General features: G+C 72.4%; 49 protein-coding genes, 1 pseudogene and 1 riboswitch (2 of these 51 only partly in view). Of the genes and pseudogenes, 31 read left to right on the top strand and 19 right to left on the bottom strand.

Annotated elements, in window-relative coordinates; translation table 11 throughout:
• From ACZ7BZ_RS06110 to ACZ7BZ_RS06090, 5 genes are all read left to right on the top strand, one after another.
• Positions 1 to 2,868: the 3' portion of a sensor histidine kinase gene (locus ACZ7BZ_RS06110; protein ID WP_470357314.1), read on the top strand. It extends 258 nt beyond the left edge of the window; 2,868 of the gene's 3,126 nt are visible here — the last part of the coding sequence; its start codon lies off the left edge, out of view; it ends in the stop codon at positions 2,866 to 2,868.
• The gene (locus tag ACZ7BZ_RS06105; RefSeq protein ID WP_465747834.1) at positions 2,865 to 3,284 is read left to right on the top strand and encodes a roadblock/LC7 domain-containing protein; all 420 of its coding nucleotides are present in this window, start codon (positions 2,865 to 2,867) and stop codon (positions 3,282 to 3,284) included. The genes ACZ7BZ_RS06110 and ACZ7BZ_RS06105 overlap by 4 nt, the downstream gene beginning before the upstream one ends.
• Before the next feature lie 167 nt (positions 3,285 to 3,451).
• Positions 3,452 to 3,856: a DUF742 domain-containing protein gene (locus tag ACZ7BZ_RS06100; RefSeq protein ID WP_470357544.1), complete on the top strand. Its 405-nt coding sequence runs from the start codon at positions 3,452 to 3,454 to the stop codon at positions 3,854 to 3,856.
• 121 nt (positions 3,857 to 3,977) lie between these two features.
• On the top strand, positions 3,978 to 4,532 hold the full coding sequence (locus tag ACZ7BZ_RS06095) for a GTP-binding protein (protein ID WP_470357313.1): 555 nt from the start codon (positions 3,978 to 3,980) through the stop codon (positions 4,530 to 4,532).
• 931 nt (positions 4,533 to 5,463) lie between these two features.
• Complete coding sequence (locus ACZ7BZ_RS06090) at positions 5,464 to 6,210, top strand: winged helix-turn-helix domain-containing protein (RefSeq protein WP_470357312.1); 747 nt, start codon at positions 5,464 to 5,466, stop codon at positions 6,208 to 6,210.
• A gap of 420 nt (positions 6,211 to 6,630) precedes the next feature.
• On the opposite strand, the gene ACZ7BZ_RS06085 is transcribed toward ACZ7BZ_RS06090, so the two are convergent.
• Positions 6,631 to 7,623 (bottom strand): aldo/keto reductase, encoded by a 993-nt coding sequence (locus ACZ7BZ_RS06085; protein ID WP_470357311.1) that lies wholly within the window; start codon positions 7,621 to 7,623, stop codon positions 6,631 to 6,633.
• Between the two features lie 647 nt (positions 7,624 to 8,270).
• On the opposite strand from ACZ7BZ_RS06085, the gene ACZ7BZ_RS06080 reads away from it, so the two are divergent.
• The 4 genes from ACZ7BZ_RS06080 to ACZ7BZ_RS06065 are packed head-to-tail and all read left to right on the top strand — an operon-like array spanning position 8,271 to position 10,931.
• A complete protein-coding gene (locus ACZ7BZ_RS06080; protein ID WP_470357310.1) occupies positions 8,271 to 8,837 on the top strand; it encodes a TetR/AcrR family transcriptional regulator in 567 nt (188 codons plus the stop codon).
• A 44-nt stretch (positions 8,838 to 8,881) separates the two neighbouring features.
• On the top strand, positions 8,882 to 9,457 hold the full coding sequence (locus ACZ7BZ_RS06075) for a DUF4865 family protein (protein WP_470357309.1): 576 nt from the start codon (positions 8,882 to 8,884) through the stop codon (positions 9,455 to 9,457).
• Positions 9,458 to 9,474: 17 nt separating this feature from the next.
• Positions 9,475 to 9,972, top strand: coding sequence for a carboxymuconolactone decarboxylase family protein (locus tag ACZ7BZ_RS06070; RefSeq protein WP_470357308.1), 498 nt, complete (start codon positions 9,475 to 9,477; stop codon positions 9,970 to 9,972).
• A complete protein-coding gene (locus tag ACZ7BZ_RS06065; RefSeq protein ID WP_470357307.1) occupies positions 9,969 to 10,931 on the top strand; it encodes a phosphotriesterase family protein in 963 nt (320 codons plus the stop codon). Before ACZ7BZ_RS06070 ends, ACZ7BZ_RS06065 begins: the two co-directional genes overlap by 4 nt.
• A 375-nt stretch (positions 10,932 to 11,306) precedes the next feature.
• On the opposite strand, the gene ACZ7BZ_RS06060 is transcribed toward ACZ7BZ_RS06065, so the two are convergent.
• Positions 11,307 to 12,071, bottom strand: coding sequence for an SDR family NAD(P)-dependent oxidoreductase (locus ACZ7BZ_RS06060; protein WP_470357306.1), 765 nt, complete (start codon positions 12,069 to 12,071; stop codon positions 11,307 to 11,309).
• 119 nt (positions 12,072 to 12,190) lie between these two features.
• Here ACZ7BZ_RS06060 and ACZ7BZ_RS06055 point away from each other — a divergent pair, with 119 nt between their 5' ends.
• Both ACZ7BZ_RS06055 and ACZ7BZ_RS06050 read left to right on the top strand, forming a co-directional pair.
• Positions 12,191 to 12,889, top strand: a complete 699-nt coding sequence (locus ACZ7BZ_RS06055) for a TetR family transcriptional regulator (RefSeq protein WP_470357305.1) — start codon at positions 12,191 to 12,193, stop codon at positions 12,887 to 12,889.
• A 98-nt stretch (positions 12,890 to 12,987) separates the two neighbouring features.
• A complete protein-coding gene (locus ACZ7BZ_RS06050; protein ID WP_470357304.1) occupies positions 12,988 to 14,193 on the top strand; it encodes an alpha/beta hydrolase in 1,206 nt (401 codons plus the stop codon).
• A 132-nt stretch (positions 14,194 to 14,325) separates the two neighbouring features.
• Here the strand turns inward: ACZ7BZ_RS06050 and ACZ7BZ_RS06045 are convergent, their stop codons facing one another.
• Positions 14,326 to 14,655, bottom strand: a complete 330-nt coding sequence (locus ACZ7BZ_RS06045) for a phenolic acid decarboxylase (protein ID WP_375891436.1) — start codon at positions 14,653 to 14,655, stop codon at positions 14,326 to 14,328.
• Between the two features lie 196 nt (positions 14,656 to 14,851).
• Here ACZ7BZ_RS06045 and ACZ7BZ_RS06040 point away from each other — a divergent pair, with 196 nt between their 5' ends.
• Both ACZ7BZ_RS06040 and ACZ7BZ_RS06035 read left to right on the top strand, forming a co-directional pair.
• A complete protein-coding gene (locus tag ACZ7BZ_RS06040; protein WP_470357303.1) occupies positions 14,852 to 15,067 on the top strand; it encodes a hypothetical protein in 216 nt (71 codons plus the stop codon).
• A 217-nt stretch (positions 15,068 to 15,284) separates the two neighbouring features.
• A riboswitch (cyclic di-AMP (ydaO/yuaA leader) is annotated at positions 15,285 to 15,403 on the top strand.
• Between the two features lie 21 nt (positions 15,404 to 15,424).
• Complete coding sequence (locus ACZ7BZ_RS06035) at positions 15,425 to 16,723, top strand: glycoside hydrolase family 16 protein (protein WP_470357302.1); 1,299 nt, start codon at positions 15,425 to 15,427, stop codon at positions 16,721 to 16,723.
• Positions 16,724 to 16,873: 150 nt separating this feature from the next.
• On the opposite strand, the gene ACZ7BZ_RS06030 is transcribed toward ACZ7BZ_RS06035, so the two are convergent.
• Positions 16,874 to 17,671 (bottom strand): IclR family transcriptional regulator, encoded by a 798-nt coding sequence (locus ACZ7BZ_RS06030; protein WP_380450859.1) that lies wholly within the window; start codon positions 17,669 to 17,671, stop codon positions 16,874 to 16,876.
• A gap of 201 nt (positions 17,672 to 17,872) precedes the next feature.
• Here ACZ7BZ_RS06030 and aceB point away from each other — a divergent pair, with 201 nt between their 5' ends.
• Together aceB and ACZ7BZ_RS06020 are read left to right on the top strand one after the other, a co-directional pair.
• Positions 17,873 to 19,525, top strand: a complete 1,653-nt coding sequence (gene aceB, locus ACZ7BZ_RS06025; protein ID WP_470357301.1) for a malate synthase A — start codon at positions 17,873 to 17,875, stop codon at positions 19,523 to 19,525.
• Positions 19,526 to 19,670: 145 nt separating this feature from the next.
• Positions 19,671 to 20,072 (top strand): allophanate hydrolase-related protein, encoded by a 402-nt coding sequence (locus ACZ7BZ_RS06020; RefSeq protein WP_465747801.1) that lies wholly within the window; start codon positions 19,671 to 19,673, stop codon positions 20,070 to 20,072.
• A 329-nt stretch (positions 20,073 to 20,401) separates the two neighbouring features.
• Here the strand turns inward: ACZ7BZ_RS06020 and ACZ7BZ_RS06015 are convergent, their stop codons facing one another.
• The 7 genes from ACZ7BZ_RS06015 to ACZ7BZ_RS05985 form a co-directional block, all read right to left on the bottom strand.
• Positions 20,402 to 21,787, bottom strand: coding sequence for an 8-oxoguanine deaminase (locus ACZ7BZ_RS06015; RefSeq protein WP_470357300.1), 1,386 nt, complete (start codon positions 21,785 to 21,787; stop codon positions 20,402 to 20,404).
• A 68-nt stretch (positions 21,788 to 21,855) separates the two neighbouring features.
• Positions 21,856 to 23,391, bottom strand: coding sequence for a nucleobase:cation symporter-2 family protein (locus ACZ7BZ_RS06010; protein ID WP_470357299.1), 1,536 nt, complete (start codon positions 23,389 to 23,391; stop codon positions 21,856 to 21,858).
• Between the two features lie 232 nt (positions 23,392 to 23,623).
• On the bottom strand, positions 23,624 to 24,544 hold the full coding sequence (gene pucL / locus ACZ7BZ_RS06005; protein WP_380450849.1) for a factor-independent urate hydroxylase: 921 nt from the start codon (positions 24,542 to 24,544) through the stop codon (positions 23,624 to 23,626).
• 30 nt (positions 24,545 to 24,574) lie between these two features.
• Positions 24,575 to 24,910: a hydroxyisourate hydrolase gene (gene uraH, locus ACZ7BZ_RS06000; protein ID WP_188309321.1), complete on the bottom strand. Its 336-nt coding sequence runs from the start codon at positions 24,908 to 24,910 to the stop codon at positions 24,575 to 24,577.
• Between the two features lie 105 nt (positions 24,911 to 25,015).
• On the bottom strand, positions 25,016 to 25,519 hold the full coding sequence (uraD, locus tag ACZ7BZ_RS05995) for a 2-oxo-4-hydroxy-4-carboxy-5-ureidoimidazoline decarboxylase (protein ID WP_470357298.1): 504 nt from the start codon (positions 25,517 to 25,519) through the stop codon (positions 25,016 to 25,018).
• Positions 25,520 to 25,735: 216 nt separating this feature from the next.
• Entirely contained in the window at positions 25,736 to 26,116 is a 381-nt protein-coding gene (locus tag ACZ7BZ_RS05990) for a helix-turn-helix domain-containing protein (RefSeq protein WP_188309323.1), read from the bottom strand.
• Positions 26,113 to 26,358: a thiamine-binding protein gene (locus tag ACZ7BZ_RS05985; protein ID WP_470357543.1), complete on the bottom strand. Its 246-nt coding sequence runs from the start codon at positions 26,356 to 26,358 to the stop codon at positions 26,113 to 26,115. Before ACZ7BZ_RS05985 ends, ACZ7BZ_RS05990 begins: the two co-directional genes overlap by 4 nt.
• 218 nt (positions 26,359 to 26,576) lie before the next feature.
• Here ACZ7BZ_RS05985 and ACZ7BZ_RS05980 point away from each other — a divergent pair, with 218 nt between their 5' ends.
• From ACZ7BZ_RS05980 to ACZ7BZ_RS05950, 7 genes and pseudogenes are all read left to right on the top strand, one after another.
• Complete coding sequence (locus ACZ7BZ_RS05980; RefSeq protein WP_470357297.1) at positions 26,577 to 27,419, top strand: TIM barrel protein; 843 nt, start codon at positions 26,577 to 26,579, stop codon at positions 27,417 to 27,419.
• Between the two features lie 85 nt (positions 27,420 to 27,504).
• Complete coding sequence (locus ACZ7BZ_RS05975; RefSeq protein WP_470357296.1) at positions 27,505 to 28,398, top strand: 2-hydroxy-3-oxopropionate reductase; 894 nt, start codon at positions 27,505 to 27,507, stop codon at positions 28,396 to 28,398.
• A 555-nt stretch (positions 28,399 to 28,953) separates the two neighbouring features.
• A complete protein-coding gene (locus ACZ7BZ_RS05970) occupies positions 28,954 to 30,096 on the top strand; it encodes a glycerate kinase (RefSeq protein WP_470357295.1) in 1,143 nt (380 codons plus the stop codon).
• Between the two features lie 201 nt (positions 30,097 to 30,297).
• Entirely contained in the window at positions 30,298 to 31,707 is a 1,410-nt protein-coding gene (allB, locus tag ACZ7BZ_RS05965; RefSeq protein WP_470357294.1) for an allantoinase AllB, read from the top strand.
• Positions 31,708 to 31,770: 63 nt separating this feature from the next.
• A pseudogene (alc, locus tag ACZ7BZ_RS05960) lies at positions 31,771 to 32,832 on the top strand (allantoicase); the annotation flags it as partial.
• A 317-nt stretch (positions 32,833 to 33,149) separates the two neighbouring features.
• Positions 33,150 to 34,610, top strand: coding sequence for a catalase (locus ACZ7BZ_RS05955; protein WP_470357293.1), 1,461 nt, complete (start codon positions 33,150 to 33,152; stop codon positions 34,608 to 34,610).
• Positions 34,611 to 34,953: 343 nt separating this feature from the next.
• Positions 34,954 to 35,733 carry an IclR family transcriptional regulator gene (locus ACZ7BZ_RS05950; protein WP_380450822.1) on the top strand — a complete coding sequence of 260 codons (780 nt, stop codon included), beginning with the start codon at positions 34,954 to 34,956 and terminating at the stop codon, positions 35,731 to 35,733.
• Between the two features lie 305 nt (positions 35,734 to 36,038).
• On the opposite strand, the gene ACZ7BZ_RS05945 is transcribed toward ACZ7BZ_RS05950, so the two are convergent.
• Positions 36,039 to 36,836, bottom strand: a complete 798-nt coding sequence (locus tag ACZ7BZ_RS05945; protein ID WP_470357292.1) for a hypothetical protein — start codon at positions 36,834 to 36,836, stop codon at positions 36,039 to 36,041.
• Between the two features lie 341 nt (positions 36,837 to 37,177).
• Between ACZ7BZ_RS05945 and ACZ7BZ_RS05940 the strand changes: the two genes are divergently transcribed.
• The 5 genes from ACZ7BZ_RS05940 (at position 37,178) to ACZ7BZ_RS05920 (ending at position 42,802) form a co-directional block, all read left to right on the top strand.
• On the top strand, positions 37,178 to 38,095 hold the full coding sequence (locus tag ACZ7BZ_RS05940; RefSeq protein ID WP_470357291.1) for a metal-dependent hydrolase: 918 nt from the start codon (positions 37,178 to 37,180) through the stop codon (positions 38,093 to 38,095).
• Between the two features lie 182 nt (positions 38,096 to 38,277).
• A complete protein-coding gene (locus ACZ7BZ_RS05935; protein ID WP_470357290.1) occupies positions 38,278 to 39,402 on the top strand; it encodes a PDR/VanB family oxidoreductase in 1,125 nt (374 codons plus the stop codon).
• A gap of 13 nt (positions 39,403 to 39,415) precedes the next feature.
• Complete coding sequence (locus ACZ7BZ_RS05930) at positions 39,416 to 40,360, top strand: M24 family metallopeptidase (RefSeq protein ID WP_470357289.1); 945 nt, start codon at positions 39,416 to 39,418, stop codon at positions 40,358 to 40,360.
• Positions 40,357 to 42,114, top strand: coding sequence for an SDR family oxidoreductase (locus ACZ7BZ_RS05925; RefSeq protein ID WP_470357288.1), 1,758 nt, complete (start codon positions 40,357 to 40,359; stop codon positions 42,112 to 42,114). The genes ACZ7BZ_RS05930 and ACZ7BZ_RS05925 overlap by 4 nt, the downstream gene beginning before the upstream one ends.
• A gap of 67 nt (positions 42,115 to 42,181) precedes the next feature.
• Positions 42,182 to 42,802, top strand: coding sequence for a LysE family translocator (locus ACZ7BZ_RS05920; RefSeq protein WP_470357287.1), 621 nt, complete (start codon positions 42,182 to 42,184; stop codon positions 42,800 to 42,802).
• Positions 42,803 to 42,826: 24 nt separating this feature from the next.
• Here the strand turns inward: ACZ7BZ_RS05920 and ACZ7BZ_RS05915 are convergent, their stop codons facing one another.
• From ACZ7BZ_RS05915 to ACZ7BZ_RS05890, 6 genes are all read right to left on the bottom strand, one after another.
• The gene (locus ACZ7BZ_RS05915) at positions 42,827 to 43,120 is read right to left on the bottom strand and encodes a hypothetical protein (RefSeq protein ID WP_470357286.1); all 294 of its coding nucleotides are present in this window, start codon (positions 43,118 to 43,120) and stop codon (positions 42,827 to 42,829) included.
• A 158-nt stretch (positions 43,121 to 43,278) separates the two neighbouring features.
• Positions 43,279 to 44,463, bottom strand: a complete 1,185-nt coding sequence (locus tag ACZ7BZ_RS05910) for an XdhC family protein (protein WP_470357285.1) — start codon at positions 44,461 to 44,463, stop codon at positions 43,279 to 43,281.
• A 103-nt stretch (positions 44,464 to 44,566) separates the two neighbouring features.
• Positions 44,567 to 46,051, bottom strand: coding sequence for an NCS2 family permease (locus ACZ7BZ_RS05905; protein WP_470357284.1), 1,485 nt, complete (start codon positions 46,049 to 46,051; stop codon positions 44,567 to 44,569).
• Positions 46,052 to 46,314: 263 nt separating this feature from the next.
• Positions 46,315 to 48,681: a xanthine dehydrogenase subunit D gene (pucD, locus tag ACZ7BZ_RS05900; protein ID WP_470357283.1), complete on the bottom strand. Its 2,367-nt coding sequence runs from the start codon at positions 48,679 to 48,681 to the stop codon at positions 46,315 to 46,317.
• Positions 48,678 to 49,166 carry a (2Fe-2S)-binding protein gene (locus tag ACZ7BZ_RS05895; RefSeq protein ID WP_380450782.1) on the bottom strand — a complete coding sequence of 163 codons (489 nt, stop codon included), beginning with the start codon at positions 49,164 to 49,166 and terminating at the stop codon, positions 48,678 to 48,680. The genes pucD and ACZ7BZ_RS05895 overlap by 4 nt, the downstream gene beginning before the upstream one ends.
• Positions 49,163 to 50,050, bottom strand: coding sequence for an FAD binding domain-containing protein (locus tag ACZ7BZ_RS05890; RefSeq protein ID WP_380450779.1), 888 nt, complete (start codon positions 50,048 to 50,050; stop codon positions 49,163 to 49,165). Before ACZ7BZ_RS05890 ends, ACZ7BZ_RS05895 begins: the two co-directional genes overlap by 4 nt.
• Positions 50,051 to 50,437: 387 nt before the next feature.
• Between ACZ7BZ_RS05890 and ACZ7BZ_RS05885 the strand changes: the two genes are divergently transcribed.
• Entirely contained in the window at positions 50,438 to 52,045 is a 1,608-nt protein-coding gene (locus ACZ7BZ_RS05885) for a PucR family transcriptional regulator (protein ID WP_465747755.1), read from the top strand.
• A gap of 150 nt (positions 52,046 to 52,195) precedes the next feature.
• Here the strand turns inward: ACZ7BZ_RS05885 and ACZ7BZ_RS05880 are convergent, their stop codons facing one another.
• Complete coding sequence (locus ACZ7BZ_RS05880) at positions 52,196 to 53,278, bottom strand: alpha/beta hydrolase (protein ID WP_470357282.1); 1,083 nt, start codon at positions 53,276 to 53,278, stop codon at positions 52,196 to 52,198.
• 359 nt (positions 53,279 to 53,637) lie between these two features.
• Between ACZ7BZ_RS05880 and ACZ7BZ_RS05875 the strand changes: the two genes are divergently transcribed.
• The 3 genes in view from ACZ7BZ_RS05875 to ACZ7BZ_RS05865 are tightly spaced (each overlapping or abutting the next) and all read left to right on the top strand, a layout consistent with a single transcriptional unit that may run on beyond the window.
• Positions 53,638 to 54,657, top strand: coding sequence for a sugar ABC transporter substrate-binding protein (locus ACZ7BZ_RS05875; RefSeq protein WP_380456393.1), 1,020 nt, complete (start codon positions 53,638 to 53,640; stop codon positions 54,655 to 54,657).
• Positions 54,654 to 55,694 (top strand): ABC transporter permease, encoded by a 1,041-nt coding sequence (locus ACZ7BZ_RS05870; protein ID WP_380456395.1) that lies wholly within the window; start codon positions 54,654 to 54,656, stop codon positions 55,692 to 55,694. Before ACZ7BZ_RS05875 ends, ACZ7BZ_RS05870 begins: the two co-directional genes overlap by 4 nt.
• A protein-coding gene (locus ACZ7BZ_RS05865) for an ATP-binding cassette domain-containing protein (protein WP_470357281.1) crosses the window boundary here: on the top strand, positions 55,691 to 56,126 show its 5' portion. 377 nt of this gene lie beyond the right edge of the window; only the first 436 of its 813 coding nucleotides appear in the window; it begins with the start codon at positions 55,691 to 55,693; the stop codon falls past the right edge of the window. The genes ACZ7BZ_RS05870 and ACZ7BZ_RS05865 overlap by 4 nt, the downstream gene beginning before the upstream one ends.

The raw sequence follows: 56,126 nt of genomic DNA, 5'->3' as shown, positions 1-56,126 counted from the left end.
CGTGCCACCACCGCCACCGACCGCAGCCTCGCCGCGCTCCGGCAGAAGAAGGACGGCGCCGGCGACCGGCTCTCCGCCGCCCAGCGGGCCCGCCTGGTACAGATCACCGCCGCCGCCGACCAGCTCGGCCCGCTCCGGGCGCAGGTCGGCCGCCTCGCGCTCAACTGGGAGTTCGCGCTCGGGCAGTACAGCGACCTGGTCCGGCCGGTGTTCGGCTTCCGGTCCGCATACGTCGCCCGGCAGAGCGGCCAGCTCCCGCGCCAGGGCACCATCCTGATCGAGCTGGTGCGCGCCCGCGAGTACCTGGCCCAGGAGGACGCCGCGATGGAGGGCCTGCGCACCGGCGCGGCCCGGCCCACCGCCGAGCAGTACCAGACCGCGCTGGACGCCCTGCACAACCAGCAGGCGCTGTTCACCGTCTACATCGCCGAACTCGAACCCGCCGACCAGGCCGACTACGTCGCCCTGCGCGGCGGCGAGGCCTGGGGCGCGCTGGCCCGCGCCGAGGCCGACTTCGTCGGCGCCGGCGGCCCCGACCGGGTGGTCCAGGCACTCAACGGCGACAACTGGCGGGAGACCGCCGACCACTCGCTCGGCGACCTCTCCTCGATCAACTCCCGGATCAGCGCCGGACTGGACGACCGCGGCCGCTCCGCGGCGATCGCCGCGCTGTGGCGCGGCGGCATCGCCGGCGCCATCGGCCTGGTCGCCGTCGTGCTGTCGGTGATGATCTCCTTCCGGATCGGGCGCGGGCTGGCCCGCGAGCTGATCGGCCTGCGCAACGCGGCCAACGAACTCGCCAGCACCCGGCTGCCCTCCGTCATGCTGCGGCTGCGCCGCGGCGAACCGGTGGACGTGGCCGCCGAGGCGCCCGAACTGCACTTCGGCCAGGCCGAGATCGGGCAGGTCGGCCAGGCCATCAACGCCGTCCAGCGGGCCGCCGTGGAGGCCGCGGTCGAGCAGGCCGAACTGCGCCGCGGCGTCGCGGCGGTGTTCGTCAACCTGGCCCGGCGCAGCCAGGTGCTGCTGCACCGCCAGCTCACCCTGCTCGACACCATGGAGCGCCGCACCGAGGATCCGGCTGAGCTGGAGGACCTCTTCAAGGTGGACCACCTCACCACCCGCATGCGCCGGCACGCAGAGGGCCTGATCATCCTGGCCGGCGGCTCGCCCGGGCGGGCCTGGCGCAAGCCGGTCCGGATGGTGGACGTGGTCCGGGCGGCGGTCGGCGAGGTCGAGGACTACGCCCGGGTGATCGTCCGGCCGTTCCCCGGCACCGGCCTGCTCGGCAGCGCCGTCGCCGACGTCACCCACCTGATCGCCGAACTCGTCGAGAACGCCGCGGTGTTCTCCCCGCCGACCACCCAAGTCACCGTCCAGGGCGAGGTGGTGGCGCACGGCTTCGCGCTGGAGATCGACGACCGGGGGCTCGGACTGGGCGAACAGCTGCTCGCCGAGATCAACGAACGCCTCACCGTGGAGCAGGAGTTCGACCTGGCCGACACCGACCGGCTGGGACTCTTCGTGGTCAGCCGGCTCGCCCGGCGGCACGGCATCCGGGTCCACCTGCGACCGTCCCCGTACGGCGGGACGACGGCCGTGGTGCTGATCCCGCGCGAGCTGCTGGCGGAGGCGCCGGACGGCCTGCCGGAACCGCCCGCCGCGGGGACCGGGGGCGCGGGGCGTCGGCCGGTGGGCCGGGCGACCGGACGGACGGCGGGGCGGCGTGACCTGGTCGCGGTGCCGGACACGGCTCCCGATGGTGCGGGTTCGGAGCCTTCCTCGGCTGCGTGGTCGGGGGCGGCGTCGGGTTCGCCGTCGGGTTCAACGTCGAGTGCGTTGCCGGGTTCGGCGCCGACGGAGGGCACGGGCGGGCGGCACCGGGGGGCCGGCGGTCCGCGGCCGTCCGTTCCCGAGGCGGGGCGTACGGTCAACGGGCTGCCGCGCCGGGCCTCGCGGCCCAAGGGCGGGCCGGTGCTGGTGCCCGGGCCGGGGGCGGACGCCGAGGGCGGCGCGGGGACGGGACGGCACCGCCGGGAGGCGGCGGAGGCCGCGGCCGCCGCGGCCGACTCGGCACCGGCTCCGCCGGAAGCCGTTCCGGTGGACGCCGCTTCGGTCGACGCCGTGCCGGTGGGTGTCGCTCCCGTGGACGCGGCTCCCCGGACGCCGGGTGGTCTGCCCCGGCGGGTCCGGCAGGCGAACCTCGCGCCGCAGCTCAAGGAACAGGCCAGGGAGCGACTTCGCGGCCAGAGCGGGTCCGAGGACCGCGCCGGACGGTCGGCGGCGGGCACGGACGGCGCGCACGGCGCGGAGGCGGCCGAGGCCAGGGAAGCCCGGGAGCGTTCGCCGGAGGAAGCCAGGGCCACCTTCGCCTCGTTCCAGCGCGGCTTCACCCGTGGGCGTGGGACCACCGTCCCGGCGGAGGGGGGCGCTCAGAACCAGGGCGCCCAGAACCAGGGCGCGCAGGACCGGGGCGCGCAGGACCGCGCCGCCCGGCCCGCGGCCGTACCGGCCTGGCAGCCGCCGGACCCGTCCCGGCGGGCGATCAGCCCCGCACCCGCCCCGGCAGCGCTGCCCGCGCCCGCGCCCGGCGACGCCGCCCGCGCGCCGCTGGCCCGCCGGATCCCGCCGGGCCAGCCGGTGCGGCGGAACCCTGCGGCCGTCCCGGCCGTACCACAAGTGACACCCGCAGTACCCGCAGAACCCGCAGTACCCGCAGTACCCGCAGTACCCGCAGTACCCGCAGTACCGGCAGTGCCCGCACCGCCCGCAGGACCCGTGACACCCGCAGTGCCCGCACCAGCCGCAGGACCCGCAGCATCCGCAGTGCCCGCACCACCCGCTCCAGCGGAAGGAACTGATTCATGACCACTCCGACGCAGCCGTCCGGGGACCTCAACTGGCTCCTCGACGACCTGGTGGGCCGTGTCGCGGCCCTGCGGCACGCGGTGATCCTCTCCAGCGACGGGCTGGCCACCGGCGCCTCGCGCGACCTCGACCGGGAGGACGCCGAGCACCTCGCCGCCGTCGCGGCCGGGTTCCACAGCCTGGCCAAGGGAGCCGGCGGGCACTTCAAGGTCGGCGGCGTCCGGCAGACCATGGTGGAGCTGGACGAGGCGTTCCTGTTCATCACGGCCGCCGGCGACGGCAGCTGTCTGGCCGTGCTCAGCGAGGCCGAGGCGGACATCGGCCAGATCGCCTACGAGATGGCCCTGCTGGTCAAGCGGGTCGGCGAGCACATGGCCGCCGAGCCGCGCACCGAAACCGCCGCGCCGAGGGGCTGAGCGGTCCGATGGCGGATCCGAAGGCGGACGGTCCGGGCGGCCCGGCGGGGCTCGACGGCCCGGCGGCGCTCTACGACCCGACCCCCGCGGTGCCGGAGGGCGCGGCCGGGGGCGGGGGCGAGGGCGCCGAGTCGGGGCAGGACGCGCCGGACGGTGCCGAGGTCGACCTGTTCCGGCCGCGTACCCCGGTCGACGACCGGTGGTTCGACGACGAGGCCGGCCCGGTGGTGCGGCTCTACTCGATGACCCGGGGCCGCACCCGGCCGGTCGAGGAGGGGCTGTTCGACCTGATCTCGCTGGTCACCGCCAAGGAACCCGGGCCGGACGCGGGGGCCGTGCCCGCGCACGTCCTCGACCCGGAGCACCAGACCCTGCTGGCCTGGTGCCGCCGCGAGCCGCTGTCCGTCGCCGAGCTCGGCTCCTACACCGACCTGCCGGTCAGCGTGGTGCGCGTCCTGCTCGGCGACCTCTACGACGCCGACCTGATCAGCGTCACCCGACCCGTTCCGCTCGCCGAGCTGCCGGACGAGCGCCTGCTGCGAGACGTGATCAATGGACTCCGTGCGCTCTGACGCCACCCCGCCGAGCACTGCGCCGAACGCCTCGCCGAACCCCTCGCCGAGTACGCTGCCGGGCGCTTCGCCGAGGCCGGGCGGGAGCACCAACGACCCGCGCTGGCGCGGTGGTCCGGCCGTGGCGGTGAAGATCCTGGTGGCGGGCGGCTTCGGGGCGGGCAAGACCACCCTGGTCGGCTCGGTCAGCGAGATCAGGCCGCTGCGCACCGAGGAGGAACTGAGCGAGCTGGGCCGCCCGGTGGACGACACCTCGGGCGTGGAGGCCAAGCGCACCACCACGGTGGCGATGGACTTCGGCCGGATCGACCTGCGGCCCGGACTCGCGCTCTACCTGTTCGGCACGCCCGGACAGGACCGGTTCTGGTTCGTCTGGGACGAGTTGGCGCGCGGCGCGCTCGGCGCCGTGGTGCTCGCGGACACCCGGCGACTGGCCGACTGCTTCCCCTCGGTGGACTTCTTCGAGCAGCGCGGCATCCCGTTCCTGGTCGCGGTCAACTGCTTCGACGGCACCGAGCGGTTCACCCCGGACGAGGTGCGGGACGCACTCGACCTGGACCCGGAGATCCCGGTGGTGCTGTGCGACGCCCGGCTGCGGGAGGACGGCAAGGAGCTGTTGGTGGCGCTGGTCGAGCACGCCGCCGCCCTCCGCCACCGGGCCGCCGCGCGCTCCTGAGGCCCCGTGGGATCGCCGCCGGTCAGGGGCCCTTCGTGCACCCGACGTCTCATTCGGTGGTCCACATGTCGGACGGTCGATGTGCGGAAGGTTGCCTAGACGGGCTGGGGCGTGGAAGGCTCTGTGGACGTGAGCCGTCCCGGTCATGCCGTCGGGAGGGTTGGGAACGTCCCGTTTCCGCCGGTCCGTTCGGGCCGGTGGCAGCACGAGGCAGGACGAAGGGGGAGGGCAGCAGGATGACCGTCGACCAGCGACGCAGCACCGCCGTGCCCGGCCCCGTCATGCCGGCGCTCACCCTCCGCCGCTACATCGACCACGCGCTGATCTGCAGCGCCTGTTGTCGCTGACCGGTCCCACCCCACCCCGGTACGTACCCGGCACCTGCGGCCCGCACCCGGCCGTCCGTGCGACGTGCCACCGACCCCGTCGACCAGGCCGTAGCGGACCGCCCGTCAGGTGCGCCCGCCACCGACCGATCCGGCCCCGCCTTGCGGAGAAACCAACCAGTGAACATCGTCTGCCCCAGCAATCCCCCCGGCATCGCCGGCCGTTCCGGTCCGTCCGAGCCGGCTCCCGCGATGGGCGCGGGTCCGCGGACCGGACGGTGGAACGGACGCGCCGACCGCGCTGACCGCGACCGCGCTGACCGCGACCGCGCTGACCGCGACCGCGCTGACCGCGCCCGCGCTGACCGCGCCCGTGCCGACCGCGCCGGCCTCACCACGGACGGCCGACGGGGTCGTCCCGACCTCGAACCGTTCTGGCCGTCGCGGCAGCCACACCTGTTCGATCAGACGTGTCCGGGCTCGCCCAGCGCGTCCCGGCCCTCCGCCCGCTGAACCAGGTTCCACCCGGTCCAGCCCGGCAGTACGCCCGGTCGACGCGCAGACGACTCCACCCCGTCCGTCACGCGCGAAATGAGCGGCACACCATGTCTTCCTCCTCCACGGCCACCCTGCCCCTGCCCACCACGACCCCGCACCTGCGCGCGGTCCGGTCCGTTCCTCCGGTCTCCGCCGTACCCTCCGGCGTTCCGGTCTCCTCCGTCATCGGGGCGCCCCGCCCGGGGGCGACCCCGGCCGTCGGACCGCACCCCGGCGCGGTGGCACCGCCGGCGCCCGCCTCGCTGCTCGCCGCGCTACCGGAGGGGGCAGCCGTGGTCGCCGCCCTGCCGCAGGGCCTGCTGCCCCAGGGGCTGCTCGCCCAGTACGGCGCGCAGCCCGGTGCCGCCGCCGGACACCCGATGGTCGGGTACCTGGTGCTGGTACCGGCCGAGCACCCGGCCGCGCCGGTCGGCCTGCCCGGGGCGGTCGCCCAGGGAGCCGCACCGGGCGCCGCGTCGGCCTCAGCTTCGGGTGCTGCGGCGGGCGCCCGGCCGGTCCGGCCCGCCGGGCGCGGCATCAGCGTCGACGCCGAGCGGCGCAACGCCTACGTCGACGGGCGGCTGCTCGACCTCACCTACCTGGAGTTCGAGCTGCTGGCCCACCTCACCGAGCATCCGCAGCGGGTGCACACCCGGGACCACCTGGTCTCGGCGGTCTGGGGCTACGGCCACGTCGGTGACGGCCGTACCGTGGACGTGCACGTCGCCCGACTGCGCCGCAAGCTCGGACCGGCCTACCGGGACTCGATCGTGACGGTCCGTCGGGTCGGTTACAAGTACACGCCCGCCAACTGATCGCCTGATTCGGTCGGTTCGGTCGGCCGGCTGGTCGACGGGCCGCCCCCAAGGCCGCTGCCGCCGCAGCGGGTTGTCCGTTCGCTCCGCGAACAGGCCTCTTGCTGCGGCGCGTCGGCGTTCCCTTGACGCACTGATCTCGCGGTCGGGCCACACCGGTCGAACCCGCCGGCCGCCGTGGCAGCAGGAGGATGGCGAGGGCTCGGCGCAGGTCCGGGCGTGGCTCAGGGATCAGTCTGTCCTGCTCCAGGAGCCTGGCGCTGACCAGCGTGCGGGCCGGCCGGTGCGCCGTGGACACCGCCCGGCCAGGGCGCGGGCCGTCCAGTGCGCGCCAACAGCAAACAACTGACAGATGACAGCTGACAGATTTCGAAATCTGTCAGCTGTCATCTGTCGGCCACCCCGGCCGCGCCCCAGCCCTCAGGCGCTCAGCCGGTCGATCTCCGCCAGCTCCTCCGCCGTCAGCGGCCCGGCGGCCAGCGCCTCGAGGTTCTGGTCGAGCTGGGCCACGCTGCTCGCCCCGATGATCACCGAGACCACCCGCGGGTCCCGCAGCACCCAGCTCAGCGCCAGCTGAGCCAGGGTCTGCCCGCGCCCCTCGGCGACCTTGTTCAGTGCGCGCAGCTGCTCCAGCTTCGACCCGGTCAGCACCCCCTCGGTGAGGAACTTCCCGACCGACATCCGGGACCCGGCAGGCACCTGCCCGGAGAGGTAGCGGTCCGTCAGCAACCCCTGGGCGAGCGGGGAGTAGGCGATCAGGCTGGTCTGGGTGTCGCCCACCGCGTCCAGCACGCCGCCTCCCTCCACGGACCGGTTGAGGATCGAGTACGCCGACTGGTTCATCAGCACCGGCGTGCCCAGCTCGCGCAGGATCGCCACCGCCTCCCGGTGCTGCTCCGCCGGGTAGTTCGAGACCGCCGCGTACAGCGCCTTGCCCGAGCGCACCGCGCTGTCGAGCGCCCCCATCGTCTCCTCGATCGGGGTGTCCGGGTCGTAGCGGTGCGAGTAGAAGACGTCGACGTAGTCCAGCCCCATCCGGCCCAGCGACTGGTCCAGGCTGGCCAGCAGGTACTTGCGGCTGCCGCCGTTGCCGTACGGGCCGGGCCACATGTCCCAGCCGGCCTTGGTCGCGATGAACAACTCGTCGCGGTACGGCCGGAAGTCCTGCGCGAACAGGTAGCCGAAGTTGCGCTCGGCGCTGCCGTACGGCGGCCCGTAGTTGTTCGCCAGGTCGAAGTGGGTGACGCCCCGGTCGAAGGCCCGGCGCAGCACGGCTCGTTGCACGTCCAGCGGCTGGGCGTCACCGAAGTTGTGCCAGAGCCCCAGGGAGATGGCGGGCAGCTGGACGCCGCTGCGGCCGGCCTTCCGGTAGGTCATCGAGGCGTAGCGGTCGTCCGCGGCGAGGTAGCTCATGCCGGACATCTTGCCAGCCGGTCCGGCCCGGGCAAGCCCTTGCCCCGCCTCCGATAACTGCTCATCGTCGCGGACGTCCGCCTGGGGCCGCCTGGGGCCGGGCGGGGTGGCCCTCGGCTGCCCGGCCCCGGCTAGGCCCTCGGCTGCCCGGTACGGTGAGCCGCTGTTCTCCGTCAACTCATGCCACCCACTGGCGAAGTGCCGGTCCCTGGTGGAGCGCTGCCGCAGGAGCTGGGAGCAACTGGAGCTGTTCGCTGGCCAGATGGCCCGGTGATCCGGCGCGAGTGGCCCTGACCGCCCGCGCGAGCGGAATGCCGCCCCCGCCCGCGCGAGCTCAACGGCCCTGACCGCCCGCGCGAGCGAAACGCCCCTCCCCGCCCGCGCATTGCGCCGCGCACCCCCTACTCCGCGTGATGCCCGCCACCGTCCGTGACGTGACGTGCGCCACCGGCCGGGGCGGAATGCCCTTGGGTGGCACGGGGGATGACGAACGGTCGAGGGGCCGTGGCCGCCGGGGGGCGGCGCACGGCCCTCGGGCTTCTCCGGCCTTCCTGTCGAACCCGTCGAACCCGTCGAACCTGTTGAGTCGCGCTGCGGGTCAAGGTGAATCCCTTCCCTCTGTACCTACTGGTATGTACAGTGGTGGCATGACCACCCAGGACCGCCTCATCGAGAGCACCCAGGCCCTCCTCTGGGAGCGCGGCTACGTCGGCACCAGCCCCAAGGCCATCCAGCAGCGCTCGGGCGTCGGCCAGGGCAGCATGTACCACCACTTCGCCGGCAAGCCCGACCTCGCCGCCGCCGCCCTGCGTCGCAGCGCCGAGCAGATGCGGGGCATCGCCGAGGCCGACTTCGCCGCCCCCGGCACTGCGTACGACCGGATCGCCGCCTACCTGCACCGCGACCGCGAGGTACTGCGCGGCTGCCGGATGGGCCGGATGGCCCAGGATCCGGACGTCGTCGCCGACCCGCAGCTGCGCGCCCCGGTCGAGGAAACCTTCGACTGGCTGCGCGGCCGGATCGCCGAACTGGTCGCCGAGGGCCAGGCGCACGGCGAGTTCGCCTCCGACCTCGACCCGGCGGACACCGCCGCCGCCGTGGTCGCCGTCGTCCAGGGCGGCTACGTGCTGGCCCGCGCCGCGGACAGCGCCGCACCCTTCGAACAGGCCGTCCGCGGCGCCCTCGGCCTGCTCGCCGCTCACCGCCGGGTCTGACGGATCCCGACCACAGATCCGCCACCCGAGCCCAGGAGCCCGCCGTGCACGCCATGCAGTACGAGATCACCCTCCCTGCCGACTACGACATGGGCATCATCCGCAAGCGCGTGGCCGACAAGGGCCACCTGCTCGACGCCCACCCCGGCCTCGGCCTCAAGGCGTACCTGGTCCGCGAGCGCGGTCAGGACGGCTCGCCGGTCAACCAGTACGCGCCGTTCTACCTCTGGCGCACCGCCGAGGGCATGAACGCCTTCCTGTGGGGGCCCGGCTTCCGCGGCCTGAGCGCGGACTTCGGCCGTCCCGCCGTCCGCCACTGGCTCGGCGCGGGCCTGTCCGCGGGCACCCGCACCGACGCCCCGACCACCGCCACCCGCGCGACCGTACGGCTCCCGGAGACCGCCGACCCGGCCGAGGCCGTCGAACGAGCCCTCGCCGAACTCCCGGCACACCCCGCACTGCACACCGCCGCCGTCGCCGTGGACCCGAGCCGCTGGGAACTGCTCAGCCTCGCCCTCTGGCACGGCCCGGCCCCCGAGGCCGCGCGGGGCACCCGCTACCGGGTGCTGCACCTGTCCCGCCCCGAACTCGACCGGCTGCCGGCCGGCCGCCACTGGTGAAAGGTTCCGCCACCGCCATGCCAACCTCCCCGACCACCGCTCCTGCCCCCGCCGGCCTCGTCCCCGCCGGTCTCAGCACCGCCCCGTTCGACCGCGAAGCCGGCTACGCCCTGCTCACCGACCTGGCCGGCCCGGTCGCCGCCGCCACCCTCGGCGGCCTGGACTCGCTCGCCCCCGGCTTCCCCGACTGGATCGTCACCAGCCTCTTCGGCGGCACCTACCAGCGGCCGGGCCTCGCCCTGCGCGACCGCCAGATCGCCAACCTGGCCGCGCTCACCGCCCTCGGCGGCGTGGAGCCGCAGCTCGCCGACCACGTCCGCAACAGCCTGCGGATCGGGATGACGCGCGAGGAGATCACCGAGGTGATCGTCCACCTGGCCCCGTACGTCGGGGTCCCCAAGGCCCTGGCCGGCCTCCGGGTCGCCACCGCCACCTTCGGGGAAACCGACGCACCGGCGACCGAGGTCCCGGCGACCGACACCCCGGCGACCGACACCCCGGAGGAGGAGGCGTGACCGCCGCCCGCACCGTACGGACCGTCCTGGGCGACGTCGCCCCCGCCGAGCTGGGCGTCACCGACTCCCACGACCACCTCTTCATCCGCAGCCCACTGCTCCCCGGCCAGGAGCTGGACGACCGGGCGGCCGCCGAGGAGGTGCTGCGCGGGTTCGCGACCGTCGGCGGCCGCACCTTCGTCCAGTGGACGCCCTGGGGCATGGGCCGGGGCGCGGCCGCCCTCGCCGAGCTGTCCCGCGCGACCGGCGTCCACGTCGTCGCCGCCACCGGCGCGCACCAGGCGGCCCACTATCCGGAAGGCCGCCTCGCCGGCCCCGCCCCGCACGCCGACCCCGCCCCGCACGCCGGCCCCGGCCCGCACGGCGACCTCGCCGAGCGCTTCGTCGCCGAGCTCACCACCGGTCTCCCCGGTGCCCCCGAGGGCGTCCGGCCCGGCCTGATCAAGATCGCCGACGATGCCGGCCCGCTGACCGCGCACACCCGCCGGACGATCGCCGCCGCGGCCGAGGCGCACCACGCCACCGGCGCGCCGATCGCGGTCCACCTCGAACCAGACGGCGACCCGCATGGTGTCCTTCGCCGGCTCCACGGACGGCACGGAGTCAGCCCCGACCGGATCGTCCTCGGCCACCTCACCCGCTTCACCGACCGGGCGATCCACCGCAGCCTGGCCGCCGAGGGCGTGTTCCTGGCCCTGGACAGCCCCTCCCGGATCGGCCACCCCGCCGACCTCCAGGCCTTCGATGTGATCGCCGGCCTGGTCGAGGCCGGCCACGCCGACCGGCTGCTGCTCGGTGCCGACACCACGACGAGGACGGCCCGCGCGGCGGGCGGCCCCGCCCGGCTGCTCGCCGACCTCGCCCCGCGGCTGGCCCGAACCTTCGGGCCCGAGCTGCCCGAGCGGCTGCTGGTCGCCAACCCGGCGGCCGCCCTGGCCGCCGACTGGCGCACCCCCTGAAGAGCCGTCCCGGCCGGGCTCGCTGATGCCGTCCCGGCCGGGCTCGCTGATGCCGTCCCGGCCGGGCCAGCTCCTGTGGCCGGGTCCACCCGCCGGGTTTCAATCCGATTAGGTCCTCCCCGGCCCACGCCCCAGAGAGGCGCAACGATGCCGCGCTCGCCCGCCACCGCCGCCACGGTTTCGTCCCGCCCGCGCTCCCGGTGCGCACCTTGCCGGCCCCGGCGACCCGATCGCCGGCTCCGGTGCGGCCCTCGCCGACGGAACCACCCGCGAACTGCTGCTGGCGAAGCCGCTGGACTGACCGGTGCGCCCGCGGAGCGGGGCCTGTGCCGGATGGGGGGCGGCACGGGCCCCGCCGCCGGTCGGCCGGACGGCTCACATGTGGGTGCCGCCGTCGATGCGCAGCTCGGTGCCGGTGACGAAGGCGCCGTCGTCGGAGGCCAGCATGGCGATCACGCCGGCCACCGTGTCCGGGCCCGCGAAGCCCTGGCCGAGGGCGGGGGAGAGCTTGGCGAGCAGGCTGAAGTCGGCGTCGGCGGGCAGGCCGGGGTTGTTGGTCATGCCGCTGTCGATGCTGCCCGGCGCGACGCAGACCGCGCGCAGGCCCTGCTTCGAGTACTCCGAGGCGATGGCGTGGGTGAAGGACTGGATGCCGCCCTTGGTCGCGGCGTACGCGGCCATGTAGGGGTGGGCGAAGCTCGCGGAGGTGGAGCTGAAGTTGACCACCACGCCCCGGCCGGTCGCGAGCAGGGCGGGGAGGGCCTCGCGGGTCATCAGGAAGGTGCCGGTGAGGTTCACCGCGAGGAGCTTGTTCCAGAACTCCAGGGTGGTCTCGTGGGTGTGCGAGGAGCGGAGGATGCCGGCCGCGTTGACCAGGACGTCCAGGCCGCCCAGGCCCGCGATCGCCTCGGCCACGCCCGCGACCACGGCGGATTCGTCCGAGATGTCCAGGACCTGGATCGTCAGACGGTCGGCGGTGCCGTCCGCGGTCGCGCGGTCCAGGGTCTTCTTCAGGCCGTCCTCGTTGACGTCGACGGCGACGACCCTCCCGCCCTCGGCGAGGAGCCGGTGCACGGTCGCCTGGCCGATGCCAGAGCCGCCGCCGGTGATCAGGACGTTCCGTCCGCTGAAGCGCTCCATGGTGGTACTCCCTTCGTTGTGGTCTCTCGACCTCAAGGGGCACGGTACGCCGTAATGGCACATCGTGCCAAAAAGTCTTGACGTGTCATGCCGGCGCGATGTGTCATGACGGTCCCCGGATGCGTACGCTGACCCTTGTGACCGGACGCCCGACCCTGACCCAGCGCCGCCGTGACGCCACCCGGCTGGAGATCGCCCGCACCGCCGCCGCGCTCTTCGCCGAGCGGGGCGCGGAGGCGACCACCGCCGAGGAGGTCGCCGACGCCGCGGGCATCTCGCTGCGCACCTTCTACCGCTACTTCTCCGTCAAGGAGGACGCCGTCGCCCCGCTGCTGGCGGCCGGTGGGCAGCGCTGGGTCGACCTGCTGGCCGAGAGCCCGGCGGACCTCCCGCTGCGCGAGGCGTTGGAGCGCTCGGCGGTGGAGTCACTGACCCCGGCCGACGACGCGGCCGTCGAGGCGATGCACTGGACCCGCAGCCTGCTGCGCGACCCCCGACTGGACGGCACCTGGCAGCGGGTCCACGCGGGCTCTGAGGAGCGGCTGCGGTCCGTGCTGGCCGAGCGCAGCCCGGCCGACGCCGACCCGCTGGAGATCCGGCTGGCCGCCGCCGCGGCCACGGCGGCGATCCGGGTGGCCCTGGAGCAGTGGGCCGCCTCCGACGCGGCGGTGACCGGTCCGGGCTCCCCGCAGGACCTCGGCGCCCGCTGCATGCGTGAGCTCACGGCGGGGCTGGGGCTCTGGGCGCGACCGGCCGGGGCGCGGCCCCACGCCCGCAGCCGTACAGCCGCCGATCAGCTTCCTCCCAGCTCCCGCTAGGGTTGGACGTCGCGCCCCGGTGGGGGAACCGGGGTGAACTCCTCGGATGTCCCTGAGCGGAGGGGGCGTGGAGTTCGAGGCGTGGGAGCAACTGAAACATGGGTCTGACGAGCCACAAGGTGCTGGCGCTGACCGTGCTGGTCGCGGTCGTGATGATGGTCGGCACGGTCTGGCTGTGGCCCAGACTCGCCAGGAAGAGCTGGCAGGCAGTGCTCGGCCGGATCGGCACGCTGCTCGCCACCCAGCTCACGGTGCTTGCCGCGCTCGGCCTGGTGGCGAACAACTACTTCGCGTTCTACAGCAGTTGGGACGATCTGCTGGGCACCGGCAGCACGGGCCCGGTGGTGATACACAACAAGGCGGACGCCTCCGGCCGCCTGCTGGTGGAGACCATAGGCCGGGCCTCGGTCAAGGGCGGCGGCGCGATGGGTCGTGAGCCGGGCCACTCCGGCGAGATCCGCAAGGTCCGGATCGACGGCAAAGTGAGCCGGCTGTCGACCGAGGGGTACGTCTACCTGCCGCCGCAGTACTTCCAGCCCGAGTACGCGCAGAGGCAGTTCCCGGCCGTGATCGTCAGCACCGGGTTCCCAGGAATCGCCGAGAACCTGATCACCCGCTTCAACTACCCGGGTGCCGCGCTCAAGCTGCTGCAGGAGGGCCGGATGCAGCCGACCGTCATGGTGATGCTGCAGCCCTCGCCCGCCCTGCCGCAGGACACCGAGTGCGAGGACATCCCCGGCGGCGCCCAGTCCGACACCTACTTCACCAAGGACGTCACCTCGGCGATCCAGGCCAGCTACCGGGTCTCGTCCGACCCGCACGCCTGGGCCTTCATGGGCAACTCGACCGGCGGCTACTGCGCCGTCAAGATGGCCATGCGCCACCCGGACGTCTTTCCGACCGCCGTCGCCCTCTCCGGCTACTACGACGCCGCCGACGACCCGACCACCGGCGACCTCTTCGGCGGCAGCAAGCAGCGCCGCGACGAGGCCAACCTGATGTGGCGACTGAAGCACCTGCCGCAGCCCGACATCTCGGTGCTGCTGGCCGGCACCAAGAAGGGCGACGGCAACTACAAGCCGGACACCGAGGCGTTCATCGACGCGGTGCACAGCCCGATGAAGGTCTCGTACAGCATGCTCGAGAACGGCGGCCACAACTTCGAGACCTGGAGCGCCCTGCTGCCGTCCTCGCTGGAGTGGCTGTCCCGGCACCTCAAGGTGCCGAACCAGCCGAACCAGCCGGGCGAGCCGAACGCCTCGGGCGAGCCGAACCAGCCGGGCCAGGCGAGCCAGGCCACGTGACGTCACCGCCGTCCGAGGCCGTCTGAAGCCGCCCGAGGCCGTCTGAAGCCGTTCGACGCCGTCCGGAGAGAACGCGCCGAACCCCCGGAGCCGAGGCCCCGGGGGTTCGTGCGTGCTACGGCGCGGCGCCGGTCAGGCCACCCGCTCCAGCGTCCCGGTGTGCAGCTGGCCGACCCGGCCGCCCTCGCCCTCGAAGGTCCAGAAGGCCCGTACGGTCAGCGCGTTGAGGTCCATCACATGGCTGACGGTGATCCCGCTCTGCTCCGTCCAGCTGATGAAGTAGATCTCCGGCGCGACCTCGGCGACGTGCAGCCGCACGTCCTCCCACTGGCCGGCCGACTCGCCAAGGCCCTCCCAGCGCAGCCGAGTGCCGTCGGCCGAGTAGCTGTTGCGGAAGGCCGCGCCGTTGTCGGCCCGGAAGACGTAGGTGCGGCCGGCGAAGGCGGGCAGGGGCGCGGTCATGGTGGGGCGGGACCTCTTCTCGGGAGTGCGGGACGGACCGTGTGGTCTGGGCTCGGTGCACTTGTGCACCGCGGAAAACGCCAGGGTTCCAATTTATCCGATCGGTCGGACTCGGGCGGCCCCGCGCCACGGCACGGTCCGCCACCACCCCGGTTCGCTGATCGCGCCGCTCCGGCGGGCCGGGAGCCCTGCCTCGGTGCCGACCCACCTTCTGGCGGGCGCGTCGGCGGACATCCCGGGCGTGCTGGACGAGGACCGCGGGCCCAGCGACGGCATCGTGTTCACCGCGAGCGCGCTGGACACCAGCGGCATCGCGACGGTCGGCGGCACCCGGCTGCTCACCGGGCTGAACCGCCTGGAGCCGGCCTGGTCGCCGGCGGCCGGGGGCCAGGTGGCCGACTGGCCCGGCTGATCGCCCGGCCACGGTCGCGAGGTTGATCAACTCGGCCACCACGCAGCGTCGTTGATCGACACCACTGTGAGCTGTGCGACAACCGGCCCGATCAGGTTGTCCGTTCACGGACGGCCTGCCTAGCCTGCAACCGTCGTCCGCTGTCGCGGACCCCGCCGCCGGGACGCCGAGTCCTGTCCACCCGCCGGCCGGCACTCGAGCACCACAGCGGACGGGAGCGGGGGAACCAAGGTCAGCGCCCGGTCCGTACGCATCAGCGTGCGGACCGTGGCTAGGGGTGAAGCCGCTCCACAGGCGGCCGGGCAACTGCAGCCCGAATCCGACAGCTCACCTCGCAGGCGTCGCAGAGGACCCCCCATGCACCAGCCTGCCGGGCGCCGTCGCGCCCCCCGCCACGCCCGTCCGACCCACCGCGGCCGCAATGCCGCCCTCGCCGCCACCGGGGCGCTCGCGATCAGCGGTGCCGGCCTGCTCGGGCTGCCGTCCGTCGCTGGCGCCCAGGCCGCCACCGCCCCGACCGTCACCCAGGACCGGCTCGCTCCGGCCACCATGGTCGCCGGCCGGGCCGCCACCGCCTCGCTGGGCCTGCACTCCTCGTCCTGCTTCACCGCCAAGACGGTCGGCGTCGGCGTCCGCGACGCGCGCGGCACCAACCTGGACTTCCCGGGGAACGCGACCAACGTGCAGATATGCCCGACCGGGCTCAACTTCACCAGCGGTGCGCGCGCCCTGCCGGCCGGGACGTACACCCAGTTCGGCTTCTGGCAGGACTTCGGCGGCACCTGGCACAACCTGCCCTCGCAGCAGCTGGTGGTCGCGGCCACCGGTACGTCCACGCCGACCCCGTCCCCGACGACGGCGCCCACCACGACGCCCACCACGGCACCGACGGCGACGCCCACCGCGGCGCCCACCACGGCACCGACCGCCACGGCCACTCCGACGACGCCCGCGCCGTCCTCCCCGGTCGCCGGCAAGTCGCTGACCTGGTCCGACGAGTTCAACAGCCCGATCGACTGGGGTCAGCGCTGGGTCGGCGACAAGAGCACCTCGTACAAGTACGGGAACCACAACCCGGACGACAACAAGCTCGACTGGCTGAACAAGAACAACGTCACCGTCGCGAACGGCGTCGCCACCTTCACCGCCACCCCGGGCGGGCCCACCCTGGAGAACGGCCAGCAGTCCTGGAACACCGGCTTCCTGACCACCGAGGGCTCCACCGAGGGCTTCCAGGTCAAGACCGGCGACTACGCCGAGGCCCGGGTCAAGATGCCCTCGGGCACCGGTGCCTGGCCCGCCCTGTGGACCTGGAAGAACGGCAACGGGGAGATCGACTCCTTCGAGTACCACCCGGACAACCCGAACCTGCTGGAGCTGACCAACCACATCAACCCGAGCAACCCCGAGTACTACACCGACGCCAAGGCCGTCGCCAAGGACCAGTGGGTCACCATCGGCACCTACTACGGCGCCAACTCGGTGGACTGGTACGTCAACGGCGTCAAGGTGTACTCGGACAACAAGGGCGTGGGCGCCAACTTCTCGGCGTACCTGATCCTCAACCTCTCGGTGTGTGCCGGGAAGTACCACCCCGCGCCGCAGGGGACCACCCCGCTCACCTTCGCGGCCGACTACGTGCGCGTCTACCGCTGACCGTGGCCGCCGGGCCCGCTTAGCCCCCAGGACCAGCCGCTCTCATGGGCCGGCAGCCGTTTCGACCACCGCGTGGTCGAAACGGCTGCCGGTTCTTGCGTTCAGGCCCCTGTGCTCAATCCCGTGCGCGCCGGGTGAGTTGACGATCCGTCAGGGTGCCAGGACCTGCCCGAGCCGGGTCGCGATCTGCTGCATCACCGGCACCAGCGAGGACGCCCCCGTCTGCTCCTCCAGCGCCCGGATCCGGGCCTCCGGGCCGGACACCGAGAGCGCGGTGGGCGTCGGCGCGCCCGGCACCGCGAGGGCGATGCAGCGGACGCCGATCTCCTGCTCCTGGTCGTCCACCACGTACCCGCGCTCGCGCGCCTCGGCGAGCTGGTCCATCAGCTCCTGCGGGTCGGTGAGGGTGTACTCGGTGTGCGCGGGCAGCGGGTTGGGGCCCAGGACCGCGCGCGCCTCGTCCTCCGGGAGCTGGGCGAGCAGGGCCTTGCCGACGCCGGTGCAGTGCGGCTGCACCCGCCGTCCGACCTCGGTGAACATCCGCATCGAGCGCCGCGACTGCACCTGTCCTACGTACACCACCTCGCCGCCCTCCAGCACCGCCAGGTTGGCGGTCTCGCCGGTGGCCTCCATCAGCTCGGCCAGGTACGGGCGGGCCCAGCTGCCGAGCAGTCGACCGGCCGTCTCGCCGAGCCGGATCAGCCGGGGGCCGAGGGTGTAGCGGCGCGCGGTGTCCTGGCGGACATAGCCCTGCTGCACGAGGGTACGGACCAGTCGGTGGATGGTCGGCATCGGGAGGCCGGAGCTGGTGGAGAGTTCGCTGAGGGTGGCCACGCCACCCGAGTCGGCCAGCGCCTCCAGGAGTTGGAAGGCGCGCTCGACGGACTGCACGCCGCCGCTCGCGCGGTCGGCGCCTGTCGTCGATGCTGTGTCGGGGGTCGCAACCACCGGCGTTCCCTTCGCTGTCGGGGAGGAGTAGAGTCCCGGCGATCTCTTCAACAAACCGTTGAAATTCTGTATCGCGGAAACTAGTCTCCACCTTACAGAATCGAATTCGCCGACAGGCGGGTAACGATCGAGGAAGTTCCCGAGGAGGCTCCCACCGGAGCTCCCTTCGCCAGGCTCAACCGTCTTAGGAGTGTCCTGCTCATGGCTGCAGATCAGGGGCCCGTCGGCGCCTCCCCCGCCGCTCCGGTCGTCACTGTCGCCGGTCCGCGCGTCCACCGGGCCGAGGAGGTGCTCACTCCGGAGGCGGTCGCCTTCGTCGTGGGCCTCCATCGTGCCTTCGAGGGTCGCCGACAGGAACTGCTGGCCAGGCGGAAGAGTCGACGCGCCGAGATCGCCCGCACCGGCACGCTGGACTTCCTCCCCGAGACCGCCGACGTCCGGGCCGGCGACTGGAAGGTCGCCGAGGCGCCGCGCGCGCTCCAGGACCGCCGGGTCGAGATCACCGGCCCCACCGACCGCAAGATGGTCATCAACGCCCTCAACTCCGGGGCGAAGATCTGGCTCGCCGACTTCGAGGACGCCACCTCCCCGACCTGGGAGAACGTGGTCAGCGGCCAGGTCAACCTGATCGACGCCTTCGAGGACCGGATCGACTTCACCAGCACGGCCGGCAAGGCCTACACCCTCAAGCCCGCCGCGGAACTCGCCACCGTCGTGGTTCGCCCGCGCGGCTGGCACCTGGACGAGAACCACCTGCTGGTCGACGGCGTCCCGGTGGCCGGAGCGTTCGTCGACTTCGGCCTGTACTTCTTCCACAACGCCGCCCGGCTGCTCGCCAAGGGCGCCGAGGACCCCAACTCCGGCCCCTACTTCTACCTGCCGAAGACCGAGAGCCACCTCGAGGCCCGGCTCTGGAACGACGTGTTCACCCACGCCCAGGCCGAGCTGGGCATCCCGCACGGCACCGTCCGGGCCACCGTACTGATCGAGACCATCACCGCGGCCTTCGAGATGGACGAGATCCTCTACGAGCTGCGCGACCACGCGGCCGGCCTCAACGCCGGGCGCTGGGACTACCTGTTCTCGATCGTGAAGAACTTCCGCGACGCAGGCGAGCACTACATCCTGCCGGACCGCAACAGCGTCACCATGGCCTCGCCGTTCATGGCCGCCTACACCCGCCTGCTGGTGCGCACCTGCCACCGGCGCGGCGCCCACGCGATCGGCGGCATGGCCGCCTTCATCCCCAGCCGCCGGGACCCCGAGGTCAACGCCGCCGCGCTGGAGAAGGTCAAGGCGGACAAGGACCGCGAGGCCGGCAACGGCTTCGACGGCTCGTGGGTCGCTCACCCGGACCTCGTCCCGGTCGCCCGGGCCTCCTTCGACGCGGTGCTCGGCGAGCGGCCGAACCAGAAGGACAACCCCGGCCCGACCGAGCCGGTCACCGCCGCCGACCTGCTCGACGTCGCCGGAGCCGGCGGCACCTGCACCCGCGCGGGGCTGCACAACGCCGTCCAGGTCGGCGTCCGCTACATCGAGGCGTGGCTGCGCGGGCTCGGTGCGGTCGCCATCTTCAACATGATGGAGGACGCCGCCACCGCCGAGATCTCGCGCTCGCAGATCTGGCAGTGGATCCACAACGGGGTCGTGCTGTCCGACACCGGCGAGAAGGCCACCGCCGAGCTGGTGCGCACCCTGGTCGCCACCGAACTGGCCGAGCTCCGCTCCGAGTTCGGCGACCAGGCCTACCAGGCCGGCCGCTGGCGCGAGGCCGCCCAGCTCTTCGAACAGGTCGCCCTGGCCGAGGAGTTCGCGGACTTCCTGACCCTCCCCGCGCTGCCCCTGCTGGGCTGAGCACCAATCTATCCGCCGGCGCCACCACTGCCGTCTGCCGGGCTGGAGCAGTCCCGCCGCCCAATGCTCCGTTCCGTACGGCGACGAATCCACCTGTCCTCTCGTCGCCGTACGGAACGGTCTTTTCTTTCCGAGGAGTTCACTGATGGCACGCATCTTCTTCAACGGCCAGGCGATGGTCGGCGGACCGTTCCACGAGAAGGTCGCCGACGCCCTGATCGGCCCGGCCCGCACCGCGCCCGGCTACCGCTTCTTCTCCATCGACCACAGCGGCGGGACGGACGTCTGCCCGGGCCTGCTGCCCGCCCCGGAGGTCGACAGCGCGATCGAGGGCGAGCTGTACGAGATCAGCCTGGAGCGCCTGCGGGACGTCATCCTGCCCGGCGAGCCCAGGGAGCTGGAGCTCGGCGTGATCGAGCTGGAGGACGGCTCGGCGTGCTTCTCGATGCTGCTGGCCCGCGGCGAGGTCGAGCGCGGCGTGCACCGGGAGATCACCCACCACGGCGGCTGGCGCGCCTACCTGGGGACGCTGGGGCGTACGGCCTGAAGCACGTGGCCTGAGGGGGAACGGCCGACAGCTAACAGGGAACAGGGAACAGCAGACAGCGAACAGATAGCGGATGACAACTTTCGTCATCTGTTATCTGTTCGCTGTCGTCTGTCCGCTCTTCCTTCGCCGTCCCCGTCGCCGCCTCCCCGCCCTCCGCGCGCGCCGCCCTCCGCGCGCGCCGCCCTCCGCGCGCGCCGCGGCCCCGAACCCTCGCCGTGGGTTCGGGGCCGCGAGTCCGTACACCCTGGCGGGCGTACGGAGACCGGGTCGCGCACCGTCCCTGGGCGCGCTCCCGGAGCTCCTTGGTGTTGTCGGGCGGAGGACCGTCAAACCGGCCGGGAGGCCAGCTCCTTGGCGGCGCGGGCGCAGGCGCGCGCGATCCGGTCCTCGTTGACGGTGGTCAGCTCGCCCTTCTCGACCACGGCGTTGCCGTTGACGAACAGCGTCGCCAGTGGCGGCAGCGCGCCGAAGGTGAGGGCCGCGACCGGGTCGGCGATCGAGGAGTGCATGACTCCGTCGATCTTCCACAGCGCCAGGTCGGCCAACTTGCCGACCTCGATCGAGCCGATCTCGTTCTGCCGCCCGAGCACCCGGGCGCCGCCCATGGTGCCCAGCCGCAGTGCCTGGCGCCCGGTCAGCGCGGTCGGGTAGCCGTGCAGGCGGTTGATCAGCAGCGCGTTGCGCAGCTCGGTGCCCAGCTCGCCGGACTCGTTGGAGGCGGTGCCGTCGACGCCGAGCCCGACCGGTACGCCGGCCTTGAGCATGTCCGGGACCCGGGCGATGCCGGCGGCCAGCCGGGCGTTGGAGGACGGGCAGTGTGCCACGCCGGTGCCGGTCTCGGCGAACTTGGCGATGTCGGAGTCGTTCATGTGGACGCAGTGCGCCATCCAGACGTCCTCGCCGAGCCAGCCGACCGATTCGAAGTAGTCCGTCGGACCCATGCCGAACAGCTCCTTGCAGAACTGCTCCTCCTCGGCCGTCTCGGAGCCGTGGGTGTGCAGCCGGACGCCCTTGCGGCGGGCGAGTTCGGCGGACTGGCGGAGCAGGTCGGTGGAGACCGAGAAGGGCGAGCAGGGCGCCAGCGCGACGTGCAGCATCGAGCCGAACGAGGAGTCGTGGTAGCGGTCCACGGCGGCCTCGGAGGCGGCCAGGATGTCGTCCAGCTCCTCGACGGCGTGGTCCGGCGGCAGCCCGCCGTCCTTCTTGCTGCGGTCCATCGAGCCGCGCAGCGCGGTGAAGCGCAGGCCGAGCTCCTGGACGGCCTCGATGGAGGCGCCGAGGACGTCCCCGCCGTCCCTGGGGAAGACGTAGTGGTGGTCCGAGGCGGTGGTGCAGCCGGACTTGAGCAGGGCGGCGGCCGAGCCCTGGCTGGCGGCGTGCACGAGCTTCTCGTCGATCCGGGCCCAGGTCGGGTAGAGGGCGACCAGCCAGTCGAACAGGATGTTGTCCTGGGCGAGGCCGCGGGTGATCCACTGGTAGAAGTGGTGGTGGGTGTTGACCAGGCCGGGGGTGAGCAGGTGTCCCTCGCCGTTGATCCGGCGCACCACGTTGTCCAGCCAGTTCGGGGCGGCGCCGTTGCCGACGGATTCGATCCGGTTGCCGAGGATGACCACGTGGCCACGGGTGTACTCGGTGTCGACGGCGTCGACGGTGGCGATCGCGACGTTCTCGATCACGATCCGCTGGTCGGCGGGCGGGGGCTGGACTGCCATGGTGTCACTCCTATGGGGGAGGGCCAGGAGGGGCGCGCACTCAGTGGCGCGCGCCCCGCCCGGATCGGTCAGGACGGTGTCGCCGTCGGCACCGTCGCGCCGGAGCCCTGGCCGGATCTGGATTCGGATCCAGATCCAGATCCAGATCCAGATCCAGATCCAGATCCAGATCCAGATCCAGATCTGGATCCGGACCGGCGGACGGCTCCGACGTGGTGGAAGAGCAGGTTGAGCAGGACGGCAATCACGCAGCCGGCCGAGATCCCCGAGTGCATCAGGGTCCGGACGGCCTCCGGGAAGGCGTCGTAGAAGGTGGGTACGGCGATCGGGATGATGCCGACCCCGAGCGAGACCGAAACCAGGATGGTGTTGGCGCTGGACTCCATGCCGGCCTCCGCGAGGGTGCGGATCCCGCTCGCCGCGACCGTGCCGAACAGCACGATCCCGGCGCCGCCGAGGACGGGCTGCGGTACCAGGGAGACGACCGAACCGAGTACGGGGAAGAGCCCCAACAGGATCAGGATGCCTCCGCCGGCCGCGACCACGAAGCGGCTGCGGATCTTGGTCAGCGCCACCAGCCCGATGTTCTGGGCGAAGGCGCTGGCGGCGAAGCCGTTGAAGACGGGGCTGATCGCGGTGGCCAGTCCGTCGGCCCGCAGGCCGGCGGCGAGCGTGGGTTCGTCGGCCTCGCGCTCGACGATCTTGCCGAGGGCGAGCATGTCGGCGGTGGACTCGGTCATCGAGACCACCATGACGATGCACATCGAGATGATCGCGGCGGCGTCGAACATCGGCGCGCCGAAGTGGAACGGCGACGGGAGCGCGAAGACCTTCGCGTCCTGGACCGCGCCGAAGTCGGCCAGCCCCAGCGGGAAGGCGATCAGGGTGCCGAACGCCAGGCCGATGAGCAGGGACAACTGCTGCCAGAAGCCGCGCAGCAGCCGGTTGCAGAGCACCACCGCGACGAGGGTGATCGCGGCGAGGCCGATGGCCCGCATGGAGCCGTACCCGGGGGCGTTCGGCGAACCGCCGCGCGCCCAGTTCACCGCCACCGGGAGCAGGGACACCCCGATGAGGGTGATCACGGTGCCCTGTACGACCGGGGGGAAGAACCGGATGAGCTTGCAGAAGTACGGCGCCGCGAGGAAGCACAGGACCCCCGCGACGATCACCGCGCCGAAGATCACCGGGAGGGCGTTCTTCGGACCGTGCTCGTTGGCGATGGCGATCATGGGCGCGACGCCCGCGAACGACACGCCGTTCACGAACGGCAGCCGCGCGCCGATCTTCCAGACTCCGAGGGTCTGGAGCAGGGTGGCCAGTCCGGCGGTGAACAGGCTGGCCGATATCAGCAGGGCGAGGTCGGCGGCGGAGAGCCCGACGCCGGCGCCGACGATGAGCGGGGGTGCGACGACTCCCGCGTACATCGCGGCGACGTGCTGGAGCCCGGTGGAGAACAGCTTCACCGGTGGCAGCACCTCGTCCACGGGGTGGGTTCCGGAGCCGGACGGCGCGCCTGGGAGGCGGGTTGAGGTGCCGTCCGGGCCCGGGGTTCTTGCTGGGGTGGAACCGCCGTCGTTACTGCTGGTGTTGCTGGGTGCCATGTCGAGCCCCTCTTGTGCCCGTGGCTCCCGGCGCGCCCGTGGCGCTGGAGACCCCCGAGGGCGGGACGGCGGAGCAAGGATCCCTCGGGACGCTTCTCCAGTGCCCCGGGCCGGCCGCCGTGAGGCAGACACGAACTCCGGTTGGTGGGGGTGGAGAAACAGGTGGTGCGGGAACGGGTGGTACTGGAACCGGTGGTGCGGGAAGGCGTGGTGCGGGCGGGGGCGGGGGAGGTCAGACGACCGGGATGACCGGGACGACGCCCTCGCGGTGCACGGTGCCCTCGATCAGGCCGTACATCCGGTCCGCCGCGTAGTAGACCTCGTTCTCGTTCTTGAGCCCGAAGGGCTCCAGGTCGACGAGGAAGTGGTGCTTGTTGGGCAGTTCGAGTCGTACCTCGTCAACCTCGGCGCGGTTGTTGAGGACCCGGGTGCCCATCGAGTGCAGGGTCTGCTGCAGCGAGTAGGAGTAGGTCTCGGCGAACGCCTCCAGCATGTGCCGCTTCACATGGGTGTAGGAGCGGTTCCAGTTGGGCTGGGCCTCGCCGTCGCGACCGCTGTAGCCGTACTTCCAGCGGGCGGTGACCTGGGTGGCGAGGATGCGGTCGTACGCCTCCTGGAGGGTGGTGTACTGGTCCTTGATGTAGCCCCAGAACTCCGAGTTGGTGGAGTTCATGACGACGAGGTCCTTCAGGCCGGAGATGACCTGGACCTTCTCGCCGTCGTAGACGACCTCGGTGGTGCGGGTCTCCTGGCCGTTGCGGACGAAGGAGTGGCCGACCTCCTCGGAGCCGATGAAGCGGGCCGAGCTGTCGGGCGTCCGGATCCGGTCCCAGGTGTACTCCTCGATCCGGATCCGGGCGCTGTGCACGACGCCGCGCTCGGTGTCGTCGACGAAGTGCCGGGCCAGCAGGATGCCGAAGGCCTCGGCGGAGTCGATGCCGTACTCCTTGGCGAAGGCGTAGACGGTGTTCTTGGTGGTGTCGGTGGGAAGGCAGTTGGCGTTGGACCCGGTGAGGTGGACGTCCTCGAACTCGCCCTGGAGGGAGACCGAGACGTTGAGGTCCTTGATCTCGTGCCGCGTGGAGTCGCGGTAGACCCGGACGATGCGGTTCTCCGCCTTGCCGTACTGGTTCTGACCGAGCACGTGGGCCATGACAGGCTCCTAAGCTTCCAGGTCGGTCTACTAGCTTCCGCGGTAGACCGAGTATCCGAACGGGTTCAGCAGCAGTGGCACGTGGTAGTGGTGCTGCTCGGGCGCGACCGTGAAGACGATCGAGACCTCGGGGAAGAACGGCGGCTCGGCGGACTTCAGCGCGTAGTACGCGCCGGTGTCGAAGAGCAGCCGGACGACCGAGCCCGCCTCCACGGCCGGCAGGTCCTTGACCCGGCCGTCGGAGTCCGTGGCGGAGGTGCCGAGCACCTGCCAGCCACCCTCGGTGTGCAGTGCGAGCTCGACCGGGACACCCTCGGCCGGGCGGCCGAGGCTGGTGTCGAGCACGTGGGTGGAGATGCCAGTCATGGGTGAAGTGACCTTACTGATGGCAGAGGTGATGGTGCGTCAGATCGTGAGTGGTGGCCGTCCGGAGTGGGGACGCCCCGCTCGCGAATCATTCTTGACGAAGCCTCAGGAAGCGTCGAGGAGGCGGTTGAGCCGAATGTCGTTGATCTTGCGCAGCTCGCCCCGGACGATCTCCGCCTCGGTGGCGGGGTCGTTGGGCAGGCGCTCGCGCAGCGCCGCGAGCATGGTGGCCGCGGTGCGCCCGGTCGCGCAGATCAGGAACACGTGGCCGAACTTGGCCTCGTAGTCGGCGTTGGCCCCGCGCAGTTCGTCGAGGACCGCTTGGTCCACGCCCTGGAGGCCGGCCTGTTCGCGCTCGGAGGTGGCGTCGCCCGTCTTGGGCTGGCCGATCCGGGCGTGTCCGGCCATCGCGTCGCGCAGGTCCGCGTCGGTCAGGTCGGCCATCGCCGCCGCGTTGGCGGCGAGCAGGGACTCCCGGCTGGACCAGGGCTCGGCCTCCGCGACCGCGGCGGCCCAACGGGGGCTGGAGCATACCTCCAGCAGGATCTCCGCCAGTTCCGCGGCATCGGCTGCGGCCAGGGCGTCAAGGGCGTGGGGGTGGTTGGTCACGGGTGGACCTCCTGAAGAGTGGTGCCACCCGGAAAAGCTAGATCGGCCCCACCCGGCCGTCAACAGTTTGTTGAACGGTTGGTGGTTACGTTTTGAACCGGCCCACGATGCGGGGCCCTTTCGTGTGCGATTCACCAAGTGCGCCCCGCCGTGGGCCGATCCAGACTTCTCGGCACCGGCGGGGTCACCCGTTCTGCAGCTCCTCGCGGGCCGCGCTCAGGACGGCTTGGAGCCGTCCTGGCGGTTCAGGTAGTTGTACACGGTGAAGCGGCTGACGCCCAGGGCCGAGGCGACCGTCTCGACGCCGTGGCGGACGGTGAACGCGCCGCGCTCCTCCAGGAGGGCGACCACCCGCTGCTTCTCCCAGCGGTCCAGCTCGGCCAGCGGGCGGCCGTCGAACTGCCGGGTCATCTCGGTCAGCAGCCGGTCCAGCGCACTGCTCAGGTGCGGCAGCCGGACGGCGAGGGCCGGGGTGCCCTCCCACTCCAGGACGACGTCCTCGGCCTTCGCCTCGTCCAGCGGGACGGGCGTCGCGCCGACCGCGTCGAGCAGCGGCTTGACCGCCGCGGCGAGTGGGTGTTCCACGTGCTCGGTCACGGCGTACCGCCCTCCTCGTCCAGCAGGCTGACCTGGACGGAGATGCGGGTCGCCCCGGCCTCCAGGGTCTCCCGGAGCAGTCGGGTCACCGCGGCGAGGACCTGCTCGGCCTCGCCCTCGGCGCCGGTCCCGAAGGGCCCGACCGACACGTCCAGGCCCGCCTCGTCGACGACCTTGCGGGCCGCAGCGGCGTGCTCGGGGAACGTGTCCAATTCGAACGGTTCTGTCGTGAACTCCACCATCAATCGCACCTGCTCACTGTATCGAGCGGGGGTGGGCGGGGGCAGGGGCTGGGCGATCGAACAGTCGCGGGCCTGGTGAGCGGGCCCCTTGGGGCTACTTCAACAAAATGTTGCGGCAGCCTTGACACCCACTCGGCAGGCCGGAGATGCTTCCACCACACAGAATCCCTCTTCCGGATCGTGGAAGTTGCGGATGAAGGAAGAGAGAGTGAGAGGTGATGGACGTGACGGCGGCTGCCAAGCACGGCTTCACGGTCAACCTGTCGATCCTGTTCGGCGAACTCCCGCTGCTGGAGCGCCCCGCGGCCGCCGCCGCGGCCGGCTTCACGGCCGCCGAGCTCTGGTGGCCGTTCGGCACCGAGCACAGCCCCGGTCGGGCCGAACTCGATGCGGTGCGCAAGGCGTTCGGTGACGCCGGGGTCCGGCTCACCGGCCTCAACTTCCTCGACGACCTCAGCCGGGGTGCCCGGGGCACCGTCTCGGTCCCGTCCGAGCGGGACCGCTTCCGGGCCAACCTCCCGGTCGCCGCGGAACTCGCCGCCTCGCTCGGTGCCACCGCGCTCAACGCGCTGTACGGCAACCGGATCGAGGGCGTCGAGCCGGCCGAGCAGGACGCGCTGGCGCTGGAGAACCTGGTGCTCGCCGCACAGGCGGCGCACGAGATCGGCGCCGTCCTGCTGATCGAGGCCCTCAACAAGGCCGAGTCCCCGGACTACCCGCTGGTCTCCGCGGCCGCCGCCGTCGAGGTGGTCGACAAGGTCAACGCCGCCACCGGCCTGGGGAACGCCCGGTTCCTCTGCGACCTCTACCACCTGGCCATGAACGGCGAGGACCTGGCGGCCGTCATCGACCTCCACGCCGACAAGATCGGCCACGTGCAGATCGCCGACAACCCGGGCCGCAACGAGCCCGGCACCGGTGAGCTGGACTTCGAGGACCTGTTCGCCCGGCTCAGCGCCGCCGGCTACACCGGCTCGATCGGCCTGGAGTACCGGCCCTCGTCCGGCGTCAGCGCCGACAGCTTCGACTGGCTGCCGCGCGAGCTGCGCGCGGCCCGCTAGGGCCCGTCCGGCGGCAGCCCGGCAGGCGCCGGCGCGGCCGGGCGTCACACCCCTCCCCACCCGCACACGTAAGGAACCCGACGCGATGAGCGCCTCCCGCAAGATTGCCTTCGTCGGCCTCGGCATCATGGGCAAGCCCATGGCCGTCAACCTGGTCAAGGCCGGCCACCACGTGACCGGCTTCGACCTCTCCCAGGCCTCGATCGACACCGTGGTCGCGGCCGGCGGCCACGGCGCCGCCAGCATCGCCGACGCGGTGAAGGACGCCGAGGTCGTGGTCACCATGGTCCCGGCCGACCCGCACGTCGAGGCGGTCATCCTCGGCGAGGGCGGCGTCCTGGAGAACGTCCAGCCGGGCACCCTGGTGATCGACATGTCCTCGATCACCCCGCAGACCTCCATCAAGGTCGGCAAGGCCGCCCGGGAGAAGGGCGTGCGCACCCTGGACGCCCCGGTCTCCGGTGGCGAGGCCGGCGCCGTCGAGGCGGTGCTGTCGATCATGGTCGGCGGCGAGGCGGCGGACTTCGCCGAGGCCAAGCCGCTGTTCGACGCGCTGGGCACCACGGTCGTCCACGTCGGCCCGGACGGCGCCGGCCAGACCGTCAAGGCCGCCAACCAGCTGATCGTCGCGGTCAACATCCAGGTGCTCGCCGAGGCCGTGGTGTTCCTGGAGAACGCCGGGGTCGACCTCGCCGCCGCGCTGGACGTGCTCGGCGGCGGCCTGGCCGGCTCCACCGTGCTCAACCGCAAGAAGGCGAACATGCTCAACCGCGAGTTCGCCCCCGGCTTCCGGATCGACCTGCACCACAAGGACATGGGCATCGTCACCGACGCCGCGCGCGCCGTGGGCGCCGCGCTGCCGGTCGGCGCCGTGGTGGCCCAGCTGGTCGCCTCCGCCCGCGCCAACGGCGACGGCTCGCTCGACCACTCGGCGCTGCTGCGCGGCGTCGAGCGGCTCTCCGGCCGCGACGTGGCGTGACGCGACATGGCGTAACGACATGGCGTAACGGCATGGCGTGACGCGACATTGCGTGACGCGAGGTGGCGCAACGACGTGGCGCAGCGCGACATGGCGTAGCCCGAGGTGGCCCGACACCTCCCGAAAACTCCTCCTGGTGGCGTGTACCTGATCCGGTCGTGCCCGCGCCACCAGGAGGCCAGATCCGACCGGCGCGCGGGCAGGGGCTCATCCGCCCGCCCGCCGGTCGACCCAAGCCGGTGACGCGCACACCCTTCCCTGGGGGCACTTCGGTCGTGCCGCACGCGCGTCGCCTGGCCCCCTCCCCGCCGAGGGGAGCCCCTCGTACGTCGGAAGCGGGACGAGGGGAACGGCGGGGAGGGGGTCGCACCGACCACGGTCGTGCCGCCCTCCGCGGGTCGGTCGCACGCCCGGCCGCACTGCCCTCCGGGGCCAGGCGGCAGTGCCCTCCGGGGTCCGGCCGTGCCGCCCTCCGCGGGGGTCGCGGTCCCGGGGCCACCGGACCCATGCTTGTCGAACCACTGCCAGACCCCCGTACGGAAGTGAGGACCACCGATGCCCCCCACCCCCCTCCAGGGCCATGTGGTCGTAGCGCCGGACAAGTTCAAGGGCAGCTTGGAGGGCGCCGAGGTCGCCGCCCGGATCGCCGCCGGCATCCGGCGCGCCGCGCCCGGCACCGAGGTCCGCGAACTGCCCGTCGCCGACGGCGGCGAGGGCACCCTGGCCGCGGCGCTCGCGGCCGGCTTCACCCGGGTGCCGGCCAAGGTGGCCGGCCCGACCGGCCTGCCGGTGGACGCCGCGCTCGCCGTCCGCGGCGACACCGCCGTGGTCGAGCTGGCCCAGGCGTCCGGGCTGGCCCGGCTGCCCGGCGGCCGGACCGCCCCGCTCGCGGCCGGCTCCTACGGCGTCGGCCAGCTGATCGGCCGGGCGGTGTCGATGGGCGCCAAGCGGATCGTGCTGGGCCTCGGCGGCAGTGCCTGCACCGACGGCGGAGCCGGCATGGTGCAGGCCCTCGGGGTCCGGCTGCGGGACGCCGACGACGTCGAACTTCCGCCCGGCGGCGCCGCGTTGACCCGGCTGGAGCGGATCGACCCCGGTCCGCTGGCCGAGCTGCTGACCGGTGTGGAGGTCGTGGTCGCCTGCGACGTGGACAACCCGCTGCTCGGCCCGCGCGGCGCCACCGCCGTCTACGGCCCGCAGAAGGGCGCCGACGGGGACGACCTGGTGGTCCTGGAGCAGGGGCTGACCCGCTTCGCCGACCGGGTCGCCGCGGTGACCGGGCGGGACGTACGGGAGGCCCCCGGCGCCGGGGCCGCGGGCGGGGTGGGCTTCGCCGCCCTCGCCCTGCTCGGCGCCACCATGCGACCCGGTATCGAGCTGCTGCTCGAACTGCTGGGTTTCGACGAGGCCGTGCGTGGGGCACGCCTCGTCGTCACCGGTGAGGGCTGCCTGGACGCTCAGACGCTCCATGGCAAGGCCCCCGCCGGAGTCGCCGCGGCGGCTGCCCGGGCGGGGGTTCGGGTGGCCGCTGTGGCGGGTCGGCTGGAGCTGTCCGAGCGCGAGTGGCGGGCGGCCGGCTTCACCGCCGCGATCGCGCTCACCGACCTGGCCGAGCAGCCGGGGGACAGCATGGCCAGGGCCGGCGAGCTGGCCGAGGTGGCGGGGGAGCGGTTGGCCGGGGCGCTGCTGCCGGGCTGAGCCCTCGTACGTTCCTCCATTGACGTTTTGTTGAAGGCGGGCCTAGGCTCCCGGCAATCCTTCGGTTCCCGCCCACTTCGACCACCCGTCCGACCACCCGCGAGCGCCTCCCCGGGCCGCGTGGTCCGGTGTGTCCCCGCGTATCCCGGGTACCCGCGAGTACCCCCCGTCCCCGCCCAGTTCCAGGTTTCGGAGGTCCCCATGCCGTTCAGCCAGCCAGCGGTGATCCGCTCCCGCCGGGCGGTGCTGCCCGACGGCGAGCGCCCCGCGGACGTGCTGATCCGGGACGGCAGGATCGAGCAGGTCGCCGCCCACGGCTCGCTGGTGGTCGGCGACAGCGAACTCGTGGACCTCGGCGACACCGCCCTGCTGCCCGGCCTGGTCGACACCCACGTGCACGTCAACGAGCCCGGCCGCACCGAGTGGGAGGGCTTCGCCACCGCCACCCGGGCCGCCGCGGCCGGCGGCGTCACCACGATCATCGACATGCCGCTCAACTCCGTCCCGCCCACCACCACGGTCGCGGGGCTGGACGTCAAGCGGAAGACCGCCGAGGGCCAGGCCTGGGTCGACCTCGGCTTCTGGGGCGGGGCGGTCCCGGGCAACGTCGCGGACCTCGAACCCCTGCACCGGGCAGGCGTGTTCGGCTTCAAGAGCTTCCTCGCGCCGTCCGGCGTGGACGAGTTCCCGCACGTCGAGGCGGCCGACCTGGAGGCCGCCCTGGCCGAGCAGGCCCGGATCGGCGCACTGGCGATCATCCACGCCGAGGACCCGGCCGTCCTGGCCGCCGCGCCGCAGCAACCCGGCGTCCACTACCGGGACTTCCTCGCCTCCCGGCCGGCCGGCGCGGAGACCGCGGCGGTCGCCCACCTGCTCCACACCGCCCGGCGCACCGGTACCCGGGTGCACATCCTGCACGTCTCCTCGGCGGCCGTGCTGCCGCTGCTGCGCAAGGCCCGCGAGGACGGTGTACTGGTGACCGCCGAGACCTGCCCGCACTACCTGACCCTGGCCGCCGAGCAGGTGCCGGACGGCGACACCGCCTTCAAGTGCTGCCCGCCGATCCGCGACGAGGCCAACCGGGACGCGCTCTGGGAGGCCCTGGCGAACGGCGAGTTCGCTGCCGTCGTCTCCGACCACTCGCCGTCCACCCCCGACCTCAAGCTGCTGCCCGAGTACGGCGGCAGCGGCGACTTCGCGGCGGCCTGGGGCGGCATCGCCTCGCTGCAACTGGGCCTGCCCGCCATCTGGACCGAGGCCCGCCGCCGCGGCCACACCCTGGCCGACGTGGTGCGCTGGATGTCCTCCGGACCGGCCGAACTGGTCGGCCTCACCGGCACCAAGGGCGCCATCGCGGCGGGCTGCGACGCCGACCTGGTCGCCTTCGACCCGGACGGAGAATTCGCCGTCCAAGCCCGCGAGTTGCACCACCGCAACCCGGTCACCCCGTACGCCGGGCGGACCTTGAGCGGAGCCGTCCGCACCACCTGGCTTCGCGGCCGCGCGGTGGACACCGGCGCCGAGCCGTTCGGCCGGCAGCTCACCCGGCCCGACGACGTCCGGCGCGACAACTCCCGGTCCGACAAATCCAGTTCCGCCAAGGGCTCCTGAGGCGACACCACTTCCCGAACCGACCGAGCTTCCTGAACCGAAACCTTCTTCCGAGGAGAGCCAGTGACCACTGCCGACACCCCGAGCGCTCCCTTCACCGAGCTGGTCGACCTGGCCTCCCGACTGCTCGGCGCGGGCGTCGTCGCCACCAACGAGGACACCTTCGCGGACGCCGAGAACCTGCTGGTCGCCAAGCCCGCCGAGTTCCGCCCGCACACCTTCGGCCACAAGGGCCAGATCATGGACGGCTGGGAGTCCAAGCGCCGCCGCGGCGTCTCCGCCGAGCAGCCGCACCCCACCGATCAGGACCACGACTGGGCGATCGTGCGGCTCGGCGTCGGCGGCGTCATCCACGGCGTGGTCGTCGACACCGCCCACTTCACCGGCAACTACCCGGAGAGCGCCACCGTCGAGGCCGCCTCCGTGCCCGGCCACCCCTCGCCCGAGGAGGTGCAGGCCGCCGAGTGGACGGTCATCGTGCCGCGCACCCCGCTCCGGGGCGACACCGCCCACGAGTTCGCCGTCCAGGACGACGCCCGCTACACCCACGTACGGCTGAGCATCTTTCCGGACGGCGGCGTCGCCCGGCTCCGGGTGCACGGCGAGGTGCTGCCCGACCCGCGCGAACTGGACGGCCTCACCTTCGACCTGGCGGCCCAGGAGTACGGCGGCGTGGCCGAGGCGGCGTCCGACCGCTATTTCTCCTCCCCGCACAACCTGAACGCTCCCGGTCGCGCCTCCGTCATGGGCGAGGGCTGGGAGACCCGGCGTCGGCGCGACAAGGCCAACGACTGGGTGCAGATCGCCCTGGCCGGGGGTGGTGAGGTCCTGGCCGCCGAGGTGGACACCACCCACTTCGTCGCCAATGCCCCCGGCTGGGCCGACCTGATCGGCTTCGACGCCTCGACCGGGCAGCCTGCGTCTCCGCAGACGCCGGCCGATGGCGAATGGTTCGAACTCCTGCCCCGCACCCGGCTGCAGCCCGACACCCGGCACCGCTTCCGGCTCGACGCCGGCCGCCCGGTGACCCACGTGCGGATCAACGTCTACCCGGACGGCGGCCTGGCCCGCCTCCGGCTCACCGGCCGCCTCACCGAGGCCGGCCGCGCGGCCCTCGCGCTGCGTTGGTTCAACGCCGTCCCGGCCGCCGAGGCCGCCGCCGCGCTCACCGGCGCCGGCCTGACCGTCGAGGAGGCGGCCGACCTGGCCGCCGCCCGCCCGTTGGCGGACCCTGCCGCGGCCACCGCCGCGGTCGCCGCCCTCCGGCCGGCCGACGGCCCGGACGGCGAGCACTCCGCCCGCCGCCGCTCGGCGCTGTGGCGCCTGCTGGGCGTCTGAGCCCGGCGCGGGCCCGCCCCCACGCCACTCCACGCACCGCCTCCACGTACCGCCTTCACGCACCGCCTTCACGCACCGCCTTATCGACACCTGAAGGACCCTCCATGTCCAAGATCCTGACCACGGAGTCCGGCGCCCCGGTCGCCGACAACCAGAACTCGGCCTCGGCCGGCGAGTACGGCCCGCTGCTGCTCCAGGACCAGCACCTGCTGGAGAAGCTGGCCCGGTTCAACCGCGAGCGCATCCCGGAGCGCGTCGTGCACGCCCGCGGCTCCGGCGCGTACGGCTACTTCGAGGTCACCGACGAGGCGTCGAAGTACACCCGCGCGGCGTTCCTGTCCGAGGTCGGCAAGCGCACCGAGGTCTTCGTGCGGTTCTCCACCGTGGCCGGCAACCTGGGCGCCAGCGACGCGGTGCGCGATCCGCGCGGCTTCGCGCTGAAGTTCTACACCGAGGAGGGCAACTACGACCTCGTCGGCAACAACACCCCGGTGTTCTTCATCAAGGACCCGATCAAGTTCCCCGACTTCATCCACTCGCAGAAGCGCGACCCGTACACCGGCGTGCAGGAGGCGGACAACGTCTGGGACTTCTGGGCCCACTCGCCGGCCTCGACCCACCAGATCACCTGGCTGTTCGGCGACCGCGGCATCCCCGCCTCGTACCGCCACATGAACGGCTACGGCTCGCACACCTACCAGTGGGTCAACGCCGAGGGCGAGGCCTACTGGGTGAAGTACCACTTCAAGACCAACCAGGGCATCCGCAGCCTGGACGGCGGCCAGGCCGCCGAGGTGGTCGGCGCCGACGCCGACTCGCACCAGCGCGACCTCCACCAGGCCATCGAGCGCGGGGTGTTCCCGTCCTGGACCCTCTACGTCCAGCTGATGCCGGTCGCCGAGGCCGCGGACTACCGCTTCAACCCGTTCGACCTCACCAAGGTGTGGCCGCACGCCGACTACCCGCTGGTCAAGGTCGGCCGCCTGGTTCTCAACCGGAACCCGGAGAACGTCTTCGCCGACGTCGAGCAGTCCGCGTTCTCGCCGAACAACTTCGTACCCGGCATCGGTCCCTCCCCGGACAAGATGCTCCAGGGCCGGCTGTTCGCCTACGCCGACGCCCAGCGCTACCGCCTCGGCGTCAACCACACCCTGCTGCCGGTGAACGCCCCGCGCGCCACCGAGGCCGCCAACTACGGCCGGGACGGCCAGATGGCCGTCAACAGCGCCGGCCGCGGCAAGAACTACGAGCCCAACTCGTACGACGGCCCGGCCCAGAGCGACAGCGCGCTCGCCGCACCGGTCAAGGTCGACGGCTATACCGGCACCTACACCACGCCGGCCCACACCAAGGACGACGACTTCTTCCAGGCCGGCGAGCTCTACCGGCTGATGTCGGAGGGCGAGCGGACCCGTCTGATCGACAACCTCGCGGGCTTCCTGTCGCAGGTCACCCGGGACGACGTGGTGGAGAAGAACCTCGCCCACTTCCACGCCGCCGACGAGGAGTACGGCGCCCGGCTGGAGGCCGCCGTCACCAAGCTCCGCGCGGGCGACGAGGGCTGACCCGCCGCGGACCGGCTCCGTCCGCACCTCCGCGCGCTCTCGGCGCCTCCGCGTGCTCTCGGTACCCAGCGCACTCTCGGTACCCAGCGCACTCTCCGCACCCTCAGAACCGCCGGGGCCCGCCCCCCGGGGTTCCACGAAGGGCCCCTCCCCCTGGGCAGTGGGGGAGGGGCCCGTCGGGCGTCGCACGGACGGACGCGGGGCGGAAAGTCCGCCAGCCGACCGGCCGTTGCTCCACGGAATGTTCACGGATATTCACGGACAGCAGCCGCCCGGGGGCCGGGGTGGATAGGCTGGGGAACGCCCGCGGTCGCTCCGTGGGGGGACATCGGAAGGGGACGACATGTCGACACCAGCCCCGGGTCGTCACGCCGCGCTGGACCAGGGCCCGACGGGCCAGTTCACCTCCCTGCAGCACGCCCTCAGACTGCTGGAGGCCGTCGACCGGCACCCCGACGGCGCCACCCTGGTCGGCCTCGCGCGGGAGACCTCACTGGGCCTGCCGACCGTCCGCCGGCTCGCGGAGATCCTCGAGATCGAGGGCTACCTCCAGTGCCAGGACGGCGGTTGGGTGCTCGGCGGCACCTTCGCCCTGCTCGGGCAGCACAACCGGGAGCAGCTCGTCAAGGCCCGGCTGAACCGCAAACTCGCCGAACTCCGGGACGAGTTGGGCGCCGCAGTGTACTTCACCCGGTATCACGACGGGGAGTTGTCGGTCGAGGCGGTCTCGGCCGCCGACTATGCGCCGGCGGTGCAGGAGTGGGTGGACTTCCGGGCCACCGCGCACGCCAGTGCGATCGGCAAGTGCCTGCTCAGCCAGCTGGACGCGGACGGCCGGCGTGACCACCTCTCCCGGCACCCGGTCGCCCGGCTCACCTCCCGTACGGTCACCGATGCCGACCAGTTGATGCACCGGCTGGAGCGCCAGCCGGCCACGGTGCCGGTGCTGGACATCCAGGAGTACGCGCTGGGCACGGTCTGCGCGGCCGTCCCGGTCACGGCGGGCAGCACGGTCGGCTGTCTGGCCACCTCGATGCCGGTGGACAACATCCACAAGTTGAAGGCCGCCGCCGAGCTGCTGGCGGCGCGGGCGGCGCCGCTGATGCTGGCGATGGCGGTCTGAGCCCCGCCCGCCCCCTCGGGCCCCGTCGGACACACCGTCCGGCGGGGCCCGCGCGCTTTCCACGGGAGGTGTGACTTCATCGGATAGTTTGCGAGTCCACCGTCTGCGACCTGGGGTTCCGACTTGTAGTTTGCGAGCCGTTCCGAGCGTTACTTTGCGAGGTGACGTCCGGAGATGGTGACCGTCGGTGACGGATCAGGCTGTTGGCAGGTGTCGGTGTACCGGTGAATGCGAAAGCGCTCAGCCTGGTACACGTGAATGCGCTCGCGCTTCGGGGCTGGGGGCGGGACCGGTGCGGTTCGTCGTCAGGGCGCCCAGGGCAGCCGTATCGCTTCGATTTCGGGGTCGTTCAGCAGCGCTTCGACCAGGGCCGGAGGGCCAGCGACCTTGGTCGCCCACAGGTCGTAGTCGGTACACATGACCCATGAGCGGTCCTCCGCCCAGAGGTTGGACGGGCTGAAGTCGGCCTCGGGATTGTCGTAGAGGATCGCGGCATCGCCGAGGCGGCCGGCCCGTACATGGAGGTTGTCGAAGTCGGTGACCGTGAGCATCAGCGGGTTGTAGTAGGCCAGGCAGGGCGTGTCCGGACCTGCGGGGCTGTGCTTGGTGAGGACGGCGATCAGCCGGTTCCAGGTTTCACGGTCCAGGCTTCCCTCGGTGGGCGGAGTGATGTCGAGCGGCCAGCTGCCCTCCTTCTTGGTCGAGGGGAAACAGCGGAGGGAGGGCAGTAGCCCGTCGGGCACGACGGGGTCGCCGGCGCGTCGGGCGAGTTCCGCCCAGCGCAGCCGCCGCCAGCCGGAGCCGGGATGCTCGGCGCGGCCCAGGCCGCCTCCCGTGGCGATACCCACTTCGAGGTCGATGCCCGCAAAGCTGGCGGGCTGGATACTCCCGTCCGCGAGACGCGCCTGGCGGTACTCGTGGTACGTCATCTCAGCCGGACCCTGCTCGTGCTCGTACATGGCGTTGAGCACCCAGACGGCATCGGGCAGCGCGGGCGGCATGAATCCGGTCACACCATCGCCGCACAGCTCCAGCAACCAGTCGGTCCTACTGGACGGCGCGAGCGGCCACAGGCCTGACAGCAGATTCGATTCCTCGGGCATGTGGTCATGATCCCAGCCGAATCACCGAACCTCTGCGAGTGGCTAGCCCGCACGCCGTTACCTCAGCCGCGTGGGCACGATTACGTGTACCTGGGTCAGAGACAGCACTTGACCACTACTCAACGCGACTCGACCGGCCCCCGGACCGACGCTCGCAAACTACAGCTCGGATTCGCAATCTATCGATCGAAGTCACAGGAGGGTTTCGGGGGCTGCCCCGCGGTGCACATCACTTATTAGACTCGATGTCGATAAGAGTCGTCGAACCCCTTGTCCCTACCTCTACCGGCGAGTACGTTTCGCTGGGTCGAGCCGCCGCTCCCAGGTCAGGAGGGCCTGCCATGCCCCGCTCCACCCCCGTCCCCGCCGTCGCCGCTCCCGCTGCGCGAGTGCACGAGAGCCTCGTCCTGGAGCCCCGGGACGTCCGCTTCGACTGGGCCCGGCTGCCGCTGCACTGGATCCCGGACGAGCCGATGGCCACCCACGTGATCAACGTGCTGCACCTGCTGCTGCCCGAGGGTGAGCGTTGGTTCGTCAAGGTGTTCAAGGAGGCGCTGCCGCTCATCCGGGACGAGCAGCTGCGCGAGGAGGTGCTCGGCTTCATCGGGCAGGAGGCCATCCATGCCGAGGCCCACCAGGAGGTGCTCGACCACCTGCTCGGCCAGGGGCTCGACCCGCGGCCGTACGTCCGGCAGATCTCCTGGCTGTTCCAGCGCGTCCTCGGTGACAAGCCGGGCCTGACACCGGCGCAGCGGCGGGAGAACGTCATCGAACGGGTCGCCTTCGTCGCGGCGATCGAGCACTTCACCGCCTTCCTCGGCAACTGGGCGCTCAACTCCCCGGGCCTGGACCGGGCCAAGGCCGACCCGACGATGCTGGACCTGCTGCGCTGGCACGGCGCCGAGGAGGTCGAGCACCGCAGCGTCGCCTTCGACCTGATGGTCCACCTGGACCCGGGCTACCTGCGCCGGGTCCGCGGGATGGCGATCTCCGGGCCGCTGCTGGTGCACCTCTGGGTGCGCGGCGCCCGCTTCCTGCTCGCCGCCGACCCGACCCTGGAGGGGGTGCTCAGGCCCACCTGGCGGGAGGCCGGCCGAATCGCCAAGCGCGGACTGCTGCCGGATCCGATCCGCTCCATCCGCTCCGGGCTGCGCTATCTGCGGCCGGGCTACCACCCGACCCAGGAGGGCTCCTCCAGCCAGGCGCTGGGCTACCTCGCCACCTCGCCGGCTGCCCGCGCCGCCGCCGGGCGGGGGTGACGGCGGGCGACAGGTGGGTGACAGGTGGGTGACAGGTTTCAACAAACAGAAAACGTCAGCTGTTTGCTGAAATCTGAAATCTGAAATCTGAAATCTGAAATCTGAAATCTGTCAGTTGTCGCCCGCCCGCCCGCCACCTCGCCGCCCGCGCCCGCCCCTCCCACCGCCAAGGACCCGCCCGGATGGACCTGCTCACCCCGCCCCCCGACCTCTACGGCCGCCCCCGCGCCGACACCTTCATGCGCCGGCTCACCGCCTTCGGCGACCGCTACAGCCCGGCCCTGGGCAGTCCCCTGCTGCGCCGCAACCCCCGCCGCGCGCTCAGCCGCCCCACCCCGCCGCTGCAACTGGTGGTCGCCGAGCGCCGCCGACTCGCCGTCGACGTGATCGAGCTGAGTCTCGCCGACCCCTCCGGGAGCCCGCTGCCGCCCTGGCAGCCCGGCGCCCACCTGCGGCTCGCCCTGCCCTCCGGCCGGGAGCGCCACTACTCGCTCAGTGGCGACCCCGCCGACCGCCACCGCTACCGGATCGCCGTCCGGCGGCTGCCCGAGGGCGGCGGTGGATCGGTCGAGGTGCACGACACCCTGCACCCGGGCGCCCGCCTCACCGCCCGCCGCCCGCGCAACGGCTTCGCCTTCTGCGCCGAGCCCGCCGTCCTCCTGCTCGCCGGCGGCATCGGCGTCACGCCGCTCCTCCCGATGGCCCGCGAGGCCCAACGGCACGGCCTCGACTGGACGTTGGTGCACGTCGGACGCAGCGCCGACACCCTCCCGTACACGGATGAGTTGCGCGCCCTCGCCCCGCACCGCGTCGTGCTGCGCACCGACGACGAGCACGGCGGCGTTCCCACCGGCGCCGAACTGCTCGCCCACGGCCCGCGCGGCGCCGCCGTCTACTGCTGCGGCCCGGCCCCGATGCTCGCCGCCGTGCAGCGGGCGCTGGGCGGCGCTTCGGCGGGAGCCGGCGGCTCGGTGGGGGCCGGCGGTCCGTCCCCCGCCCTGCACTTCGAGCGCTTCGGCGCCGCCCCGATCACCGGCGGTGCGCCCTTCGCCGTACGGCTCGGCACCGACGGCCCGACCCTGGACGTCCCCGCCGACCGCTCCGCCCTGGACGTGCTGCGCGAGGCCCGCCCGGACCTCCCGTACTCCTGCCACCAGGGCTTCTGCGGCACCTGCGAGGTCCGCCTGCTGGCCGGCACCCCCGAGCACCGGGACCGCCGCCTCACCCCCGAGCAGCGTGCCGCGGGCGCCCTGCTGCCCTGCGTCTCCCGCGCCGCCGAGGGTGAGACCCTCGTGCTCGACGTCTAGAAGGAGCCCCCCGATGCCCCCGACGGCGACCATGATGCCGGCCTTCCCCTACACCGAGCGCGACCTCGCCCGCTTCCGCGAGACCCAGCAACTCGCCTACCACTGCGCCGAACAGGTCGCCGCCTGGATCGAACCGGGCGTCACCGAGCGACAGGCCACCGCCGAGCTGCGCCGCCGCCTGGTGGCCGCCGGGGTGCAGGACTTCTTCCACGTCCCGTTCGCCTGGTTCGGCGACCGCACGGCCTTCCGGCACTTCCACACCCCGTTGCAGTTCTTCGCCGGCAACCGCCGCCTGGAGGAGGGCATGCCGTACGTGCTGGACTGCGCGCCGATCGTGGACGGCTACACCGCCGACATCGGCTACGGCGGCAAGGTCGGCGAGAACCGGCTCTGGGACCGGCTGGCCGCCGACCTGAAGGTCTACCGCGAGCTGATCCTCGCCGAGGTGCGCGCCCGCAAGCCGCTGAACGAGGTGTACGCGGCGGTGGACGCGCAGATCGCCGCGCACGGCTACGACAACCGGCACCAGGTCTACCCGGGCCGGGTGATCGGCCACCAGGTAACCCGGAGCACCGTGCGCGGCCCGGCCGGGGTGAACGTCTTCGGCTTCGGCGTGCGCACCCTGCAGACCCTCGGCCGCGAACTCATCTCCGAGCGGCTGCAAGGCCGTTCGCCGCTGTGGGCGGACGGCCGGTCGTCCCGGCACGCGCCCACCCCGGGGCTGTGGGCGGTCGAACCGCACATCGGCTTCCGCGGCGTGGGCATCAAGTTCGAGGAACTGCTGGTGGTCACCGAGGACGACGCCCACTGGCTCGACGACGACCTCCCGCACGTCCGCCGCTGGACCACGGCCGACGATTCGGCCACCATCGAGCCGACCGCCGCCGACCCGACCCGCACCGACCCGACCCGCGCCGACCCGACCGACGAGCCGACCGCTCTGGAGGCCACCCGATGACGACCCCCCGTCCGTCCACGGCCGTCCGCCGCCGGACCGTCCACTCCGGCGGCCTGCCGCTGGCCGTCTTCGAGCAGGGCGACCCGGAGGCCCCCACCGTCCTCCTGGTGCACGGCTACCCGGACACCCACGTCGTCTGGGACGACATCGCCGCCGACCTCGCCCGCGACCACCACGTGGTCCGCTACGACGTACGCGGCGCCGGCGATTCGGCCGCCCCGGCCCGCCGCGAGGACTACCGCCTGGAGCACCTGGCCGACGACCTGTTCGCGGTCGCCGACGCCGTCAGCCCGGACCGCCCGGTTCACCTGGTGGCCCACGACTGGGGCTCGATCCAGTCCTGGGAGGCCGTCACCGCCCCCGGCGCCGAGCGCCGGATCGCCTCCTACACCACGCTGTCCGGCCCCAGCCTGGACCACATGGGTCACTGGCTGCGCCACCGGCTGCGCCGCCCCACCCCGCGCCACCTCGGGCAGCTGCTCCACCAGGGCCTCCACTCCTGGTACATCACCGCCTTCCACCTGCCCTTCCTCGCCCCTGCGGTGTGGCGCCTGGGCCTGGCCCGGGCCTGGCCGCGGGTGCTGCGCGACCTGGAGCGGGTCACCCCCCGGGCCGGCCACCCCCAGCCCACCCTGCGCCGTGACGCGGTCCGCGGCATCGAGCTGTACCGGGCCAACTTCCGCCCCACGATGGGCAGTCCGCGTGAGCGGCCGACCGAGGTCCCGGTCCAGCTGGTCACCCTGACCCGGGACCGCTACGTCGGCACCTACCTCTCCGAGGGCCTGGAGCGCTGGGTGCCCCACCTGACCCGCCGCACACTGCACGCCGGCCACTGGTCGGCGCTGCTGGAGAAGGGAGCCACCGTGGCCGGCCTGGTCCGCGAGTTCACCGCCCGCATCGAGACCGCCCGCATCGAATCCGGCGGGCCGGCCCAACCGGGCGACGGCGACGGCCGGTTGGTGATCGTCACCGGCGGCGGCAGCGGCATCGGCCGGGCCACCGCGCTAGCCTTCGCCGAGGACGGCGCCCGGGTGGTGGTCTGCGACCTCGACCTCGCGGCCGCCGAGCGCACCGCCGAACTCGCCTCGCTGATCGGCCCGCGGGCACACGCCTACCGGGTGGACGTCTCCGACGGCGCCGGGATGGACGCCTTCGCCCAGAGCGTCGCCGCCGAGCACGGCGTGCCCGACGTGCTGGTCAACAACGCCGGCATCGGCCACTCCGGGACGTTCCTGCAGACCACCGAGAAGGAGTGGCAGCGCGTCCTGGACGTCAACCTCTGGGGCGTGATCCACGGCTGCCGCGCCTTCGGCACCCTGATGGCCGACCGCGGCCTTGGCGGCCACATCGTCAACGTCTCCTCGGCCGCCGCCTACCTGCCCGCCAAGGCGCTCACCGCCTACGCGACCAGCAAGGCCGCCGTCTTCATGCTCTCCGACTGCCTGCGCGCCGAGTTCGTCGGCCACGGCATCGGCGTCTCGACCATCTGCCCGGGCATCGTCAACACCAACATCACCCGCACCTCCACGTTCTCCGCCACCACCGCCGCCGAGCAGTCCGCCAAGCAGGCCCGCGCCGCCAAGCTCTACGCCCGCCGCGGCTTCCCGCCGGAGAAGGTGGCCACCGCGATCGTCACCGCCGTCCGCACCGGCAAGCCCGTCGTCCCGGTCACCCCCGAGGCCAAGGCCGCCCGTCTCCTCTCCCGCCTCAGCCCCGGCCTCCTCCGCCTCGCCGCCCGCCTGAACATCACCTGAGCCACGGTTGCCGCAGCGTCCGGGCGGCCCGCAGCGCCTCGCCGGGGCTGTGAGAGCATCGAGGCCCATGGAGATGACAACCGCTCTGTGGTCCTTCGCCCTCGTCGTCGGGCTGCTCACGCTCACGCCCGGACTCGACACCGCGCTGATCCTGCGGACGTCCGCGCTGGGGCGGCGGCGGCAGGCCTGGGGGGTGGTGCTGGGGATCCAGACCGGCACGCTGATCTGGGGCGCGCTGACCTCGGCGGGGGTGACGGCGCTGCTGACCGCCTCGCAAGTGGCGTACGAGGTGCTGCGCTGGGCCGGTGCGGTCTATCTGGTGTGGATGGGCGTCGGGATGCTGCGCAAGCGCGGGGTCGAGGCCGCGGCCGAGGAGGAACCGGTCGAGGGCGGGTTCGTCCACGGCTGGCGGCGCGGGACGCTGACCAATCTGCTGAATCCCAAGGTCGGGGTCTTCTACGTGGCGGTGCTGCCGCAGTTCATCCCGGCCGGGGCCCCGCATTTCGCCGCCGGGGTGGTGCTGACCTGCGTGCACGTGGTGGAGGGCCTGCTCTGGTCGACCGTCCTGGTCGGCTTCGCCCGGGTGCTGCGCGGCTGGCTGCGCCGCCCGGCCGCCCGGCGCCTGATGGACCGGGTGACCGGTGCGGTGGTGGTGGGTTTCGGCCTGAAGCTGGCGCTGGCCGACTGACGGGTGAAGGCGCGTGACGGACGGTTACTGACCGAGCCGCTTGAGCCCCTCCGTGAGCTCCTCGACGTTCATGCAGGGGTGCAGGTCGACGGTGGCGTCCAGCTGTAGCCAGAACGGTTCCATGATGGACGGGATCGAGGCCTCGTCCGCGATGTCGACGACGACGACTATCGCGCGCCGCCCGTGGCGGCTGAGGAAGTAGGCGGCCTCGGGCTTGAGTTGGGCCAGTGTCTGCTGGATCGCGTCGCCGATGGTGCCGTCGTTGATGAGCTTGTTCGAGGTCGCGGTGTCGAGTTCGACCTCCAGCAGGGCACGCATGATCCCTGCTCCTTCCCCGGGCTCGGGGCGAGTCCGCACCTCCAGCCTCCCGCTGCCCCGGTGGCCACGCAACGTGACACCGGCCGGTTCCCAACGCCGGCCGGTTCCCAACGCCGGCCGGTTCCCAACGCCGGCCGGTTCCCAACGCCGACCGGCCCTCAGGCGGCGTGGGTCCGTCGGGTGGGTGCCGGTTCCTCGGAAGCCACCGCGGTGTCGTGGTGGATCGGCCCGTCCCCGGCGCTCAGCGGCAGGCAGCTGCCGCCGCGCCGGTGGGCGATGATCTCGGCGGCGACGGAGACGGCCGTCTCCTCGGGGGTGCGGGAGCCGAGGTCGAGGCCGATCGGGGAGCGCAGCCGGGCGAGTTCGGTGTCGGTGAGCCCCGCTTCGCGCAGTTTGGCCTGCCGGTCGCGGTGGGTGCGCCGGGAGCCCATCGCGCCGACGTAGCCGACCGGCAGCCGCAGGGCGCGTTCGAGCAGCGGGACGTCGAACTTGGCGTCGTGGGTGAGCACGCACAGCACGGTGCGGCCGTCGATCCGGCCGAGCTGGGAGTCCAGGTAGCGGTGCGGCCAGTCGACCACGACCTCGTCGGCCTCGGGGAAGCGCCGGGCGGTGGCGAAGACGGGCCGGGCGTCGCATACGGTGACGTGGTAGCCGAGGAACTTGCCGATCCGCACCACGGCGGCGGCGAAGTCGATCGCGCCGAAGACCAGCATCCGGGGCGCGGGCACGTAGGACTCGACGAAGCAGGTGACGGTGCCCTGTTCCTCTTCGTCGCAGGGCCGTCCGTCCAGGCCGAGCACGATCCGCCCGGTGCGGCCGGCGTCGAGCATGGCCCGGGCCTCCGCGACCAGGGCGCGTTCGAGCGCGCCGACGGTGGTCGGCCCGACCGAGAGCGCCCCGTGCCGCTGGTCGGAGGTGACGGCGAGGGTGGCTCCGAGGAGTGCGGCCGGGCCCTCGATCACCCGGGCGAGGGCGACGGGAGTCCCGTCGGCGATGTGGGCGAGGCCGGCGTCCATCCCGGGGTCGGCCCCGGGCACGACCGGCTGGACGAAGACGTCGAGGATCCCGCCGCAGGTCAGTCCGACGGCGAAGGCGTCCTCGTCGCTGTAGCCGAATCGCTCCAGGACCGGTTCGCCGGTGTCCAGGGCGGCCTGGCAGAGCTCGTACACCGCGCCCTCGACGCACCCGCCGGAGACGCTGCCGACGGCCTCCCCGGCCGCGTCGACGGCCAGCGCGGCTCCCGGGTCGCGCGGGGCGCTGCCGGAGACGCCGACGACGGTGGCCACGGCGAAGGACCGCCCGGACGCGTGCCAGGCCTGCAACTGCTCGGCGATGTCCTGCATGTCGGAGGCTCCTTACCCGATTCGACAGTAGCGGGGGACGCCGCCGTACGGGAAACGATCCCGTACGGCGGCGGTTGTGATCAAAGGACCGGGAGCACGGTGCTCAGTGCACGCCGAGCCAGGACTTGATCGGGCTGAGCGCGAAGTACACGACGAACACGGCGGTGAGGATCCACATCAGCACCCCGGGCTCGCGCCACTTCCCCTGGCCGGCCTTGATCACCGTGTACGAGATGACGCCGGCGGCGACGCCCGCCGTGATGCTGTAGGTGAACGGCATCAGCACGCAGGTCAGGAAGGCCGGGATGGCGACCTCGCGGTCGGACCAGTCGATGTGCCGGGCCTGGCTCATCATCATCGAGCCGATCACCACCAGGGCGGCGGAGGCGACCTCGACCGGCACGATTCCGGCCAGCGGCGAGAAGAACAGCATCAGGGCGAAGAGCCCGCCGGTGACGGCGGAGGCGAGGCCGGTGCGGGCGCCGTCGCCGACGCCGGTGGCGGACTCGACGAAGACGGTCTGCCCGGAGGCGCCCGCCAGGCCGCCGACCGCGCCGCCGGCGCCGTCGATGAACAGCGCCTTGGACAGGCCGGGCATCCGGCCCTGCTTGTCGGCGAGTCCGGCCTCGGTGCCGACACCGATGATGGTGGCCATCGCGTCGAAGAAGCCGGCCAGCACCAGGGTGAACACCGCGACGGAGGCGCTGATCGCGCCCAGGCCCTTGCCGCCGAAGGCGCCGAACAGGTCGACGTGGCCGAAGAGGCTGAAGTCGGGGGCGGCGATCGGGCTGCCGGGCCAGACCGGGACGGAGTTCGCCCAGGCCTTGGCCGGTACGTCGGCCAGCTTGTTGACGACGACGGCGACCACGGTGCCGCCGGCGATGCCGATCAGGATCGCGCCGCGCACGCCGCGCGCCATCAGCACGAAGATCGTGAGCAGGGTGAGGCAGAAGATCAGGACCGGCCAGCCGGAGAGTTCGCCGAACGGGCCGAGGGACAGCGGGGTGGGGCCGCCGGTGTGCACGAAGCCGGCCTTGTAGAGGCCGATGATCGTGACGAACAGGCCGATGCCGATGGTGATCGCGTGCTTGAGCGGCAGCGGGATGCCGTTCATGATCTTCTCGCGCAGTCCGGAGACCACCAGCAGCACGATCAGCAGGCCGTAGATCACGCACAGGCCCATGGCCTGCGGCCAGGTGGTGTGCGGCACGACGAGCGCGGAGACCGCGCCGGAGACCGAGAGTCCGGCGGCCAGGGCCAGCGGCACGTTGCCGACCACGCCCATCAGGATGGTGGTGACGGCGGCCGCGAGGGCGGTGGCGGTGGTCAGCGCGGCGTGGTCGAGCTTGACGCCGGTGACGTCCGCGCCGCTGAGGATCAGCGGGTTGAGCAGGATGATGTACGCCATCGCCATGAAGGTGGTGAGGCCACCGCGTAGTTCGTTGGCGAGGGTCGAGCCGCGGGCCGAGATCTTGAAGTACGCGTCGAGCGAGCCCTTCGGCCCTGGTGCCGGGGGCGAGGGGTGGGTCTCGTCCTCGGCGGATCTGTCTGCTTCGGTGGTGCCGGGCTCCGTGGGGATCCTGGTCATGTCCACTCCCAAGTGTCAAAGGGGGTTGGGGTGGGCGAGCCGACCTGATTGCCAGTCAACGAAGTTGGCAGAGGGGGACGGTATCGACTCACTGGGGCGCTCGGGTGGGGGGAGCGTCCGTGGTGCAGGTAGAGGTGCAGGTGCGGGTGGTGCAGTCGAGGGTGGTGCGCACCACTGCGGAACCCCGGCGTGGGCGAGGGCAGCGGGTTGCTCCGGGGCGGCGGGGAAGACTCGGCGCCGCCCCGGAGGTCTGACTCCCGGGATCAGCCGGGCTGTTCGGTGGTCAGGTGCTCCGGCCGGACCGGGATCCGGTTGAGCGCCAGACCGGTGGCGTTGCGGATCGCCGCCACGATCGAGGGGGTCGCCGACACGGTCGGCGCCTCGCCGACGCCGCGCAGCCCGTACGGGGCGTGCGGGTCGGGCAGTTCGAGGACTTCCACCGGGATGGGCGGGGTGTCCAGGATGGTGGGGATCAGGTAGTCGGTGAAGGAGGCGTTGCGCACCTTGCCGTCCCGGACGATGATCTCCTCCATCACCGCGAGCCCGAGCGCCTGGGTGCAGCCGCCCTGGATCTGGCCGACCACGGAGAGCGGGTTGAGCGCCTTGCCGACGTCCTGGACGGCGGTGAGCTCGACCACCTTGACCAGGCCCAGCTCGACGTCCACGTCCACCACCGCGCGGTTGGCGCAGAAGGTGTACTGGACGTGGCCGAAGCCCTGGCCGGTCTCCTTGTCGAAGGCCTGGGTGGGCCGGTGGTGGTGCTCGCGGGTGAGGTCGATCGCCTCGTCACCCAGCAGGTCCACCATCGGGACGAGCACTCCGGCGCTCTCCGAGACGACCTTGCCGCCGGTCAGCACGATGTCGTCGTGGGTCCAGCCGTAGCGCTGCCGACCCTTGGCGATCAGCTCCCGCCGGACGGCCTCGGCGGCCAGCTTCACGGCCCCGCCGGTCATGTACGTCTGGCGCGAGGCGGAGGTCGAACCGGCCGACCCCACCTCGGTGTTGGCCGGATGGATGGTGACCTGCTCGACGCCCAGCTCGGTGCGGGCGATCTGGGCGTGCACGGTGACGCCGCCCTGGCCGACCTCGGCCATCGCGGTGTGCACCATGGCGACGGGCTCGCCGCCGATCACCTCCAGCCGCACCCGGGCGGTGGAGTAGTCGTCGAAGCCCTCGGAGAAGCCGACGTTCTTGATGCCGACCGAGTAGCCGACCCCGCGCACGATGCCCTCGCCGTGCGAGGTGTTGGACAGGGCGCCGGGCAGTGCTCGCACGTCCAGGTGCTCGGTGTCCAGCGGCGGGGGCAGCGGCATGTCCTTGGCCCGTTGCAGTAGTTCGGCCACCGGGGCGGGGGAGTCGATCCGCTGGCCGGTGGGCATGAAGTCGCCCTCCGACATCGCGTTCAGCTGCCGCAACTCGACCGGGTCCATGCCGAGTTCGACGGCCAGCTTGTCCATCTGGGTCTCGTAGCCGAACGCCGCCTGGACGGCCCCGAAGCCGCGCATCGCCCCGCAGGACGGGTTGTTGCTGTAGAGCGCGATGGCGTGCATCTTCACGTTCGGGATCACGTACGGGCCGTGCCCGAGCGAGGCCGCGTTGCCGACCACGGCGGGGGAGGCGGAGGCGTAGGCGCCGCCGTCCAGCACGATCCGGCAGTCGGCGAAGACCAGCTTGCCGTCCCGGGTGGCGCCGTGCTCGTAGTGCATCCGCGCCGGGTGGCGGTGGACGTGGCCGTAGAAGGACTCGTCCCGGGAGTAGACGATCTTGACCGGCTTGCCGGTGTGCTGCGCCAGCAGGCAGGCGTGGATCTGCATCGAGATGTCCTCGCGGCCGCCGAAGGCGCCGCCGACGCCGGCCAGGGTGAGCCGGACCTTCTCCTCGGGCAGGTCCAGCACCGGGGCCATCTGCTCGCGGTCCACGTGCAGCCACTGGGTGGCGATGTAGAGGTCGATGCCGCCGTCCTCGGCGGGCACGGCCAGGCCGGACTCGGGGCCGAGGAAGGCCTGGTCCTGCATGCCGACCTCGTAGTCGCCGCTGACGATGACGTCCGCCATCGCCCGCACCTCGTCGGTCACGCCGAGGCCGGAGACCAGCTTCTGCTCGTGGCAGATGTTGCCGTACGCGTGCGACTTGTACTCGTGCGGCTCGTGCACGTACCCGTACGTCTCCGGGTCCAGGCACTGCTCCTCGGTGACGATCGGGGTGAGCACCCGGTACTCGACCTTGATCTTCTTCACCGCGCGGCGGGCCGTCTCCGGGTGGTCGGCGGCGACCAGGGCGATCGCCTCGCCGTGGTAGCGGATCTTGTCGATCGCCAGGGCAGGCTGGTCCTGGATCTCCAGGCCGTAGTACTTGGAGCCGGGGATGTCCTCGTGGGTCAGCACCGCGTAGACGCCGGGCACCTTGAGCGCCTCGGAGATGTCCACGCTGAGGATGTCGGCCCGGGGGTGCGGCGAGCGCAGCGCCATGCCCCAGAGCATGTCCTCGTGCCACATGTCCGAGGAGTAGGCGAACTCGCCCTTGACCTTCAGGTTGCCGTCCGGGCGCAGCGGCGAGCCGCCGATGCCGTGCTTGGAGACCTGGTCGATGTTCTGCAGGTTCTTCTGGCCCTGGATCGTCCGAGTACTCACTTGGCACCAGCCTCCCCGGAGCACTTGCGGGCGGAGGCGAGCCGCACCGCGTCCATGATCTTCTCGTAACCGGTGCAGCGGCACAGGTTGCCCGACAGGGCCTCGCGGATGTCGTTGTCGCTCGGCTGGGAGTCCTTCTCCAGCAGGGCGTCGGTCTGCACCAGCAGCCCGGGGGTGCAGAAGCCGCACTGGACGGCCCCGGCGTCGATGAACGCCTGCTGGACGAGGCCCAGTTCGCCGTCCTCGTCGGCCAGGCCCTCGACCGTGCGCACCTCGCGGTCCTGCACCTGTCCGGCCGCGACCAGGCAGGCGCAGACCGGCACGCCGTCCAGGTAGACGGTGCACGAGCCGCACTCGCCCTGCTCGCACGCGTTCTTCGAACCGGGCAGGCCGACGCGCTCGCGCAGGACGTAGAGCAGGCTCTCGCCCTCCCACACGTCGTCGGCCTCGACCGGCTTGCCGTTCGCGGTGAACGTGACCCTCATGCCGCGCTCCTGATCTGCTTGCTGTAGTCGTTCCAACACCAGGTGAGGGTGCGGCGGGCCATCACGGCCAGGGAGTGGCGCCGGTAGTCGGCGGTGCCCCGGACGTCGTCGATCGGGGAGGCGGCCGCCTTCACCAGCTCGCCGAAGCGCTGGATCACCTCGGTGCCCAGCAGCTCCCCGGACTCCCAGAGCCCGCGCTCGGCGAGCACGCCCTGGAGGTACTCCTCGGCCTCGACGGCGCGGCGCGGCGTGGGGGCGGCCGAACCGATACCGGTGCCGACGGTTCCGTTCTTGGGGTGCAGGGCGAAGCCGAACGCGCACACCGCGATCACCATCGCGTTGCGGGTGCCGATCTTCGAGAACTGCTGCGGGCCGTCCGCGACCGGGATGTGCACCGCCCGGATCAGCTCGTCCGCCTCCAGGCTGTTGCGCTTGACCCCGACGTAGAACTCGTCGATCGGGATCAGCCGGGTGCCGCGCACCGAGGCCGCCTCGACGAACACGTCCCGTCCGGCCGCCAGCAGCGCGGGGTGCGCGTCACCGGCCGGGGAAGCGCCGCCGAGGTTGCCGCCGACGCCACCGCGGTTGCGGATCTGCGGCGAGCCGACGGTGTGGGCGGCCAGCGCGAGCCCGGGCAGCGGCCCGGACAGCTCCGCGATGATCCGGGCGTACGGGACGGAGGCGCCGAGCCGGACGACGCTGCCGTCGTTCGTCCATTCGGTGAGCTCGGTGACGCGGTTCAGGTCGAGAATCGCGGATGGCCGGTGCACGTCGAAGTTCAGCTCGACCATGACGTCCGTGCCGCCCGCGATGGGCAGCGCGGTCGGATACTCAGCCTTCGCCGCGAGAGCCTCGTCCCAGGTGGCGGGCCGAAGGAACTCCATGCGGGTTTCTCCTCAAGTCTTCGCCGACCGGGTGCCCGGCGGCGTGTCGCCCAGTGAACCCCTGTGACCGGGGCCACTGGCAGTCACCGATGGCATGAAGCCCCGGCTGTGAGCCGGCCCGGCATCCTGTACGTTCCTCTAAGCAGGAGAATCCCGCAGCCCAGGTCTCCGCCGGGTGTCACCTACGACCGTAATCCGGCCGTGACGCACGGTCCATGGGCCCGTGCCGCGGCCGCCCCTTGGTGCGTAACACCGAGCACGGATGTTCGGGCACACTGTCACCCCCGGGCGGCGCGCCCGGCCGCCCCCACCCCTCTCGATCCGGCCTCCGCCCCGCCCCCGCCCCGTTCGACCCCCCCTGTTCCAGCCCCCGTTAGGAGTCCGCGGATGCGTGTCCGTGACCTGCTCGCCCCCGGCGCCCCACGACTGCGCCTGCTCGCGGCCGAGGAGGAGCTGGACCGGCAGGTCAGCGGCGTGATGACCACGGACCTGCACGACCCCGGCCGCTACCTGCACGGTGGCGAGCTGGTGCTCACCGGGATGCTCTGGCGCGGCGGCCCGGCCGACTCCGAGCGGTTCGTCCGGACCATCGCGGCCGGCGGCGCCGTCGCCCTGGCGGCCGGCGAGGCCGAGGTCGGCCCGGTGCCCGAGGACCTGGTCGAGGCCTGCCGCCGGCACCGGATGCCGCTGCTGGCCGTCCCCGACGACATCGCCTTCGGCACCGTCACCGAGTTCATCGGCCGTCAGGTCTCCGCCGACCGCGCCGCCGACCTCGCCGCCCTGGTGGACCGGCACCGGCTGCTGGTCTCGGCGGCCGGCGGCGGCGGACTGGACGCCGTGCTGGACCTCCTCGGCGGCGACCTCGACCTGGACTGCTGGGTGCTCACCCCGACCGGCGGGGTGATCGCCGGCCCGGCCGACCGGCTCACCGCCGAGGACCGCGACCAGCTGGTCCGCGCCCACCTCGCCGCCCAGCGCCAGCGCCGCCGCCCCCCGCACCGGGCCCGGCTGGCCGGCGGCGCCTACTCGCTGCTGCCCGCCGCGGCCTCCGCCGAGCAGGACGCCCCGCAGCCCGGGTCCCCGCTGGCCGACTGGGTGCTCGCGGTGGCCGGCGACGTCACCGAGTGGACCACCAAGCGCCAGCAGCTCGCCGAGAACCTGGCCCGGCTGGTCGCCGCCGAGCGCCACCGCCGGGACGAGGGCCGCCGGCTGCGCCGCCGGCTGGCCGACGAACTGCTCGCCCTCCTGCGCCGCGACGCCGACCCGGCCGAGATCAGCCGCACCCTGTACGCCTCCTCGGCGATGGCCGCCCGCTACGAGAGCCCCGAGCCCAAGTCCCCGACGAAGGACGCCTCCTGGCTGGTGCTCAGCGCCGAGGGCACCGGCCTGCCGGAGGGCACGGTGCGGTCCGTCCTGGAGGAGGCGCTCGGCGGCCTCAGCGACCGGGCCCTGGTGGCCGGCGCGGGCCACGGCGCCGTGGTGGTGCTGCCCGCGCTGGACAGCCCGGTGCCCGCTGACACCCTGCGCGAGCTGCTCGCCCCGCTGGAGGCCGGGCTCGGCTCGGAGGGCCGGATCACCCTCGGCGTCTCCGCCCCCGCCCCGGAGGCCGGGGGCCTGCGCGGCGCCCTGGAGGAGGCCCGGCACGCCCGCCGGATCGCCGCCGCCAGGGTCGGCCGGGTCTGCGTGGCCGGCCCCGAGGAGCTGGCCTCGCACGTGCTGCTGCTGGCCGCCGTCCCGGACGAGGTCCGCCGGGCCTTCCGCAGCCGGCTGCTGGACAAGGTCATCGCGTACGACATCGAGCACCAGGCGGACCTGGTCCGCACCCTGGAGGCGTTCCTGCGCTCGGACGGCTCCTGGACCCGCTGCGCCGGGCAGCTGCACGTCCACGTCAACACCCTGCGGTACCGGATCGGCCGGATCGAGGAGCTGACCGGGCGGGACCTCTCCCGGCTGGAGGACCGGGTGGACTTCTACCTGGCGCTGGAACTCGCCTGACCGTTTCCTGTCAGTTCCGCCGGATGGACTCCGGTCCCAGGAAGGGCCGGTTCCTGGGAGGTCGCTGGAAGCCCCGGGACCCGCCGGAACGGCCGAGAGGGCCCGCCGCGAACACTCGCGGCGGGCCCTCTCGGCCGGTTGGCGGGAGGGTCACTGCACCGGGATGATCCCGGTCAGCCACTCGAAGGCGCTCGGCACCATCCGCTTCCACATGTCGGTGGTGTGCGGGCCGGTGCTCTCCTCGACCTGGACCTTGGTCGGCTCCTTGGCCGCGCCGGCGATCGCCTGGCCGTCCTCGTAGCCGTCCCCCTTGGCGCCGCTGACCAGCAGGGCGACCTTCGGCGGCTGCTGGGCGGACTTGAGGATGTTGACCGGGTTGTTCTCGGTGCGCAGCTTCGGGTCCTTGCCGACCAGCGAGTCGCCCTCGGTCGCCGGGTCGTTGTAGCCGGACATGGCGATGGCGGCGCGGTAGCGGTTGGGGTGGGCCAGCGACAGCTTGGCGGCGCAGTGGGCGCCGGCCGAGTAGCCGGCGATCGCCCAGCGGTCCGAGGACGGGTCGGCGCGGAAGTTGTCCAGCACCATCTGCGGGACGTCGCGGGTGATCCAGGCGTCCGCGTTGATCTTGCCGGGGATGTCGGTGCAGCCCGCGTCCTGGTGGCTGCCCAGCAGCAGGGTGCGCGGCGAGACCAGGATGAACGGGGCGACCTTGCCCTGCTGCATCAGCGGCTTGAGCTGCTCGGAGACCTTGAGGGTGCCGTACCAGGTGGAGGAGGAGCCCGGGTAGCCGGGGATCAGCTCGACCACGGGGAACTTCTTGTCCTTGAACGCCGGGTCGTTGTACTGCGGCGGCAGCCAGACCAGCACCTCGCCGTCGACGCCGGACACCTGGCCCTTGAGCTCGGTCTTCTGGACGTCCCCGGGTACCGCCGGGTCGTTCACGCCGCCGAACTTCTGCAGCACCTTCGGTGGCTGCTTGGCCGTGTCGCCGGAGCCGTCCTTGGTGTTGCCGGCCGGGTCCACCGGCGCCACCGAGGGCACCGCGCGGACGTGGTCACCGGTGCCGAGCAGGTCGTCCCAGTTGCCGTAGATCAGGTTCGCGTTGTTGACCATCACGAACACCATCAGCACGGCGGTGACCTGGCAGAACATGATCATGACGATCCGGGACAGGGTGCGCACCGGCTGGGGGCCGCGCACCTTCCCCCAGAACAGCAGCGCCACTGTGATGGACACCGGCACCAGGATGACGGTGAGGATGAGGAATGGCGTACCTGTCAGTTCCATGCGTTCTCGTATCCGGGTCGCTCGCCGCCCGGGCCCCACTTGCCCGAACGCACGTCAATGGCATCAGACGGCAGCGAACCGATGATCGGTTGCCGTCCGAATCTGTGCGAAACCTGAGAGGAACATCACGTTTCCGAGGTGTTCTGCTTCGGGTCGGCGCCTAGTCTGTCACCCGGATGGCGGTGCTCCGAACCAGATGCTCAGCGAACTTCCAGGAAGGTCCCCCGGGGCACCTTACCTCCCTGGCCGTTCGCACTGCCGGGCGAGGCGGTGCGATCCCGCGCGGCCGGGCCAGAGAGACTATGGGGATGAGCACAACCCGCTTTCGCCCGTCCCGCCGCTTCTGGCCCGTGTGCGCCGTCCTGGCCCTCGCGGTCACCGCGGCCGGTTGCAGCAGTACCGGAGGCAGACGCGCCGAGGAGGCCCGCGCCAAGGCCGCGGCCGCCGGCGGCAGCGCCGTCACCACCCCGCGCTGGAAGGTCGCCATGGTGACCCATGCCGGAGCCGGCGACGCCTTCTGGGACAGCGTGCGCAAGGGCGCCGAGCAGGCCGCCGCCAAGGACAACATCACCTTCCTGTACTCCAACGACGCGCAGACCCAGAACCAGGTCCAGCTCGTCCAGGCCGCCATCGACCAGAAGGTCGACGGCCTGCTGGTCACCCTCGCCAAGGGCGACGCGATGGCCGGCGTCCTCGGCAAGGCCAAGGCGGCCGGCATCCCCGTGATCACGATCAACTCCGGTCAGGAGTTCTCCGCCAAGTTCGGCGCGCTGACCCACATCGGTCAGGACGAGTCCTCGGCCGGTCAGGCGGCCGGTACGGAACTGGCCTCGCGCGGCCGCAAGAACGTGCTGTGCGTGATCCACGAGCAGGGCAACGTCGGCCAGGAGGAGCGCTGCTCGGGCGCCCAGTCCAAGGCCGGCGGCGGCTTCCAGACGCTCTACGTCAACGGCGTCGACATGCCCGACGCCCGGGCGGCGATCTCCGCCAAGCTCCAGGCCGACCCCTCCATCGACACCGTGCTCACCCTCTCCGGCCCGATGGCCGCCACCGGACTGCAGGCCGTCCAGGACGCCCACCGCGGCGTGGAGCTGGACACCTTCGACCTGGGACCACAGGTGGTGGCCGGCCTCAAGTCCGGCAGCGTCGGCTTCGCGGTCGACCAGCAGCCCTACCTCCAGGGCTACGAGGGCGTCGACCTGCTGTGGTTGTACAAGTCCAACCTGGACATGCTCGGCGGCGGCAAGCCCGTCGCGACCGGCCCGCAGATCCTGACCAAGGACAACGCCGACGCGCTCGCCGAGTACGTGGCGAGGGGGACCAGGTGACCGGTCCCGCCACCCCCGACCTGCTCGTCCAGGACCGCCCGGCCGCCCTGCGGCGGCTGCTCGCCCGGCCCGAGCTGGGCTCGCTGATCGCCGCCGTCGCGGTGTTCGCGGTCTTCGCGGCCGTCGCCGAGCCCTTCCTGCGGCTCTCCTCGCTGGGCACCGTGCTGTACGCGGCGTCCACCATCGGGATCATGGCCGTGCCGGTCTCGCTGCTGATGATCGGCGGTGAGTTCGACCTCTCGGCCGGCGTGCTGGTCACCACCGCCGCGCTGACCTCCTCGATGGTCTCGTACCAGTTCACCGCGGTCACCTGGGTCGGCGTCCTGGTCTCGCTGGCCACCACGCTGGCGATCGGCGGGTTCAACGGCTGGATGCTCGGCCGCACCAAGCTGCCCAGCTTCATCGTCACCCTGGGCACCTTCCTGATGCTGACCGGCGCCAACCTGGGCGTCACCAAGGCGATCTCCGGGACGGTCTCCACCAAGTCGATCTCGGACATGCAGGGCTTCGAGACCTGCCGGTGGCTGTTCGCCTCCGAGCTGAACGTCGGCGGACTGACGATCAAGGCCACCGTCTGGTGGTGGCTCGGCCTGCTGGTGGTCGGCAGCTGGGTGCTGCTGCGCACCCGCTTCGGCAACTGGATCTTCGCCGTCGGCGGCGACGCGGCCGCCGCCCGCGCCGTCGGGGTGCCGGTCGCCCGCACCAAGACGCTGCTCTACCTGGGAGTCGCCTTCGGTGCCTGGGTGCTCGGGCAGCACCTGCTGTTCTCCTTCGACACCGTCCAGTCCGGCGAGGGCGTCGGCAACGAGCTGATCTACATCGTCGCGGCGGTGATCGGCGGCTGCCTGATCACCGGCGGCTACGGCTCGGTGGCCGGCTCCGCGCTCGGCGCGCTGATCTTCGGCATGGCCAGCAAGGGCATCATCTACGCCCAGTGGAACCCGGACTGGTTCAAGTTCTTCCTCGGCGCGATGCTGCTGCTGGCCGCGCTGCTCAACGCCTACGTCAAGCGCCAGGCCGAACGGGGTCCACGATGAGTACCGAACTGCTCGCGCTGGAGGGCGTCGGCAAGACCTACGGCACCGTCCGCGCCCTGGAGGACGTCTCACTCACCCTGCACGCCGGCGAGATCAGCTGCGTGCTCGGCGACAACGGGGCCGGCAAGTCCACCCTGATCAAGATCATCGCCGGGCTGCACCAGCACGACGAGGGTGCCTACACCATCGGCGGCGAGGAGGTCCGGCTCGACTCCCCGCGCCAGGCCCTGGACCGCGGAATCGCCACCGTCTACCAGGACCTCGCCGTCGTCCCGCTGATGCCGGTGTGGCGCAACTTCTTCCTCGGCTCCGAGCAGGGCATGCGCCGCTGGGGCGGCCTGCGGCTGGACGCCGACGGCATGCGCGCCACCACCCGCGAGGCGCTCGCCAGGATGGGCATCGACCTGCACGACGTCGACCGGCCGATCGGCA

It is taken from the genome of Kitasatospora sp. NPDC036934 (assembly GCF_055608425.1).
The sequence above is the reverse complement of the archived record's forward strand: the minus strand, read 5'-3'. Positions and strand labels throughout refer to the sequence as shown.

Excerpts from the sequence above, each read along its gene's own strand:
- ACZ7BZ_RS05970 (WP_470357295.1), top strand. The coding sequence starts at position 28,954 with ATGCCCCCCACCCCCCTCCAGGGCCATGTGGTCGTAGCGCCGGACAAG.
- ACZ7BZ_RS05975 (WP_470357296.1), top strand. The coding sequence starts at position 27,505 with ATGAGCGCCTCCCGCAAGATTGCCTTCGTCGGCCTCGGCATCATGGGC.
- ACZ7BZ_RS05930 (WP_470357289.1), top strand. The coding sequence starts at position 39,416 with ATGCCCCCGACGGCGACCATGATGCCGGCCTTCCCCTACACCGAGCGC.
- ACZ7BZ_RS05980 (WP_470357297.1), top strand. The coding sequence starts at position 26,577 with ATGGACGTGACGGCGGCTGCCAAGCACGGCTTCACGGTCAACCTGTCG.
- ACZ7BZ_RS05875 (WP_380456393.1), top strand. The coding sequence starts at position 53,638 with ATGAGCACAACCCGCTTTCGCCCGTCCCGCCGCTTCTGGCCCGTGTGC.
- ACZ7BZ_RS05910 (WP_470357285.1), bottom strand. The coding sequence starts at position 44,463 with ATGCAGGACATCGCCGAGCAGTTGCAGGCCTGGCACGCGTCCGGGCGG.
- ACZ7BZ_RS06080 (WP_470357310.1), top strand. The coding sequence starts at position 8,271 with ATGACCACCCAGGACCGCCTCATCGAGAGCACCCAGGCCCTCCTCTGG.
- ACZ7BZ_RS05950 (WP_380450822.1), top strand. The coding sequence starts at position 34,954 with ATGTCGACACCAGCCCCGGGTCGTCACGCCGCGCTGGACCAGGGCCCG.
- ACZ7BZ_RS06055 (WP_470357305.1), top strand. The coding sequence starts at position 12,191 with ATGCGTACGCTGACCCTTGTGACCGGACGCCCGACCCTGACCCAGCGC.
- ACZ7BZ_RS06045 (WP_375891436.1), bottom strand. The coding sequence starts at position 14,655 with ATGACCGCGCCCCTGCCCGCCTTCGCCGGCCGCACCTACGTCTTCCGG.
- aceB (WP_470357301.1), top strand. The coding sequence starts at position 17,873 with ATGGCTGCAGATCAGGGGCCCGTCGGCGCCTCCCCCGCCGCTCCGGTC.
- ACZ7BZ_RS06105 (WP_465747834.1), top strand. The coding sequence starts at position 2,865 with ATGACCACTCCGACGCAGCCGTCCGGGGACCTCAACTGGCTCCTCGAC.
- allB (WP_470357294.1), top strand. The coding sequence starts at position 30,298 with ATGCCGTTCAGCCAGCCAGCGGTGATCCGCTCCCGCCGGGCGGTGCTG.
- ACZ7BZ_RS05925 (WP_470357288.1), top strand. The coding sequence starts at position 40,357 with ATGACGACCCCCCGTCCGTCCACGGCCGTCCGCCGCCGGACCGTCCAC.
- ACZ7BZ_RS05920 (WP_470357287.1), top strand. The coding sequence starts at position 42,182 with ATGGAGATGACAACCGCTCTGTGGTCCTTCGCCCTCGTCGTCGGGCTG.
- ACZ7BZ_RS05935 (WP_470357290.1), top strand. The coding sequence starts at position 38,278 with ATGGACCTGCTCACCCCGCCCCCCGACCTCTACGGCCGCCCCCGCGCC.
- ACZ7BZ_RS05985 (WP_470357543.1), bottom strand. The coding sequence starts at position 26,358 with ATGGTGGAGTTCACGACAGAACCGTTCGAATTGGACACGTTCCCCGAG.
- ACZ7BZ_RS05955 (WP_470357293.1), top strand. The coding sequence starts at position 33,150 with ATGTCCAAGATCCTGACCACGGAGTCCGGCGCCCCGGTCGCCGACAAC.
- ACZ7BZ_RS05895 (WP_380450782.1), bottom strand. The coding sequence starts at position 49,166 with ATGAGGGTCACGTTCACCGCGAACGGCAAGCCGGTCGAGGCCGACGAC.
- ACZ7BZ_RS05940 (WP_470357291.1), top strand. The coding sequence starts at position 37,178 with ATGCCCCGCTCCACCCCCGTCCCCGCCGTCGCCGCTCCCGCTGCGCGA.
- ACZ7BZ_RS06060 (WP_470357306.1), bottom strand. The coding sequence starts at position 12,071 with ATGGAGCGCTTCAGCGGACGGAACGTCCTGATCACCGGCGGCGGCTCT.
- ACZ7BZ_RS05905 (WP_470357284.1), bottom strand. The coding sequence starts at position 46,051 with ATGACCAGGATCCCCACGGAGCCCGGCACCACCGAAGCAGACAGATCC.
- ACZ7BZ_RS06050 (WP_470357304.1), top strand. The coding sequence starts at position 12,988 with ATGGGTCTGACGAGCCACAAGGTGCTGGCGCTGACCGTGCTGGTCGCG.
- ACZ7BZ_RS05915 (WP_470357286.1), bottom strand. The coding sequence starts at position 43,120 with ATGCGTGCCCTGCTGGAGGTCGAACTCGACACCGCGACCTCGAACAAG.
- ACZ7BZ_RS06020 (WP_465747801.1), top strand. The coding sequence starts at position 19,671 with ATGGCACGCATCTTCTTCAACGGCCAGGCGATGGTCGGCGGACCGTTC.
- ACZ7BZ_RS06015 (WP_470357300.1), bottom strand. The coding sequence starts at position 21,787 with ATGGCAGTCCAGCCCCCGCCCGCCGACCAGCGGATCGTGATCGAGAAC.
- ACZ7BZ_RS06090 (WP_470357312.1), top strand. The coding sequence starts at position 5,464 with ATGTCTTCCTCCTCCACGGCCACCCTGCCCCTGCCCACCACGACCCCG.
- ACZ7BZ_RS06010 (WP_470357299.1), bottom strand. The coding sequence starts at position 23,391 with ATGGCACCCAGCAACACCAGCAGTAACGACGGCGGTTCCACCCCAGCA.
- ACZ7BZ_RS06070 (WP_470357308.1), top strand. The coding sequence starts at position 9,475 with ATGCCAACCTCCCCGACCACCGCTCCTGCCCCCGCCGGCCTCGTCCCC.
- ACZ7BZ_RS06085 (WP_470357311.1), bottom strand. The coding sequence starts at position 7,623 with ATGAGCTACCTCGCCGCGGACGACCGCTACGCCTCGATGACCTACCGG.
- pucL (WP_380450849.1), bottom strand. The coding sequence starts at position 24,544 with ATGGCCCACGTGCTCGGTCAGAACCAGTACGGCAAGGCGGAGAACCGC.
- ACZ7BZ_RS05945 (WP_470357292.1), bottom strand. The coding sequence starts at position 36,836 with ATGCCCGAGGAATCGAATCTGCTGTCAGGCCTGTGGCCGCTCGCGCCG.
- ACZ7BZ_RS06035 (WP_470357302.1), top strand. The coding sequence starts at position 15,425 with ATGCACCAGCCTGCCGGGCGCCGTCGCGCCCCCCGCCACGCCCGTCCG.
- uraH (WP_188309321.1), bottom strand. The coding sequence starts at position 24,910 with ATGACTGGCATCTCCACCCACGTGCTCGACACCAGCCTCGGCCGCCCG.
- ACZ7BZ_RS05890 (WP_380450779.1), bottom strand. The coding sequence starts at position 50,050 with ATGGAGTTCCTTCGGCCCGCCACCTGGGACGAGGCTCTCGCGGCGAAG.
- ACZ7BZ_RS05885 (WP_465747755.1), top strand. The coding sequence starts at position 50,438 with ATGCGTGTCCGTGACCTGCTCGCCCCCGGCGCCCCACGACTGCGCCTG.